The organism is Nocardia terrae, from assembly GCF_009760405.1.
Taxonomy (GTDB): Bacteria; Actinomycetota; Actinomycetes; order Mycobacteriales; family Mycobacteriaceae; genus Nocardia; species Nocardia terrae.
Genome location: NZ_WRPP01000001.1, coordinates 909,803 through 966,696 on the forward strand (window position 1 = coordinate 909,803; position 56,894 = coordinate 966,696).

General features: G+C 66.4%; 51 protein-coding genes and 2 tRNA genes (2 of these 53 running past the window's edge). 34 read left to right on the forward strand and 19 right to left on the reverse strand.

The annotated features are described in order from the left end of the window. Both GPX89_RS04140 and GPX89_RS04145 read right to left on the reverse strand, forming a co-directional pair. Positions 1 to 159, reverse strand: partial view of a response regulator transcription factor gene (locus GPX89_RS04140; RefSeq protein ID WP_328601491.1) — the 5' end (the start) only. It extends 528 nt beyond the left edge of the window; 159 of the gene's 687 nt are visible here — the first part of the coding sequence; the start codon lies at positions 157 to 159; its stop codon lies beyond the left edge, outside the window. Further along, on the reverse strand, positions 156 to 1,493 hold the full coding sequence (locus GPX89_RS04145; protein ID WP_157355221.1) for a sensor histidine kinase: 1,338 nt from the start codon (positions 1,491 to 1,493) through the stop codon (positions 156 to 158). The genes GPX89_RS04140 and GPX89_RS04145 overlap by 4 nt, the downstream gene beginning before the upstream one ends. Positions 1,494 to 1,698: 205 nt before the next feature. On the opposite strand from GPX89_RS04145, the gene GPX89_RS04150 reads away from it, so the two are divergent. From GPX89_RS04150 to GPX89_RS04170, 5 genes are all read left to right on the forward strand, one after another. Then, entirely contained in the window at positions 1,699 to 2,046 is a 348-nt protein-coding gene (locus GPX89_RS04150) for a hypothetical protein (RefSeq protein WP_157355222.1), read from the forward strand. Between the two features lie 38 nt (positions 2,047 to 2,084). Further along, on the forward strand, positions 2,085 to 2,882 hold the full coding sequence (locus GPX89_RS04155) for an ABC transporter ATP-binding protein (RefSeq protein WP_157355223.1): 798 nt from the start codon (positions 2,085 to 2,087) through the stop codon (positions 2,880 to 2,882). Next, entirely contained in the window at positions 2,879 to 5,374 is a 2,496-nt protein-coding gene (locus GPX89_RS04160; protein WP_328601492.1) for an FtsX-like permease family protein, read from the forward strand. The genes GPX89_RS04155 and GPX89_RS04160 overlap by 4 nt, the downstream gene beginning before the upstream one ends. Positions 5,375 to 5,399: 25 nt before the next feature. Continuing rightward, complete coding sequence (gene gatB / locus GPX89_RS04165) at positions 5,400 to 6,914, forward strand: Asp-tRNA(Asn)/Glu-tRNA(Gln) amidotransferase subunit GatB (protein ID WP_157355224.1); 1,515 nt, start codon at positions 5,400 to 5,402, stop codon at positions 6,912 to 6,914. 208 nt (positions 6,915 to 7,122) lie between these two features. Beyond that, complete coding sequence (locus tag GPX89_RS04170) at positions 7,123 to 7,938, forward strand: MerR family transcriptional regulator (RefSeq protein WP_157355225.1); 816 nt, start codon at positions 7,123 to 7,125, stop codon at positions 7,936 to 7,938. Between the two features lie 63 nt (positions 7,939 to 8,001). Here GPX89_RS04170 and GPX89_RS04175 read toward each other — a convergent pair whose 3' ends face one another. Continuing rightward, positions 8,002 to 9,147 carry a PQQ-dependent sugar dehydrogenase gene (locus GPX89_RS04175; RefSeq protein WP_157355226.1) on the reverse strand — a complete coding sequence of 382 codons (1,146 nt, stop codon included), beginning with the start codon at positions 9,145 to 9,147 and terminating at the stop codon, positions 8,002 to 8,004. A gap of 136 nt (positions 9,148 to 9,283) precedes the next feature. On the opposite strand from GPX89_RS04175, the gene GPX89_RS04180 reads away from it, so the two are divergent. Continuing rightward, positions 9,284 to 10,180, forward strand: a complete 897-nt coding sequence (locus tag GPX89_RS04180; protein ID WP_328601493.1) for a DoxX family protein — start codon at positions 9,284 to 9,286, stop codon at positions 10,178 to 10,180. A 60-nt stretch (positions 10,181 to 10,240) separates the two neighbouring features. Here the strand turns inward: GPX89_RS04180 and GPX89_RS04185 are convergent, their stop codons facing one another. The 3 genes from GPX89_RS04185 to GPX89_RS04195 all read right to left on the reverse strand — a co-directional run bounded on the left by GPX89_RS04185 (position 10,241) and on the right by GPX89_RS04195 (position 13,062). Further along, positions 10,241 to 10,540, reverse strand: a complete 300-nt coding sequence (locus GPX89_RS04185; protein WP_157355227.1) for a hypothetical protein — start codon at positions 10,538 to 10,540, stop codon at positions 10,241 to 10,243. A 38-nt stretch (positions 10,541 to 10,578) separates the two neighbouring features. Next, positions 10,579 to 12,420 carry a dihydroxy-acid dehydratase gene (ilvD, locus tag GPX89_RS04190; protein ID WP_157355228.1) on the reverse strand — a complete coding sequence of 614 codons (1,842 nt, stop codon included), beginning with the start codon at positions 12,418 to 12,420 and terminating at the stop codon, positions 10,579 to 10,581. A gap of 123 nt (positions 12,421 to 12,543) precedes the next feature. Then, a complete protein-coding gene (locus tag GPX89_RS04195) occupies positions 12,544 to 13,062 on the reverse strand; it encodes a PH domain-containing protein (RefSeq protein WP_328601494.1) in 519 nt (172 codons plus the stop codon). Positions 13,063 to 13,362: 300 nt separating this feature from the next. Here GPX89_RS04195 and GPX89_RS04200 point away from each other — a divergent pair, with 300 nt between their 5' ends. The 3 genes from GPX89_RS04200 to ilvC all read left to right on the forward strand — a co-directional run bounded on the left by GPX89_RS04200 (position 13,363) and on the right by ilvC (position 16,881). Then, positions 13,363 to 15,318 (forward strand): acetolactate synthase large subunit, encoded by a 1,956-nt coding sequence (locus GPX89_RS04200; protein WP_328601495.1) that lies wholly within the window; start codon positions 13,363 to 13,365, stop codon positions 15,316 to 15,318. After that, the gene (gene ilvN / locus GPX89_RS04205; protein ID WP_157355229.1) at positions 15,315 to 15,818 is read left to right on the forward strand and encodes an acetolactate synthase small subunit; all 504 of its coding nucleotides are present in this window, start codon (positions 15,315 to 15,317) and stop codon (positions 15,816 to 15,818) included. The genes GPX89_RS04200 and ilvN overlap by 4 nt, the downstream gene beginning before the upstream one ends. Positions 15,819 to 15,879: 61 nt before the next feature. Further along, positions 15,880 to 16,881: a ketol-acid reductoisomerase gene (gene ilvC / locus GPX89_RS04210; protein WP_157387016.1), complete on the forward strand. Its 1,002-nt coding sequence runs from the start codon at positions 15,880 to 15,882 to the stop codon at positions 16,879 to 16,881. Between the two features lie 96 nt (positions 16,882 to 16,977). Here the strand turns inward: ilvC and GPX89_RS04215 are convergent, their stop codons facing one another. From GPX89_RS04215 to GPX89_RS04225, 3 genes are all read right to left on the reverse strand, one after another. Next, positions 16,978 to 17,310: a hypothetical protein gene (locus GPX89_RS04215; protein ID WP_157355230.1), complete on the reverse strand. Its 333-nt coding sequence runs from the start codon at positions 17,308 to 17,310 to the stop codon at positions 16,978 to 16,980. 206 nt (positions 17,311 to 17,516) lie between these two features. Next, positions 17,517 to 18,236 carry a hypothetical protein gene (locus GPX89_RS04220; protein WP_157355231.1) on the reverse strand — a complete coding sequence of 240 codons (720 nt, stop codon included), beginning with the start codon at positions 18,234 to 18,236 and terminating at the stop codon, positions 17,517 to 17,519. Positions 18,237 to 18,547: 311 nt separating this feature from the next. Beyond that, the gene (locus tag GPX89_RS04225) at positions 18,548 to 19,318 is read right to left on the reverse strand and encodes an SDR family NAD(P)-dependent oxidoreductase (protein WP_157355232.1); all 771 of its coding nucleotides are present in this window, start codon (positions 19,316 to 19,318) and stop codon (positions 18,548 to 18,550) included. 124 nt (positions 19,319 to 19,442) lie between these two features. On the opposite strand from GPX89_RS04225, the gene GPX89_RS04230 reads away from it, so the two are divergent. From GPX89_RS04230 to GPX89_RS04265, 8 genes are all read left to right on the forward strand, one after another. Then, a complete protein-coding gene (locus GPX89_RS04230) occupies positions 19,443 to 20,072 on the forward strand; it encodes a TetR/AcrR family transcriptional regulator (RefSeq protein WP_157355233.1) in 630 nt (209 codons plus the stop codon). A gap of 270 nt (positions 20,073 to 20,342) precedes the next feature. After that, entirely contained in the window at positions 20,343 to 21,548 is a 1,206-nt protein-coding gene (locus tag GPX89_RS04235) for a DNA cytosine methyltransferase (protein WP_157355234.1), read from the forward strand. Positions 21,549 to 21,631: 83 nt separating this feature from the next. After that, positions 21,632 to 24,199, forward strand: a complete 2,568-nt coding sequence (locus tag GPX89_RS04240; protein ID WP_328601496.1) for a Z1 domain-containing protein — start codon at positions 21,632 to 21,634, stop codon at positions 24,197 to 24,199. Then, a complete protein-coding gene (locus GPX89_RS04245) occupies positions 24,196 to 25,215 on the forward strand; it encodes a PD-(D/E)XK motif protein (RefSeq protein WP_198347253.1) in 1,020 nt (339 codons plus the stop codon). The genes GPX89_RS04240 and GPX89_RS04245 overlap by 4 nt, the downstream gene beginning before the upstream one ends. After that, complete coding sequence (locus tag GPX89_RS04250; protein WP_157355235.1) at positions 25,212 to 27,161, forward strand: hypothetical protein; 1,950 nt, start codon at positions 25,212 to 25,214, stop codon at positions 27,159 to 27,161. The genes GPX89_RS04245 and GPX89_RS04250 overlap by 4 nt, the downstream gene beginning before the upstream one ends. Next, the gene (locus GPX89_RS43710; RefSeq protein WP_198347254.1) at positions 27,161 to 28,057 is read left to right on the forward strand and encodes a hypothetical protein; all 897 of its coding nucleotides are present in this window, start codon (positions 27,161 to 27,163) and stop codon (positions 28,055 to 28,057) included. Before GPX89_RS04250 ends, GPX89_RS43710 begins: the two co-directional genes overlap by 1 nt. Then, positions 28,054 to 28,896, forward strand: coding sequence for a DUF6339 family protein (locus GPX89_RS04260; RefSeq protein WP_157355236.1), 843 nt, complete (start codon positions 28,054 to 28,056; stop codon positions 28,894 to 28,896). Before GPX89_RS43710 ends, GPX89_RS04260 begins: the two co-directional genes overlap by 4 nt. Before the next feature lie 208 nt (positions 28,897 to 29,104). After that, positions 29,105 to 29,983 carry an alpha/beta fold hydrolase gene (locus GPX89_RS04265; RefSeq protein ID WP_157355237.1) on the forward strand — a complete coding sequence of 293 codons (879 nt, stop codon included), beginning with the start codon at positions 29,105 to 29,107 and terminating at the stop codon, positions 29,981 to 29,983. A gap of 85 nt (positions 29,984 to 30,068) precedes the next feature. On the opposite strand, the gene GPX89_RS04270 is transcribed toward GPX89_RS04265, so the two are convergent. Further along, entirely contained in the window at positions 30,069 to 30,893 is an 825-nt protein-coding gene (locus GPX89_RS04270) for a DUF559 domain-containing protein (RefSeq protein WP_157355238.1), read from the reverse strand. A 399-nt stretch (positions 30,894 to 31,292) separates the two neighbouring features. Here GPX89_RS04270 and GPX89_RS04275 point away from each other — a divergent pair, with 399 nt between their 5' ends. After that, positions 31,293 to 33,362 (forward strand): neutral/alkaline ceramidase, encoded by a 2,070-nt coding sequence (locus GPX89_RS04275; RefSeq protein ID WP_157355239.1) that lies wholly within the window; start codon positions 31,293 to 31,295, stop codon positions 33,360 to 33,362. A 5-nt stretch (positions 33,363 to 33,367) separates the two neighbouring features. Next, positions 33,368 to 33,865, forward strand: coding sequence for a GNAT family N-acetyltransferase (locus tag GPX89_RS04280; RefSeq protein ID WP_157355240.1), 498 nt, complete (start codon positions 33,368 to 33,370; stop codon positions 33,863 to 33,865). 127 nt (positions 33,866 to 33,992) lie between these two features. Here the strand turns inward: GPX89_RS04280 and GPX89_RS04285 are convergent, their stop codons facing one another. Beyond that, complete coding sequence (locus tag GPX89_RS04285; RefSeq protein ID WP_157355241.1) at positions 33,993 to 35,003, reverse strand: MBL fold metallo-hydrolase; 1,011 nt, start codon at positions 35,001 to 35,003, stop codon at positions 33,993 to 33,995. 472 nt (positions 35,004 to 35,475) lie between these two features. Continuing rightward, complete coding sequence (locus GPX89_RS04290; protein WP_157355242.1) at positions 35,476 to 36,579, reverse strand: heparan-alpha-glucosaminide N-acetyltransferase domain-containing protein; 1,104 nt, start codon at positions 36,577 to 36,579, stop codon at positions 35,476 to 35,478. A 296-nt stretch (positions 36,580 to 36,875) separates the two neighbouring features. On the opposite strand from GPX89_RS04290, the gene GPX89_RS04295 reads away from it, so the two are divergent. Both GPX89_RS04295 and GPX89_RS04300 read left to right on the forward strand, forming a co-directional pair. After that, complete coding sequence (locus tag GPX89_RS04295) at positions 36,876 to 38,921, forward strand: ATP-binding protein (protein WP_157355243.1); 2,046 nt, start codon at positions 36,876 to 36,878, stop codon at positions 38,919 to 38,921. 492 nt (positions 38,922 to 39,413) lie between these two features. Next, complete coding sequence (locus GPX89_RS04300; RefSeq protein WP_157355244.1) at positions 39,414 to 39,632, forward strand: cold-shock protein; 219 nt, start codon at positions 39,414 to 39,416, stop codon at positions 39,630 to 39,632. A gap of 76 nt (positions 39,633 to 39,708) precedes the next feature. Here GPX89_RS04300 and GPX89_RS04305 read toward each other — a convergent pair whose 3' ends face one another. After that, on the reverse strand, positions 39,709 to 40,512 hold the full coding sequence (locus GPX89_RS04305) for a nucleotidyltransferase domain-containing protein (protein WP_157355245.1): 804 nt from the start codon (positions 40,510 to 40,512) through the stop codon (positions 39,709 to 39,711). 649 nt (positions 40,513 to 41,161) lie between these two features. Between GPX89_RS04305 and GPX89_RS04310 the strand changes: the two genes are divergently transcribed. From GPX89_RS04310 to serA, 4 genes are all read left to right on the forward strand, one after another. Continuing rightward, on the forward strand, positions 41,162 to 42,349 hold the full coding sequence (locus tag GPX89_RS04310; protein ID WP_157355246.1) for a globin domain-containing protein: 1,188 nt from the start codon (positions 41,162 to 41,164) through the stop codon (positions 42,347 to 42,349). Beyond that, positions 42,340 to 43,071, forward strand: coding sequence for a DivIVA domain-containing protein (locus tag GPX89_RS04315; RefSeq protein ID WP_157355247.1), 732 nt, complete (start codon positions 42,340 to 42,342; stop codon positions 43,069 to 43,071). The genes GPX89_RS04310 and GPX89_RS04315 overlap by 10 nt, the downstream gene beginning before the upstream one ends. A gap of 53 nt (positions 43,072 to 43,124) precedes the next feature. Next, on the forward strand, positions 43,125 to 43,526 hold the full coding sequence (locus GPX89_RS04320) for a globin domain-containing protein (RefSeq protein WP_157355248.1): 402 nt from the start codon (positions 43,125 to 43,127) through the stop codon (positions 43,524 to 43,526). A gap of 235 nt (positions 43,527 to 43,761) precedes the next feature. After that, positions 43,762 to 45,360, forward strand: a complete 1,599-nt coding sequence (gene serA, locus GPX89_RS04325; RefSeq protein WP_328601497.1) for a phosphoglycerate dehydrogenase — start codon at positions 43,762 to 43,764, stop codon at positions 45,358 to 45,360. 266 nt (positions 45,361 to 45,626) lie between these two features. Here the strand turns inward: serA and GPX89_RS04330 are convergent, their stop codons facing one another. After that, on the reverse strand, positions 45,627 to 45,869 hold the full coding sequence (locus GPX89_RS04330; RefSeq protein ID WP_157355249.1) for a hypothetical protein: 243 nt from the start codon (positions 45,867 to 45,869) through the stop codon (positions 45,627 to 45,629). Positions 45,870 to 45,878: 9 nt separating this feature from the next. After that, on the reverse strand, positions 45,879 to 46,139 hold the full coding sequence (locus tag GPX89_RS04335; protein ID WP_157355250.1) for a hypothetical protein: 261 nt from the start codon (positions 46,137 to 46,139) through the stop codon (positions 45,879 to 45,881). Between the two features lie 60 nt (positions 46,140 to 46,199). Between GPX89_RS04335 and GPX89_RS04340 the strand changes: the two genes are divergently transcribed. Both GPX89_RS04340 and GPX89_RS04345 read left to right on the forward strand, forming a co-directional pair. Beyond that, the gene (locus GPX89_RS04340; RefSeq protein ID WP_157355251.1) at positions 46,200 to 46,511 is read left to right on the forward strand and encodes a hypothetical protein; all 312 of its coding nucleotides are present in this window, start codon (positions 46,200 to 46,202) and stop codon (positions 46,509 to 46,511) included. Positions 46,512 to 46,627: 116 nt separating this feature from the next. Then, on the forward strand, positions 46,628 to 47,635 hold the full coding sequence (locus GPX89_RS04345) for a 3-isopropylmalate dehydrogenase (RefSeq protein ID WP_157355252.1): 1,008 nt from the start codon (positions 46,628 to 46,630) through the stop codon (positions 47,633 to 47,635). Positions 47,636 to 47,881: 246 nt separating this feature from the next. Here the strand turns inward: GPX89_RS04345 and GPX89_RS04350 are convergent, their stop codons facing one another. Continuing rightward, entirely contained in the window at positions 47,882 to 49,150 is a 1,269-nt protein-coding gene (locus GPX89_RS04350; protein WP_157355253.1) for an MFS transporter, read from the reverse strand. 327 nt (positions 49,151 to 49,477) lie between these two features. Between GPX89_RS04350 and GPX89_RS04355 the strand changes: the two genes are divergently transcribed. From GPX89_RS04355 to GPX89_RS04370, 4 genes are all read left to right on the forward strand, one after another. After that, on the forward strand, positions 49,478 to 50,251 hold the full coding sequence (locus GPX89_RS04355) for a fumarylacetoacetate hydrolase family protein (RefSeq protein ID WP_157355254.1): 774 nt from the start codon (positions 49,478 to 49,480) through the stop codon (positions 50,249 to 50,251). Positions 50,252 to 50,280: 29 nt separating this feature from the next. Continuing rightward, a complete protein-coding gene (gene gltX / locus GPX89_RS04360; protein WP_157355255.1) occupies positions 50,281 to 51,747 on the forward strand; it encodes a glutamate--tRNA ligase in 1,467 nt (488 codons plus the stop codon). A gap of 134 nt (positions 51,748 to 51,881) precedes the next feature. Then, positions 51,882 to 51,953 (forward strand) — tRNA-Gln (locus GPX89_RS04365). Positions 51,954 to 52,016: 63 nt separating this feature from the next. Continuing rightward, positions 52,017 to 52,089: transfer RNA gene (locus GPX89_RS04370), tRNA-Glu, on the forward strand. Positions 52,090 to 52,168: 79 nt separating this feature from the next. Here the strand turns inward: GPX89_RS04370 and GPX89_RS04375 are convergent. Then, complete coding sequence (locus GPX89_RS04375) at positions 52,169 to 52,669, reverse strand: pyridoxamine 5'-phosphate oxidase family protein (RefSeq protein WP_157355256.1); 501 nt, start codon at positions 52,667 to 52,669, stop codon at positions 52,169 to 52,171. A 187-nt stretch (positions 52,670 to 52,856) separates the two neighbouring features. Beyond that, positions 52,857 to 53,558 carry an IclR family transcriptional regulator gene (locus GPX89_RS04380; protein WP_157355257.1) on the reverse strand — a complete coding sequence of 234 codons (702 nt, stop codon included), beginning with the start codon at positions 53,556 to 53,558 and terminating at the stop codon, positions 52,857 to 52,859. Positions 53,559 to 53,700: 142 nt separating this feature from the next. On the opposite strand from GPX89_RS04380, the gene leuC reads away from it, so the two are divergent. From leuC to GPX89_RS04395, 3 genes are all read left to right on the forward strand, one after another. Next, positions 53,701 to 55,125 (forward strand): 3-isopropylmalate dehydratase large subunit, encoded by a 1,425-nt coding sequence (leuC, locus tag GPX89_RS04385; RefSeq protein WP_157355258.1) that lies wholly within the window; start codon positions 53,701 to 53,703, stop codon positions 55,123 to 55,125. A 57-nt stretch (positions 55,126 to 55,182) separates the two neighbouring features. Continuing rightward, a complete protein-coding gene (gene leuD, locus GPX89_RS04390; RefSeq protein ID WP_157355259.1) occupies positions 55,183 to 55,791 on the forward strand; it encodes a 3-isopropylmalate dehydratase small subunit in 609 nt (202 codons plus the stop codon). Between the two features lie 157 nt (positions 55,792 to 55,948). Then, positions 55,949 to 56,584 carry an HU family DNA-binding protein gene (locus GPX89_RS04395; RefSeq protein WP_157355260.1) on the forward strand — a complete coding sequence of 212 codons (636 nt, stop codon included), beginning with the start codon at positions 55,949 to 55,951 and terminating at the stop codon, positions 56,582 to 56,584. 221 nt (positions 56,585 to 56,805) lie between these two features. Here the strand turns inward: GPX89_RS04395 and GPX89_RS04400 are convergent, their stop codons facing one another. Beyond that, positions 56,806 to 56,894 carry the end of an NUDIX hydrolase gene (locus tag GPX89_RS04400; protein WP_198347352.1) on the reverse strand. It continues 880 nt past the right edge of the window, so the window shows 89 of its 969 coding nt (coding positions 881–969); its start codon lies off the right edge, out of view; its stop codon occupies positions 56,806 to 56,808.

Below are 56,894 nucleotides of genomic sequence, written 5' to 3' on the forward strand. Positions count from 1 at the left end.
GTTCGAGGCGACCGCGGCGGGCACCTCGTCGCCGTCGGCGCACTCGCTCACCGCGAAACCGTCGCGGCGGCGCAGGATTCGGCGCAGGCCGCCGCGCACCAGCTCCTGATCGTCGACGACGAGGACACTGATCAGCTCGTCGTCCGCGCGGTCGGTCACACACCCTCCTGGGGTCTATTGGTCATGGAGCTCAGCACGCTGCGCAGGCCATGCTCGGCCGCCGCGATGCAGGGGAGCTGACCGGTCGTCGGAATCCTGGCGCGCACCAGCCAGCCGTCGTCCTCGACGCCGGCGGTGAGCGTGCCGCCGAGTACCGCGAGCCGCTGGCGCATGCCCGAGATGCCCATGCCGCGTCCGGGCCGCGCGACCGCGCCGGTCGGCAGCGTATTGGTCACCGTCAGATCGATATGCCTGGCGTGCAACATGATTCGCACTTGTGCCTGCGCGCCGGGAGCGTGTTTGGCGATATTGGCGAGCGACTCCTGGCAGATTCGGTATACGGCCAGGCCCAGACCGGCCGAGACCTGCGCGGGATCGCCCGTCGTGCGGAAATCGATCGTCATGCCCGCACGCACGAAATCCGATACCAGATCCTGGATATCGTCCAGCCCAGGTTCGGGTCGCAGTGACGCCGGATGGCCGTCGAGCAGGCCGACCGTGCGGCGGATGTCGGCCATGGCCTGCCGGCCGAGCCGCTCGGCATCGGCGAGCGCGTCGACCGCCTCGTCCACATCACGGTCGGTCTGCAGGGCATGCCGGGCGGCGGTCACGTGCAGCAGGGTGACGCTCAACGAATGCGCGATGACGTCGTGCACCTCGCGTGCGATGCGCCGACGCTCCTCGCCCGCCGCTTGCAGCGCGCGGATGTGCTGGTAGTCGCGTTCCTGGTACAGGTAGCGGCGCTGATAGTTGAGCAGTTGGCCGGTGAACCAGCCGAACAGGATGCCCAACGAGAACCAGGTGAACGCCAGGCCGTCGACGTGCCCGATGGATCCGAAGAAAACGAGCTCGGCGAACATGGCCAGACCGACGGCCGTGCCGACCGCGGCGCGGGTGATGGCCGCGATCTCACCGGTGATGACGATCAGGACCAGCGGCGCGACATCCAACGGCACGGGCTGGATCAGGAACAGCGCGACCGCCACCATGGCCAGCGTCGCGAGCAGCACCGGACGCGGTGGGAAGTCGAAGATCACGCAGGGCGGCCCGGTCATGATGATGATGAGCAGCGCGGCCAGCGGCAGACCGCCCGGGAAATACCCGGCGGCCACGCGCTCGGCGTAGGCGATCGTCCCGATGGCGAACATCATCAGATCGACCAGCACGACCATCGACACGGGATAGTCGAACCCGCTGCTGTCCACCCAGCGCCGCAATTCCGCGAGCGGATCCCGCGCGAATCGGCGGGCCCGGACACCGGACTCCGACAGCCACTCCCGTAACTCCTGTCGCACCTGCCCGATCGTTTCAGGGGTGGCGCCGGTCACGTTCATTCTGCAAGGCTATCCGTCGAATATGACGGCGTACATCGTTCGACGGCAGGGGCTCGTCTCCTACCGGAGTAGGAGGCCAAGTCGCGTCCGCGGCACGAAGACAGGGCTATCGGGGCGATCGTAGGTTTGGGACAACGGCACAAGCGCTCGCCACGAGACAGGGCGCAGCCACACCGAAGTTGAATCCAACGAAAGGTTGGGGCCAATGTCCTGGGCCGATTTTCACGCTCGCACCGACATCCTGCACGCCGTCCTCGATCGGGCGGCCCGCAGTGACTTTGAACTGAATCCCGCCGACCCCAAGCTTTTCGACAATCTCCCGGGTCTGGAAGAGCTGTTCGGCGGGGTGACCGGAGTGCTGCTCGCGCTCCGCAATCGCTGGGAGAACCACCTCAACGTCAAACTGGAAGACGCACTGGCACAGGGCAAATCGGTGCAGCAGGTCTGGCAGGAACTCGCCACCGAACAACCCGCGCTACGCGCCGTCCTCGACACCTACGACACCGATCAACTGTATCCGCGCCATCCGCGGGCGCGAGCGATGGCCAGCTGACTCGTACCGGCTGGCATCGATCTAGAGGGGAACAGACCATGCTGGAATTGACCGACGTCACCAAGCAATATCGGGTGGGCGAACAGACCGTGCGCGCCCTGGACGGGATCAGCCTGCGCATCGAGGCGGGGGAGTTCACCGCCATCGTGGGGCCCTCCGGTTCGGGCAAGAGCACGCTGCTGCATCTGCTCGGCGCCTTGGATTCCCCGGATTCGGGGTCGATTCGATTCCAGGACAAGGAGATCGGTGATCTGGACGACGACCGCCAATCCGAATTCCGCAGGCACCAGGTCGGTTTCGTCTTCCAGTTCTTCAACCTGCTCCCCACGCTGACCGCCTGGGAGAACGTGGCCATCCCGCGGCTGCTGGACGGCACCGGATTGAAGAAGGCCAAGCCGCGCGCACTGGAGCTGCTGGAGCTGGTCGGGCTCGGGCAGCGCGCCGAACACCGGCCCGCCGAGCTGTCCGGCGGTCAGATGCAGCGCGTGGCGGTGGCCCGCGCGCTGATCATGGATCCACCGCTGATTCTGGCCGACGAGCCCACCGGCAACCTGGATTCCAAGACCGGCGCCTCGATCCTGCAGCTGCTCGCCGACATCACCGAGCAGGGCAACTCGGTGGTCATGGTCACCCACGACATGGGCGCGGTGCGCTACTGCGACCGGGTGATCAACCTGCGTGACGGGCAGATCGGTTCCATCGATCGGGTGGAGCGCGCCGACGACGGTCGGATCCGCACCGTCCCGGCCGAACTCAGCGAATCGGTGCCCGAACAGGACTCCGAGGACGCGGCGAACTCCGAGAGCGCCGACGACGCCGGGGCGGTGCGCGCGTGATCGGAGCGGTATGGGATCGACTGCGGCTGTTCAATATCGGTGAGCTGCTCGCGCACCGGAGCCGCACGATCATGTCGATGCTGGTCATGGCCGTCTCGGCGAGTCTGCTGGTGTCGGTGTTCAGCATCTCCGGATCGATCACCGGATCGGTGGACAAGCTCACCCACAGCCTCGGCGGCAAGGCCGCGCTGGAGATCAGCGGCGTCACCGACGCGGGCTTCGATCAGTCTCTGCTGCAGGACATCCGGGCCGTCGCGGGCGTCGGCACGGCGGTGCCCATGCTGCGGCAGGCGATCGGAGCCGATGACAATCGGGCATTGCTGATCGGCGCGGACCAGACCGTGACCCAGCTGGGCAGCGATATCGGCGGGACGCTGAAAGATCAAGCGGCCAAGCTGCTCACAGTGTCCAACGGCGTGCTCGTCGGGTCCGCCATGGGGCATCGGGAGGGGGACAAGTTCCAGCTCGGCACCGTGACAGCGACCGTCGCGGGCGTCATCGACGACGCCACCGCCGCCAAGCTGAACGGCGGTCACATCGCCATCGCGCTACTGCCGATCGCCCAGAAGATCACCGACCGGGCCGGCCGCCTGGATTCGGTGCAGATCATCGCCGCACCGAATGCCGATGTGGACCAACTGCGTTCGGATCTCACCAAGGCGGTGGCGGGCCGGGCCGTGGTCGCCGATCCGCAGTTGCGGACCGCGCAGGCCAGCGGCGCGGTCATGCTGGTGCGGTACTCCACGCTGGCCTCCTCGGCCGCGGCGCTCATCGTGTCCGCGTTCCTCATCTACAACGCCATGAGCATGGCGGTGGCGCAACGGCGTCCGACGCTGTCGCTGCTGCGGGCCATGGGCGGCAAGCGCGCACCCATGGTGCGCGATCTGATCGTCGAGGCCGCACTGCTCGGCCTGCTCGGCGGCATCATCGGGTCGATTCTCGGAATCGGCATGGGCCGCAGCGCGATTCGCCAGCTGCCCGCCGCGATCGTCAACTCGGTCGAATCTCGCACCGAGTACGAGGTGCCCGGCTACGCCATCCCGGTGGCGATCCTGGCCTGCGTGCTGGCCAGCGTGCTGGCGGCGTCGATCGCCGCGCGGCAGGTGTACAAGGTCGCCCCCATCGAGGCGCTGGCCCCGATCGGCGTCGGCGCGGCCGATGTCGTGAAGCCGTGGCTGCGCTGGGCGGCGGGGGCGCTGGGGCTGATCACGGTGGTCGGCGCCGCGATCATCGCCAAGGCCGATCTGGGGCGGGTCTCCATCGTCTCGATCTCGACGGCCATCGCCGGTTCGGTCCTGTTGTGTTTCGCCGCAACCGATCCCATCGTGCGCGCGGTCGCCGCGGTGGCCCGGCTGTTCGGTGCGCCCGGCGCACTCGGCGCGACGACCATCGAACGGGCCCCGCGCCGGGTGTGGGCCACCGTCATGACGGTCATGATCGGCGTGACCGCCATCGTGGCCATCGGCAATGCCAGCCGGAATATGGTGTCCGCCGCCACCGACAGCTTCGAGGGTCTGGCCCGCACCGACGTGTTCGTCAGCCCGACCGCCATGGAGCAGTTCCCCACCGGTCCGGCGCTACCCGCGGATCTGAAGGAGAAGCTCAGCGCGATCCCCGGTGTCGGCGCTGTCGGGTCGGCCCAGATGGCCTTCTCGACCCTGGGCCAGGGGCGGGTCATGCTGCAGGCGTTCGAGAACGGGCTCGCGGGCACCGCGTCGCTGGACAGCGTGAGCCAGGCCGATCGGGCGCGCATGGCGACGGGCGAGGGCGTCGTCATCTCCCGTGACGTGGCGCGCACGCTGGGCGTGCACGAGGGCTCGGACCTGACCCTGCCGACCCCGACCGGGGAACACCACGTGGCGGTGCTGCAGGTCGTGCCGTACTTCTCGGCCATCGCGGGTGTGGTCATGCTCGATCTCGACATCATGCGCCAGTGGTACGAGCGGCCCGGCGAAACCATCCTCGGCATCCAATTCGCGCCCGGCGCCGATCATGCCGCGGTGATGGCGGCCATTCGCGCCGCCGTCCCCGCCGACATTCACGTCAGCACCGGACGCGATGCCGTGACCGCGATTTCGACCAGCGTCCGGCAGGGCACCTCGATCAGCTCCGCCATCCTCTGGATCGTGGTGCTGGTGTCGGCCGTCGCACTGCTCAACACCCTGATGCTGTCGGTGCTGGACCGCCGCCGCGAACTCGGAGTGCTGCGAGCCATGGGCACCAGCCGCCGCTTCCTGCTGCGGACCGTGCTCACCGAGGCCGCCGGCATCGGAGTGACCGGCGCCGCACTGGGACTCGGGATCGGGTCGGCCGTGCACTACCTGGGCACCTTCGCGCTCGGGCATGCCATCGCCATGGACATCGCCTATCACCCCAGCCCGCTGCTGGTGGCCAACGCGGTCCTCGCGCTCGGACTGTCCCTGCTCGGAGCCATTCCACCGGCGCTGCGCGCGGCCCGGCTGCCCATCGTGGAGGCCATCGCCATCGACTGAGGAGCGAGTAAATAGGATGGAGCGCATGAGCGCAGCGACCGTGGACTTGATGGACTACTCCGATGTCATCGACCGGTACGACCCGGTGCTCGGCATGGAGGTACACGTCGAGCTGGGCACCGCGACCAAGATGTTCTGCGGCTGCCCGACCGAATTCGGCGCCGAGCCCAACACCCAGGTGTGCCCGGTCTGCCTGGGCCTGCCGGGCTCGCTGCCGGTGGTGAACGAGAAGGCCGTCGAGGCCGCGATCCGCATCGGGCTGGCGCTGAACTGCTCCATCACCCCGTGGGGCCGGTTCGCCCGGAAGAACTACTTCTACCCGGACCAGCCGAAGAACTACCAGATCAGCCAGTACGACGAGCCCATCGCCGCGAACGGCCACCTGGATGTGGTGCTCGATGACGGCACGGTCTTCCGCGTCGACATCGAGCGCGCCCACATGGAGGAGGACACCGGCAAGTCGCTGCACGTCGGTGGAGCCACCGGTCGCATCCACGGCGCCTCGCACTCGCTGCTCGACTACAACCGCGCGGGCGTGCCGCTCATCGAGATCGTCACCAAGCCCATCGAAGGTGCGGGCGAGCGCGCTCCCGAGGTGGCCCGCGCGTACGTGACCGCGCTGCGCGAGGTGCTCAAGTCGCTCGACGTCTCCGACGTGAAGATGGAGCAGGGCTCGATGCGCTGCGACGTCAACGTGTCGCTGATGCCCAAGGGCGCCAAGGAGTTCGGCACCCGCACCGAGACCAAGAACGTGAACTCGCTCAAGAGCGTCGAGGTCGCGGTGCGCTTCGAGATGCGCCGGCAGGCCGTGGTGCTGTCCTCGGGCGGCTCGATCCTGATGGAGACCCGCCACTTCCACGAGACCGACGGCACCACCTCGTCGGGTCGCGTCAAGGAGACCGCCGAGGACTACCGCTACTTCCCGGAGCCGGACCTCGAGCCCATCGCGCCCGACGCCGCCTGGGTCGAGGAACTGCGCGGCACCATCCCCGAATACCCGTGGCTGCGCCGCGCCCGCATCCAGTCCGACTGGGGCCTGTCCGACGAGGTCTTCCGCGACCTGGTCAATGCGGGTGCGCTGGACCTGATCATCGCCACGGTCGACGCGGGTTCCTCGGTCGACGCCGCCCGTTCCTGGTGGGTCGCCTACCTGACCGAAAAGGCCAAGGAGCGTGAGGTTTCCCTCGAGGACCTCCCCATCACCCCGAAGCAGGTCGCCGAGGTGGCGGGCCTGGTCGAGGCCAAGACCATCAACAACAAGGTCGCCAAGCAGGTCGTCGACTTCGTCCTCGCCGGTGAGGGCGAGCCCGCCCAGATCGTCGAAGCCAAGGGCCTCGGCATGGTCTCCGACGACTCGGCCCTGCAGTCCGAGGTCGAGAAGGCCCTCGCCGCCAACCCCGACATCGCCGAGAAGATCCGCTCCGGCAAGATCCAGGCCGCCGGCAAGGTCGTCGGCGACGTCATGAAGGCCACCCGCGGCCAGGCCGACGCCGCCCGCGTCCGCGAACTCGTCCTCGCCGCCTGCGGCGTGGAGGGCTAGCCGAACTCCTCGAAACATCCTGTGGCGCACGGTGATCACCGTGCGCCACAGTCGTTTCCGCCCCCATTAGGTCCGGCCTGCCTACGCTGAGTCCACCCCGCCCACCACATTCTCGAATCGAGGCGCTCGGCACCAGCCGCGCGCCCCGAGCTTTGAGCAATCATGGGCTTGACCCTCACACCGTGTGAGGCCCGAGCCTGGAGGAGTCATGTTCAGTATTGGAGACTTCGCCAGGTTCGGGTCGGTGTCCGTGCGGATGCTGCGCCACTACGACGAGATCGGACTGCTGCGGCCGTTCGAGGTTGATCCCTGTACCGGCTACCGGTCGTATTCGGCCGAACAGCTCGCGCGGCTCAACCGCATCGTCGCGTTGAAGGATCTCGGATTCACCTTGAATCAGGTGGCCGAGATGCTCGACGGGCAACTGTCGGTGGAACGGCTGCAGGGAATGCTGCAGCTGCGCCGCGCCCAGTTGGCCACTCAGGTGGCCGCGGATTCCGCGCGACTCGCGTCCGTCGAGGCGAGGCTCCTGCGTATCGAAAGTGAGGGCGTCATGTCCGAGCAGGAAATCGTCGTGAAACCCCTGTCCGCCACGCTGGTCGCCGAAATGACCGGTGTCGCGGCCGAATCCGGAGAGGCCGCGGTCGGGCCGATCATCGAGCAGCTGTATGCCCGCATGGCGAAGGCGATTCCGGAGTCCGGGCTCACCATCACCGGTGCTCCGATCGTGTATTACGAAGAGCTGGACGAGGGTCTGCGCGTGCACGTCGCGCATCAGGTCGCGGGCACCGCCGCCCCCGGCGCCCCGTTCGATCTGCTCCTGCTGCCGGAGGTGCCCAAGGCCGCCACGCTGGCCCACCGCGGGAAGCTGGCGGAGCTGTGCGTGTCCTTCGAGGCCATGGGGCGCTGGGCCGACGAAAACGGGTACAAGCCCAACGCTCCGATTCGCGAGGTCTACCTCGAGGCCCCCGGCGATCCGGCCTCCGACGAGTGGATCATCGAACTCCAGATGCCGGTCGGCTGACCCTCTCGGCCTTGAAACAACCGCGGCGCACAGCTTTCACTGTGCGCCGCGAGTCGGTCCGGGCTACGAGCGTTCGCCGCCGCCGCCCGCGGCCGGCGGCGGGATCCGCACGACGCGGTCGTCGTACTGGTTGGGGTTGCCGTCGGGCTTGTTGACGGTGCCGACCCAGATATTGCCGTCGCCGCCGAGCGCCGCGCCGTCGAGGCGGCCGTACTTGTCCTGCGCCAGCACCGACGGCGTGGCCGTCACGGCGTGGGTGTCCTTGTCGGCGGTGGCGAGGGCCAGACCCTTCTGATTGGTGAGGGAAATGGCCACCCCGTCGGTCGCGGCCGCACACCCCGCGACACCCGGGTGATCGGGCCACGACCACGCCTTCACCGCGACCCCGTCGGGACCGACGCGTTGCAGCCGGTCCTCGGTCGCGGTGCGGTCGGTGAACCAGATGGAATCCTTGCCGTCGGTGCACACCCCGCCCGCCACGCCGATCCCGGACACCACCACGTCAGCCGATGCACCGGGTGCGGGCGAGTCGATGCTGAGCAGCTTGCCGGCCATCGAGCTGGTGTCGCCCGCCAGCGCCGGATTGCCCGCGTCGCCGGTGAGGATCAACATGCGATTGCGCAGGAAGTCGATCGACCCGCGATTGCCGTTGACGCCCTTGGGGATTCCGGTCAGGATCGGCTTGGGCTCGCCGCCGTCGGTGGAGATGCGCACCACCCGGTTGTCGCTCGCGGTGGTGATGTAGGCGTAGATCAGCCCGTCCTCGCTGAAGGTGGGGGAGAGCGCGAGCCCGGTGATCCCGCCGTCCCCGGCCGGGTCCACATCGAGCTTGGCGACCTCGATCGGCGCGGGCGGCTCACCCTCGTCGGTGGCGACGACCTTCAGGATCCGCCCCGTCATCCGCTCGGCCACCAGCGCGCTCCCGCCGTCGGGCAGCGCGACCAGTCCGGCCGTGGTGTCCAGGCACGAAACCACCACCGCGATATCGGGATCCACGCACGGCAGATCCGGCCGTTTGGCATTGGTGGCCGGGGCCTTCGGCGTGCTGCTGTTGGGCTCGGCGTCCTGCCAGGTCGGTTCGGTGGTGAACGGGCTCGAGGCCCGATCGTCGAAGCGGGCGCAACCGGAGAGCAGTAGCGCACCGAGCGTCACGCCCAATGCGACATTCCGCGCACCCACCCTGACACGGCCTCCGGCAACCAAACTCATGGTTGAGACGTTACGGAAAAGCGGCCGCCGCCGCTCGGACGGGGTGTCGCAATATCGCGCCGTGGCGTGAATCGGACTGTGGACACGCCCGTGTTCTGCTGTGTATCGCGCCCTTCTGGCTAATACTCTGAGCCGGGTGACAGACAAGCCGACCGAGCCGTCCGCCGAGCCGGGCGACACCACGCCCGCAACGCTGCGACCGGCCGGTGCACCGGTCCGCAGCCCCTTCGACTCGCCGACCGAGCAGTTCGCCGCGGCGTCCTCGGTGCAGACCACCGAGAAGACCCCGGACCAGACGACCGAGAAACTGCCCCGCACCGACGAGGAACTCGGCCTGGACCCGGAGGTCCCGCTCTACTCCCAGGTCAAGAACGCCATTCCGGGAGTGGAGAACAGCACCACCACCGAGCCGTCCCCGACCTATTCCTTCGCCAGCATCCCCCCGGCGCCCGCCGCGCCCGCCGACGGCAACGGTCGTCCACGCCGCCGCGACGACCGCCGCGGCACCCTGGACCTCGGACTGCTGTTGCTGCGCTTGGTCATCGGCGGCACCTTCGTCTACCACGGCCTGCAGAAGGCCGCGGGCTGGTTTCACGGGCCCGGCCTGGACGGCATCAAGACCGCCATGGAGAACGGGGGCTGGAAGCACGTCGATCTGGCCGCGCCCATGCTGATCGCCGGTGAGCTCGGCGGCGGCGTCCTGGTCGCCCTCGGCCTGGCCACCCCGCTGGCCTCGGGCGCACTGCTCGCGGTCATCCTCGACGCGTGGATGTGGAAGCAGGGCATGGTGCCCGGATTCCAGTACTCCGCCAAGGGCAACTCGGTCGAACTCGAGTCGATCCTGGCGGGCCTGACCCTGGTCCTGATCCTCACCGGCCCCGGCCGCCTGTCCCTGGACCGCAACCGCGGCTGGGCGACCCGGCCGTTCCTCGGGTCGCTGGCGGTGATCGTCGCCGCGGTGGCGACGGCCATCCTGGTCTATGCCTACCTGCACGGCGGCAACCCGCTCGCCGAAATCGGTCCGTTCGACTGATATACCGAAACACGAAGCGGCCGGGATGATCACCGATCATCCCGGCCGCTTTCGGTTTTCCTAGAACTGGCGTGCAGTCCAGGACTGCCACTCCTGGAAGGTCTCCTGGTGGAGCTGGAGCACCCGGCCCGACTTGGCGTCGATCTCCTGGTTGAGCATCGCCTTGTGCGCGTTGCTCTGCATGATCTCGTCCGGAGTCATCATGAACTCGGTCGATTCCAGGTGCCGCACTTCCGCGGCCAGCTCCTCGGCCTCGGCGAGCAGCGTCTTCGCCTCGGCATTGCGGGCATCCGACCGCGCGAGCATGGCCGAGTAGTCGGCAAGCATGGAGTCGGCTTTGCCGATGTATTCGATTGTCATTCCGTTGCTTTCTTGAATTACGGCGCGGCTTTGCTGAATTACGGCACGCGCCGGACGGCACCCTTGTCGGCGGAGGTGGCGAGCGCGGCGTAGGCCCGTAGCGCGGTCGTCACCGGGCGCTCCCGGTTCACGGGCTGCCAAGGCCGTTCGGACGCTTCCATCTTCACGCGGCGCTCCGCGAGAACCTCTTCGGGGACCAGCAATTCGAGCGCGCGGGTGTGCACGTCGATGCGGATGCGGTCACCGTTCTCGATCAGGCCGATGGACCCGCCGCTGGCCGCCTCCGGGGAGATGTGGCCGATGGACAGGCCCGAGGTGCCGCCGGAGAACCGGCCGTCGGTGATGAGCGCGCACACCTTGCCCAGACCGACGCCCTTGAGGAACGAGGTGGGGTGCAGCATCTCCTGCATGCCCGGACCGCCCGAGGGACCCTCGTAGCGGACCACGACCACATCGCCGGGCTGGATCTCCTTGCCCAGGATCTTGGAGACCGCCTCCTCCTGGGACTCGACCACGACGGCCGGGCCCTCGAAGGTGAACAGGTCCTCGTCGATGCCCGCGGTCTTGAGGATCGCGCCGTCGGGAGCGATATTGCCGCGCAGCACGCACAGCCCGCCCTCGACGGTGTAGGCGTGCGCCTTGTCGCGGATGCAGCCGCCCTCGGCGTCGGTGTCCAGCGAGGACCAGCGGTTCTCGGTGGAGAACGGCACAGTGGTGCGGACACCGCCGGGCGCGGCGTGGAACAGCTCGATGGCTTCCTCGGAAGCCTTGCCGGAGCGGATGTCCCAGGTGTCGAGCCACTCGTCGAAGGACCTGGTGTGCACGGTGGTCACGTCGGTCTGCAGCAGACCGGCGCGGCGCAGTTCACCGAGGATCGCGGGAATGCCACCGGCGCGGTGCACATCCTCCATGTGGTAGTCGGAGTTCGGCGACACCTTCGACAGGCACGGCACCTGGCGCGAGATCTGGTCGATGCTCTGCAGATCGAACTCGATCTCACCCTCCTGCGCGGCGGCGAGGGTGTGCAGCACCGTGTTGGTGGAGCCGCCCATGGCGACGTCGAGGGCCATGGCGTTGTGGAAAGCCTTGGCATTGGCCACGTTTCGCGGCAGCACCGACGCGTCGTCGTCGCGGTACCAGCGGGTGGCGATGTCCACGATCACCCGTCCGGCCTTCTCGAACAGGGCGCGGCGCGCCGCGTGGGTGGCCAGCGTCGAACCGTTGCCCGGCAGCGACAGGCCCAGCGCCTCGGTGAGGCAGTTCATCGAGTTGGCGGTGAACATGCCCGAGCAGGAACCACAGGTCGGGCACGCGGAGCGCTCGACCTCGGTGAGCCCGTCCTCGGAGACGGTCGGCGAGGCGCTCGCGGAGATGGCGGTGATCAGGTCGGTCGGGGCCTGGGCCACGCCGCCGACGACCACGGCCTTACCGGCCTCCATCGGGCCGCCGGAGACGAACACGGCCGGAATGTTCAGGCGCATGGCGGCATTCAGCATGCCGGGGGTGATCTTGTCGCAGTTGGAGATGCAGACCAGCGCGTCCGCGGTGTGCGCGTTGGCCATGTATTCCACGGAGTCCGCGATGATCTCGCGCGAGGGCAGCGAGTACAGCATGCCGCCGTGACCCATCGCGATGCCGTCGTCGACCGCGATGGTGTGGAACTCGCGCGGCACGCCACCGGCCGCGCGTACCGCCTCGGCCACGATCTCGCCGACGTCCTTCAGGTGCACGTGGCCGGGCACGAACTGGGTGTACGAGTTCGCGATGGCGACGATCGGCTTCCCGAAGTCGGAGTCGTCGAGGCCGGTCGCGCGCCAGAGGGCGCGAGCGCCCGCGGCATTGCGTCCGACGGTGGTGGTGCGTGAGCGAAGCGGTGGCATGGGTCAGGTCCTCGGTTTTGTGTGTCGCAGTGGGCTGTTGAGCGACTGTCCGGCGGGGTTCAACGTTACTCCCGGGCCATGACCTCGATCACCGCCGGTAGAAACTCTGCACCCCCGAAACGCCTACGACTCGCCGGTTTCGGCCTCGGGCTGCGTGGTTTCGGCCTCGGGCTCGGTGGATCCGTCCGCGTCGTCGGACTCCTCGGGCTCGGCGAAGGGGTCCGGGATGCGGCCGTGGGAGGCGTCGACCAGAACCGCGAGCTGGCTGTAGCCCACTGCGGGCAGCGTCACATCGGAGTCGTCGGTCAGATGCACCTGCAGGTAGCCGCGATCGGGGATGCGCAGACCCCGCACCTCGGACCAGTCGATGTGCCGCGAGCCGAACATGGTGCGGGTGTCGATCCCATTGTCCGAGACGGTGGTGCGCGTCCGCTCGACCCAATACGCCACCGCCAGCGGGATCGCGAACAGGATCCACAGCACTTTCGGCCAGCCGAAGAAGGGGAAGGCCACGCAGAACAGCAGGATGAACACCCCGAGGTGAGCGAGCCGGGGGATGCGGATCACGCGACCCGCGTCCGATTCGGACTCGGGCGTGTGGGACGATCGAGCAGGTGGCACGGACTGATGCTGTGAGGACACACCCACATCCTTGCATCATGGTGAACGGACCCGATTAACCGCACTGTCTCACATAATGAGACCCAATAGGTCAGCTGTTTGACTGAACGACCAACGCGCAATTACCGTCGAGCGCGTGAATCGAACCGAGCTTCTCGTAATCGGCCGGCGCGTCCAGCGCTGAGCCGACGACTGCAGGTCATTTACGTCAGCTCGCAGCTGCGACGCGCCACCCTCGAACAGCCACCTGGCTGTCGGGGGCTTTTTTGTGTTCAGGCAAGTCCATGAACTGGAACGACAAGCAGTAAAGGAACCAAGACGGTGAGCGCACCTACCGCACGGCCCGGGCCCTCGGCCCGCAAGCCTGCGCCCTCTGCCCAGCCGACCGCGGCTCCGGCCGCGACCCCGAACCGCCGCCAGGTCCCGCCCGAGCGGGTCACCGGCGCGCAGTCGGTCGTTCGCTCCCTCGAGGAGCTCGGCGTCGACACGGTTTTCGGTATTCCGGGCGGTGCGATTCTTCCCGTCTACGACCCGCTGTTCGACTCGACCAAGGTCCGCCACGTGCTGGTGCGCCACGAGCAGGGCGCGGGTCACGCCGCGACCGGCTACGCCCAGGCAACCGGCAAGGTCGGTGTGTGCATGGCCACGTCCGGTCCCGGTGCGACCAACCTGGTCACCCCGATCGCGGACGCGCAGATGGACTCGGTGCCGCTGGTGGCCATCACCGGCCAGGTCGGCCGCTCGCTGATCGGCACCGACGCCTTCCAGGAAGCCGACATCTCCGGCATCACCATGGCGTGCACCAAGCACAACTTCCTGGTCACCGACCCGATCGACATCCCGCGCATGATCGCCGAGGCGTTCCACCTGGCCGCCACCGGCCGCCCGGGCGCGGTCCTGGTCGACATCCCGAAGGACGTGCTGCAGGCGCAGACCACCTTCTCCTGGCCGCCGGAGATGAAGCTGCCCGGCTACCGTCCGGTGACCAAGCCGCACGGCAAGCAGGTGCGTGAGGCCGCCCGGATGATCATGGACGCCAAGGCGCCCGTGCTCTACGTCGGCGGCGGTGTCATCAAGGCCGACGCCAACGAGGAGCTCCTCGAGCTGGCCGAGCTGACCGGCATCCCGGTGGTCACCACCCTGATGGCGCGCGGCGCGTTCCCGGACTCGCACACCCTCAACATGGGTATGCCGGGCATGCACGGCACCGTGGGAGCCGTTGCGGCACTGCAGCGTTCGGATCTGCTGATCACCCTCGGCGCGCGCTTCGACGACCGCGTCACCGGCCAGCTGGACTCGTTCGCGGTGGGCGCCAAGGTGATCCACGCCGACATCGACCCCGCCGAGATCGGCAAGAACCGCCACGCCGACGTGCCGATCGTGGGCGACTGCCGCGAGGTCATCACCGAGCTGATCGAGACGCTGAAGGCCGACCCGGCCGCGTCGGGCAAGGCTCCGCTGCTGGACCTGACCGAGTGGTGGGCGTACCTGAGCAATGTCCGCGACAGCTACCCGCTGGGCTGGAAGACCCCGTCCGACGGTTCGCTCTCGCCCGAGTTCGTGATCGAGAAGCTGGGCCAGATGGCCGGTCCCGACGCGATCTACTGTGCGGGCGTCGGCCAGCACCAGATGTGGGCCGCGCAGTTCGTCAAGTACGAGAAGCCGCGCACCTGGCTGAACTCCGGTGGCCTGGGCACCATGGGCTACGCCGTGCCCGCCGCCATGGGCGCCAAGATGGGTATGCCGGACCGCGAGGTCTGGGCCATCGACGGTGACGGCTGCTTCCAGATGACCAACCAGGAGCTGGCCACCTGTGCCGTCGAGGGCGTGCCGATCAAGGTCGCGCTCATCAACAACGGCAACCTGGGCATGGTCCGCCAGTGGCAGACCCTGTTCTACGAGCAGCGCTACTCCAACACCGACCTGGGCACCCACACCCTGCGCATCCCCGACTTCGTGAAGCTCGCGGAAGCCCTGGGCTGCCACGGTATTCGCGTGGAGAAGGAAGAGGACGTGGAGGCCGCGATCCGTGAGGCGCAGTCGATCAACGACCGTCCCGTGGTGATCGACTTCATCGTCGGCAAGGACGCGCAGGTGTGGCCGATGGTCGCCGCCGGCACCTCCAACGACGAGATCATGGCCGCGCGCGGCATCCGTCCGCTGTTCGACGACGACGAGTCGATCTCCGAGCCGGCCGTCATCCACGAGGCCATGTCGCACGAGCAGGCGTCGCTCACCGCCCACGAGCGTGCCGCCCAGAAGGGGACCCAGGAATGACCACCACCCACACCCTCTCCGTGCTGGTGGAGGACAAGCCGGGCGTGCTGGCGCGCGTGGCGTCGCTGTTCTCCCGGCGTGGCTTCAACATCCAGTCGCTCGCGGTCGGCGGCACCGAGATCCCCGAGATCTCGCGCATGACGATCGTTGTGACGGTGGAGGATCTGCCGCTCGAGCAGGTCACCAAGCAGCTGAACAAGCTGGTGAACGTGATCAAGATCGTCGAGCAGGATTCCGAGTCCTCGGTGGCCCGCGAACTGATCCTGGTCAAGGTGCGCGCCGACGCGTCGGTGCGCACCCAGGTCATCGAGTCGGTGAACCTGTTCCGCGCCAAGGTGATCGACGTGTCGCCCGACGCGCTGACCATCGAGGCCACCGGCACCCGCTCCAAGCTGGACGCGCTGCTGCGCATGCTGGAGCCGTACGGTATTCGAGAGATCGTGCAGTCCGGCGTCGTCGCTGTGGGCCGTGGACCCAAGTCCATCACCGCGACTCGCTGATAATCCATCCCAACGCTTAATCACAGAATCCAAGAAGGAGCTGACCAAAGTGGCAGTCGAGATGTTCTATGACGACGACGCTGACCTGTCGATCATCCAGGGCAAGAAGGTCGCCGTCATCGGCTACGGCTCGCAGGGCCACGCCCACTCGCTGAGCCTGCGCGACTCCGGCGTCGACGTGCGCATCGGCCTCAAGGAGGGCTCGAAGTCCCGCGCCAAGGCCGAAGAGGCCGGCCTGACCGTCGGCACCCCGGCCGAGGTCGCCGAGTGGGCCGACGTGATCATGGTCCTCGCGCCCGACACCGCGCAGGCGTCGATCTTCACCAACGACATCGAGCCCCACCTGAAGGACGGCGACGCGCTGTTCTTCGGCCACGGCCTGAACATCCACTTCGGTCTGATCAAGGCTCCGGCCAACGTCACCGTCGGCATGGTCGCCCCGAAGGGCCCCGGCCACCTGGTGCGTCGCCAGTTCGTCGACGGCAAGGGCGTTCCGGCCCTGATCGCCATCGACCAGGACCCGACCGGCAACGGCCAGGCGCTGGCCCTGTCCTACGCCAAGGGCATCGGCGGCACCCGCGCGGGCGTCATCAAGACCACCTTCAAGGAAGAGACCGAGACCGACCTCTTCGGTGAGCAGGCCGTGCTCTGCGGCGGCACCGAGGAACTGGTCAAGACCGGTTTCGAGGTCATGGTCGAGGCCGGCTACGCGCCGGAGATGGCCTACTTCGAGGTGCTGCACGAGCTGAAGCTGATCGTCGACCTCATGTACGAGGGCGGCATCGCCCGCATGAACTACTCGGTCTCCGACACCGCCGAGTTCGGTGGCTACCTGTCGGGCCCGCGCGTCATCGACGCCGGCACCAAGGAGCGCATGAAGGCGATCCTGGCCGACATCCAGGACGGCACCTTCGTCAAGCGCCTGGTCGCCAACGTCGAGGGCGGCAACAAGGAGCTCGAGGCCCTGCGCAAGGAGAACGCCGAGCACCCGATCGAGGTCACCGGCGCCAAGCTGCGCGGCCTGATGAGCTGGGTCGACCGCCCGATCACCGAAACCGCGTAAGGTTTCCAGCTTTACGAAGGCCCGCCGGGGATTCCCTGGCGGGCCTTCGCTTTTCGCGCATGAAGGGGGTATGCGCGAGGTATCCGATGCCGCGGGCTACCAACTGCCGGTGGGCGGGAGCACCTGGCGCCAGCAGCAGTTGCCGCGGTTCCAGTCGCCGTTCCAGCCGTCGTGGTCCCAGTCGTCGCGGTCGTGGTTCCAGTCGTCGCGGTCGTGGTTCCAGTCGTCGCGGTCGCGATCGTGGCGGTGGTGCCAGTCATCGTTGTCCCAGCCGCCGTCCCCGTGGTGCGGCCACGCCACATCGCCGGGGGAGGGCTGGAGCGGAACATCTGCGGAGGCCGGAATCGTCACCGCGGCAAGAGGAATCAGAGCGATCGCACCGGCAGCGGCCACCCGGGCCGTGATCCGGCGTAAAGGTATCGACGTCATGGTCAGCAACTGTGCCCGAAAGATCATGCTTCGCGATAGGGATTCCCTGTGAATTAGGGGCCCCAATGGTCCTTACGTATGACGTCAACCCCGAATCAACCCTGGAACCCATTGCACGGCAACGGCCCCGCAGGAATTCTCCGTCGGGGCCGTTCGCCAAGCGGCTGTCAGTAGTGCTTGCCGCAGTCGCGGGCTCTGACCGTCGGTCAGATCAGAGCGCCTGCTCCTGCACCGACCACGGCACCGGTCGCCAGGCCGACCACGCCGCCGATCACGCATCCGGGCGGCGCGGTGAGCGGGGCGATGATCGGAGCGAGGGGTCCTGCCGGGAGGGTTGCGATGGCCGCGCCCGCGATGCAACCGATGACGGCGCCGCCGGCGGCTCCGGCCAAGGCGCCCGCCGCAATATGGTCGGAGCGGCTGGGAGCGACACCGATCGAGCGGGTGAACTGCGAGATCTGTGCTTCGGGACCGGCCAGGGTGCTGTTGATCTGGGCGACCTGGTCGTCGCTGAGGAAGTCCGGCGCGATGGCGGTGAGGTCACCGGCGCGCAGTTCGCGCGGGTTGGTGGGCACGATCACGCCGATATCCGGTGTCGGCTCCGGCGCGTGCAGGTCACCCGGCTGGATCGGGGCGGGGGAATAGTCGCGCTTCGGGTCCGGCCGGGTCGGTGCGTAATCGCTTTGCGGCGCAACACCGTGCGCGTCGTCCTGCGGCGAGACCTGCTGAGCCGGCTGCGGGGTTATCGTGACGCCCGGCTGGGCGCCACCGGAATTGGGGGAGCTCGGATCCGGCTGGGTCACACCGGGTTGCGGTGCGGCGTGGCCGACAGCGCTGATGCCCAGCGCCGCGGTCATCGGGATGGCGGTGACGGCGGCGCGCAACAAAATGCGCTGGGCCGCAGTCTGCCTACGGTGCTTCGCCATGGGTGAAGCCCAACCTTTCCTGTACACAACAACGTTCGAGCACCGCAGGATCGGTGAACCGGTATGGCGGCGCGGCGAGATCGTTGTGCCGGTAGGCAATTGCCGTTATCGGCGACATGGACCCAACCCCCCCTTGCGGTCTTGCATCGGTCGCCAGATGTGAGCGCGACCACGTGACAGTAGATCCGCCACGGAAATATCCGTCAAACCCTATGGCATGCACTATGTCGCAGATCACAAAACGCGTGAAACCCATTGCACAGCAACGGCCCCGCGGAATCTCTCCCGCGGGGCCGTTCGCAATGCGGCTATCAGTAGTGCGTGCCGCCGTCGATCCGAATCTCGGTACCGGTAATGAACGCACCATCATCCGACGCGAGCATCGCCACCACACCGGCCACGGTATCCGGCGAAGCAAACCCCTGCCCGATCCCGGGAGCCAGCTTCATGAACAGACTGAGATCCGCATCCGCAGGCAGCCCCGGCCCCCGTCCATCGGTCATATCACTCGAAATCGACCCCGGCGCAACAGCAACCACCCGCAGCCCCTGCTTCGAGTACTCCGCGGCGAGCGCGTGAGTCATCGACATGATCCCGCCCTTGGACGCCGCGTAAGCAGACATGTACGGGTGCGCGAAGAACGCAGAAGTCGACGTGAAGTTGACGATCACACCCTTCTCCGACTCCAGCAACTGCGGCAGCGCTTCCTTGATCATGAGGAAGGTGCCGGTCAGGTTCACCGTAATGATCTTGTTGAAATCAGCGAGCGGCATCTCGTGCGTATGCGCCGACCGCAGAATCCCGGCCGCATTGATCAGCGCGTCGATCCCGCCGAGGGTCTCGACGGCCGCCGCGACTCCGGCCTTGACCGATTCCTCGTTCGAGATATCGACAACCAGCGTAGTGAGCCGATCCCCGTTCCCATTCTCGGCGGCCTGCTTGGCGGTCTCCGCCAGCGCTGCCTCGTTCACATCCGCACCCACGACCCGACCGCCTTCGGTCAAAATCCGATGCACGGTAGCCCGCCCGATCCCGGATCCGGCTCCGGTAATCACTACTCGACGGCCATCAAAACGCTCCATTGCGAATCTCCTCAACTATGTCCTCAGCCTCCATCTGACACGCTACGCCTACATGGCACAGCATGCCACCATGGCATCCCGTCGACTAGGATCGATACTTGATTCCCACGCCAAAGGAGGTGAAATGTCCGCCCAACCCCTCGACTCCCCCTCGCGCCGCCCCTCCCTGGCCGAACGCCGCAAACTCGAAACCCGCATGGAAATAGCCCGCACCGCAGCCCGCCTCTTCGCCGAACACGGCACAGCCGCGGTCACCGCCGACCAAATCGCCGCCGAATCCGGCGTAGCCCTCCGCACCTTCTACCGCTACGCCCGCACCAAGGAGGAGTCGGTCGAACCCATGCTCGCCGCCGGCGCGCAGCGCTGGTTGGCTGAGATCGGGGCAGGCCCCCGCCGCTTGCCAACTCCGGCTGAGTTCCAATCAGCCGCGGTCCGCTCCCTGGCGCTCGGTGACAGCCCTGGAGACCTCGAAATCACCCGAGGCCTCCTCCGGGCTATGGAAACCGACCCGACACTTCGTGCCATCTGGCACCGAATCAACCTGGAGACCGAACGCGGCCTAACCCGTATTTTGACGGATTTGTCCGGCTCCCAGGCGGATCCGTTCCGCATCCGCCTGACTTCGGCGGCCGCAGCCGGCGCAATCCGTGTGGCCCTTGAGCTTTGGGCAGCCCAAGATGGCATCCCGGAACGCAATGCTTCTCCCGCGGACTTGGTCGTCCGCTGTATGCGCCAACTCCACGTCGCTGAATAGGTGCCGTGCGCCGCGCTGGATCGGGCGACGTATCGACCACTGCAGGGACCATTTGGTTTGTTTAGCTACCGGTCGATTCGCCAAACTACCTGGCCCCCGTCGATGGTCGTTGAAGTGCCGATCGGTGCGCCGGGACCGAGCCGCGCAATGCGCGGGGCATCGTTTCGCATGTGTCGTATGCCACGTCCGAGTCGCCGAAGGAGCCTCTGCGGTCGACATTCTCGAGGTTCGTAATCGAGCAACCTTCGGGCGCCATTAGGATCTGATCACATGGCCGACGAATCCACGGGTGAGTGCTTGTTCCACAACGCTGAACTCCCGTCGGAAGTCGAGATGATCGACTTGTTCGCCGGCCCAGGCGGTCTGGATGTGGCGGCGAGATGGCTGGGAATCAAGGCTGTCGGTATCGAACACGACCGGGATGCCTGCCTGACGCGGATCGACGCCAAGCTCGGCACTCGGCAGGCTGACGTCCGTTCGCTCGAGCTGCTGGACATCTTCCCCAACGCGAGAATCCTCACGGGCGGGCCGCCGTGCCAGACCTACTCGGTCGCGGGCTCGGGTGTCGGTCGCAAGGCACTGGACCAAGTCGTCCGTTTCATGTCGCGGATGGCAGATGGTGAGGACATCGAAGCCGAGCTCGAGTCGCTCGAGGACGATCGAACCGGGCTCGTGCTGCAGCCGTTGCGATGGGCGCTGGCCGCAATCGAGAAAGGGCGTCCCTTCGAGACAATTGTCCTGGAGCAGGTACCGACCGTCCTGCCGGTGTGGGAGGCGTTGGCTACCGCGTTACTCAAGCACCGCTACGACGTCCGGGTCGGGATCGTGCATACCGAGGAATTCGGTGTTCCGCAAACTCGCCGTCGGGCAATCCTGATCGCATGTCGCGATCGTGCGGCACACTTTCCGAAGCCGACACATCATAGGTACAGAAAAGGTGTCCCGCGCGGACAGGGCGAGGCGGATCGATTGCCATGGACGACAATGAGCGAGGCGTTGCCGAACCGCTCCTATGAATTCCATGTGGTCTCCAACTATGGCACCGGGGGTGATCCAAAGTTGCGGGGACGGCGTGGATCGAATGAACCCTCGGCAACCGTGACCGGCAAGGTTCGGCGCAACCGAATCGTGTCGAAGGGCGCGGACCAAGACCGGCTCGAACCCAAGGAAGCAGGTCGGCTACAGACCTTCCCCATCGATTACCCATGGGCCGGTCTCGACCAGTACCAGCAGGTCGGCAACGCGGTTCCGCCTCGCGTCGGCGCGCATATCCTGGCCGCCGCGGTATTCGGGGAGAAGCCCGAGGAGACATCGCTGGATCAAGCCGTCGGCGGACTGTGGGAGTCGGCATTGAGCGGGAAGCACGACTTGAAGCGCGAACCTCTGCCGCAGCCGGACGAGGTGGACGGCCTGTTCGATGAACACGGTCGGCCGTACCGCGTCGATTTGGACTCCATCTCTGCGTATTCGGCCTGACAAATAGTGCCAACCGGCAGAATTGTTCGCGCTCGTACTTACGCTATTCATGGATAAATGGAACAGCCTAGTCAGGAGCACCGGTGGCCGACCTCGACGACGATCTAGACGATCTATACGACATCTTCGAGACGTTGCTCGACAGGTACACGCCCGAGATCGCGGTGAAGAAGATCGCCGGGTACGCCTCTCCCGAGGCTGTGCAGAAGGTACGGGACCGGCACGAGCGGACGCTGATCCGGATCCGCGAGATGGAGGAGCCCCGTGCGCTGATCCTGGGTAACCGAGACACCTGGTACACCGGCCCGCGGGACGATGACAAATACTGGCCGGCGCTGTGCAGGTTACTGGCCAAGGACGGTTGGTCGGAGAGTTCGATCGAGAACCTCGACGAGTCGTCCACCAGGATCATGTCGTTGCTGAATCATCCTCGAGAGAGGCAGTTTTCGACACGCGGTCTGGTCGTCGGGTATGTCCAATCCGGCAAGACAACCAGTTTCACCGCAGTGACGGCGAAGGCCGCCGACCGGGGCTACAAGTTGTTCATCGTGCTCGCCGGTATTCACAACGGATTGCGCCGGCAAACGCAGGCACGCTTGATCAAGCAGCTGGTCGAACCGAATCCCGGTGGCTGGCAGCAGATCACGGGGCTGGACCACGACTTCACACCGCCGGAGAACGCGGCGGCCTTCTTCAGCAAGGCGAACAAGACCCATGTGCTGTGTGTGGTCAAGAAGAACGCCACCGTCCTAACCAAGCTGGTCAAGTGGTTGGAAAGTGCCTCCGCCTTCCTCACGGATACTCCGGCGCTGATCATCGACGACGAAGCCGATCAGGCGACCGTCGCGACGAAACGGATCAACCCGTTGATCCGGAGGGTGCTCGACAGCCTGCCCAAGTCGGCATATGTCGGATACACAGCATCGCCCTTCGCGAATCTGCTGATCGATCCCTCGGCCGAAGATCTGTATCCCAAGAATTTCATTGTCAATCTGCCGAAACCGGACGGGCACTTCGGTACCGAGGTTCTGTTCGGCCGGTATGCGCTGGATGGGGAGAACCCCGAGGACGTCGATGACGGATGGGACATGATCCGTCTCGTTCCGGACGCGGATATCCCGCTGGTCCGGCCGAAAACGAAGGCCGAGGCCGAGGGCTTCCAGCCGCAACTGACCGATTCCCTGCGAAGGGCGGTGACCTACTTCTGGCTCGCGACCGCTGCGCGTCGTGTCCGGGGAACCGGGAATCCGCACTCCACCATGCTGATTCACACCAGCGTGCGAACTTCGGTGCACGATGGTTTCCGTGCGCCACTGGAAGGCTTCCGTGAGGTGATCACCCGGCGGCTCGAGGACCCGTCCGCCATCGCCGAACTGCGAAAGGTCTGGGACGAGGAGACCGCGCGGGTACCCGCCGGAGACTTCGGAGAGTCGAAGGTCGAATTCGATGACCTGCTACCGGAATTGGGCGGCGTCCTGCGCGACTGTCGGGTCATCATGGACAACTCGGGCAGCACCGAGCGGCTCGATTTCGAGAACGGACATGTGGTCGCGATCGCAGTCGGCGGCAACACCTTGTCTCGCGGCCTTACCCTGGAAGGTTTGCTCGTCAGCTATTTCGTGCGAGCGGTGACCGTCTACGACACCCTGTTGCAGATGGGCCGCTGGTTCGGATATCGCAACGGCTACGCTGATCTGCCGCGGATCTGGATGACCGAGGAACTGGCCGACTGGTTCCGCCACCTCGCCACAGTCGAGGTGGAGATGCGTCGGGATATCGACATCTATCTGACCGAGGACAAGACTCCTGAAACCTTCGCTGTCCGGTTGCGCACCCATCCGTCGTTGAAGGTGACTGCCGCCGCGAAGATGGCCGATGCGGTGGACGCTCATGCTGGATACGGCGGAAAACGCGTGCAGACGCGCTACTTTCACACCAACGCCGAATGGCTACTCGACAACCAGCAGGCGGCTCGCGACCTGGTCGTGGCCGCGCTCGAGGTCGGGGTGAGGGTCGAAAAGCTGCCGGAGAAGGGGCTTTTCATTCTTCGCGAGGTTCCCAGCGACCTCGTGATCGACTTCCTCGGCGCGTATCAGTTTCACGAGAAGTCCCAGGAAGCCGATGCCGAGTTGATGATTCGGTACATCGAGCGTCGAATCCGGAACACCGGTGCGCTTCGACGTTGGGACGTGGCCGTCATCGGCAATGACGCCGGTGCGCCCGATGACAACTTCGAGTTCGCCGACGGTATCGCGGTTGGACGAGTGGTTCGTTCCCGACTCGACACCCCTGAACCGGACTTTGCGGATATCAAGACGCTGATGAGCCGCAGGGACGCGGCCATCGATCTAGCCGGTCCCATCGCGGGTCTGACCGAGGCGCAGATCTTCGAGGAGCGGCGGAAACAGTTGCCGGATATCGGGCTTCTGGTGCTGTATCCGATTGACAAGACCTCGAATCCGGGCCCGGGCAGGGCCAAGCGCGCGCCGCTGAACGCTGCCGAGCACGTGATCGGCACGGGTCTCGTCTTCCCCAAGCCGACCGGCGACGATGACGTGGTCTCCTATGAGGCGCACTACATTTCCGCCGATCTCTCCGGCATCGAAATGGAGGAGGAGGATCTCAGCATCCTCGAGGCGGACGAGCAGTGAGTGACCAGGGTCCGCGCGACGAGCTCGAGCGTCACTGGCGGCAGCTCGAGGCCGAACCGACCTCGAGCGAACGGGCGCTGCGGGTCTCCGACCTGCGGGTCGATACCGCGAACGGTCCGGTGGCGGTGGCCGTCGACGCCTCGGGTTGTCGGCATCTGTTGGTTCCCCTCGAGTCGCGTCAGAAGGTGCGCAGGGAGCGGAGTGGACCGGTACTGCGGCTGAGCGGCCGCCCCCTGGAGTCGGAAAAGGTGTACCAGAATTTCGCCGATCTGATGTGCATGCGGCGCAGTTTCGACGGTGTGTTCACTACGCTGTGTGCCGATGTGTTGCAGGACATTTCGCGGATACCCACCAACCCGCTCAAGGGTCTGTACTTCGCTCTCGACACGTGGCGGACCTTGCTCGAGACCTCGGGCGGTCCGCTGACCGACGAACAGATGGCGGGGCTGTTCGCCGAATTGTTGGTACTCCAACAGCTGTTGGCGATCAGTAGCAGTGCGCATGGTCTGTGGCGGGGCCCCACCGGCCACCGACACGACTTCTCCTCGGCTGTTGCGGCTGTCGAAGTGAAGGCGTCCACCGCGACCGAGGGCAGACGGGTGCGGGTGCACGGCCTGGACCAGTTGGACGCGCCGCGTGGCGGCACTCTCGATCTCGCGTGGTTCCGATTGGAGCGCGTCGACACGGATGGAACGGCCCTGCAGCGGTTGGTAGAACAAGTGCTCATCGCCGCCGACGATGAGAGCGCGGTGCTGTCGCTCCTTTCGAAGGCGGGGTACCGCGCCGAGGACAGCGGCCGTTACAGCGAGGCTCGCTTCTCGGTATCCGAAGAGCTGTGGTACCAGGTCGATTCGGGCTTCCCGCGGTTGACGTACACGATGTTGGAATCAGCGGGGCTCATGGTGCGGGTCGAGGACGTCGAGTACACGATCGATCTGTCCTCGGGAGCATCTGCGCCGCTGTCCGACGATGAAGTGATTCGCCACCTACACACCATGATCGAGGAGCCGGTGTGATCATGCCGTCTTGGTTCTCGCAGCCATATCCGCCCGAAGGGGCCAGCGCGGCAGAGGGAATCAGAAATCAACTGGGCAAACCCGAGCTGGACCATCTGACAATTCTCGTGCGGGAGTCCGCCCAGAACAGCTGGGATGCCCGACGCGATCCGGGCACGACGGTCGACTATCGCATCGACCTGCGCACGGTCAGCGCGGCGGATGCCGAGGCGTGGCGTCAACACCTGTTGCGAAGCGCGCCGATCGATGCCCACCTGCCACTCCGAAAATCGTTGCAGAAGAGCGTGATCCGGGTGCTGTCGATTTCCGATCGAGGCACCACCGGGCTGGGCGGACCGACACGAGCCGACCAAGTTGTGGACGGTCCGAGGGATTTCGTCTCTTTCATTCGGAATATAGGTGAGCCAAGAGACACCATTCTGGGCGGCGGTACATACGGCTTCGGGAAGGGAATCTTGTATCTGGTGTCGAAACCGGGAGTGATCCTGGTCCACACCCGTTGCGAATATCAGGGCAGGTTGGAAACCCGGCTCATGGGCGCCGCTCTCTGGAAGAGCTACCAGGCGAGCGAGAACGTCGGTCAGCGGCGGTACACGGGACGGCACTGGTGGGGGGACAACTCCGGTGAGGTCATCGAGCCGCTGGTCGGAGCCAACGCGGCCGCCATGGCCAGATCGTTGGGGCTGCGCCCATTCGGTGAGCACGAGACAGGGACCACGGTCACCTTGATCGATCCTGATCTGGAAGACACCGAGCCGTCGGAGGTCGCCGACTACTTGGCCGAGACGATCGCGTGGCAGTTGTGGCCGAAAATGATCGCCCGCTCGGACGGGGTTGTGCCGATGCGCTTTACCGTGACCTGCGACGGGGTAACCCATCCGGTTCCCGACCCCACCGAGTCGCACCCATTGCGGTTATTCGTGGCCGCCTACCGCGCCATGGCCGGTCCGGATTCCCGCGAGGTGCGGAGTCTTCGCCCGAAACGTCTGCTCGGTTGCCTGGGCCTGCAACGCAAACCGGCCGTGCCGTTCGAGGCGACCCGCGCGTCCGAGATCGCGGGTGTCGAGCGGAGCGTGCACCACATCTGCCTGATGCGTCCGGCGGAGCTCGTGGTGACCTACTGGCCTGGACCCAAACCCGCCAGCGAGTTCATCTCGTACGCAGGCGTTTTCCGTGCCGACGACGGCATGGACGATGTGTACGCCTCTGCCGAGCCGCCGACACACGACAGTTGGAATTATCAGTCCCTGGAGAACCGGGACCATCGATCATTCGTCAGAACCACGTTCAAGCGCTTCGGAGAGGAACTCGAAGGTCTGCTCGATCTGCAGGGTGGAGGTGCGTCGGAGGTCGCGCAGGTGTCCCTGGGCGCGGCAAGTGACAAGTTCTCGCCGTTGGTCGGCGGCAATTGGGGGATCGGAAGCGCGACGGACTACGGACGTCCCGGCGACACGAAGGCGCCGGTGCCTCGGCGCCGACCCGTCCCGGAACCGGATCCCGAATTGGACTACGAAATCGTCGAGGAGCCAGCGAACGGCAATGGGAGCACCGGCTTCTCGGCAGGCGGGGCGACGAACGGAGGCCATGCGGGCGTGCGACGCCGGGTGCCCCGAGCTCGAGTCACGTATGTGGGCGAACCGTATCTCGACGAGTACAGCGGTAACGCCGTCCTGGTTCAGGAGTTTCAGCTTCCCGCACCGATAGCGCAGCGTGTGAGCGCCGATCTGGCTGTCGCCCTGACCACCGACGGTGGTCGCGAGATCGACCCGCCGGCTGGGGCCGAACAACCGGGGTTGGTCGGCTGGGAGGACGAAGCCGGAAATCTGAATGCCGTTCCGACCTTCGTCATCGAGGGCGGGGATGGGAAGCTGTGGAAGGCGATCGTGAAACCCGCAGCCGACACGATGACCGAGATCTCCATCGACGTGGAGCGGGTGAGCCTCTGATGCAGATGCGGGCACTGCCTTTCCGACAGCCCGACCCGACATCCGTTCGTGCCCGGGATTGGCGGCTCGTTCTCGATGGCGAAGAACTTCCACTGCCGGATGCCTACCCGTACTGGGATTATCAAACCGTCCTGACCGTGCGCCGGCGGGTCGACATCGATCTCGACAAGGTGCTTGTCGAGGCGCGATTGACGCCCGAGACCTCGCTGACCCTGGCGGTCGTCTGGACGGCGACAGGATCCAGCTTGCGCGGCAGTGGGGCGCGAATTCCGCTGTCGGGCCCGGGATCTATCGAGTTGGAAGTCGTGCTCCCCGGTGCCGACCTGGGAGGAATGCTCCTGCTTGATACCGTTCTCGTGCTCTCACAGCGCCGGAACGGAACCGATCGTCCGGTAGCGGCAAGGCGGGCAGGCTCTGTGTTGTGGAGCGATAGGCACAGCATTCGACTGCAGGGCGACGCACCGCAGTTTCCCATGGCCATCATTGATTTCGAGAAGACGAACTACCCGGATGACGCCGCATGGCATTTGGAGATCGGCTCGAATCTGGAGGCAGCGACCATGGGATCGCTGCTGTTGCTGGTGAACGAGCGCAAGCGCGTCGTCGCCGGCGCGCTCGAGAACGCTGCGAAGCCGCGCACCCAGGATCAGATCGCGCTGGCGATGGTCTATGTCGATGTGGCGAGGACGATGGTCGAACATGCCCTCGCCCACCCAGAATTCCAAGACTCGGCCACATTCCCGGACGAATCCTTGGGCGCGACACTCCAGGCGCTGTTCGCCCGGTTGTTCCCCTCCACGACCATCAGCGAGATTCGTGCGCTCGCGGATCGGTCTCCGAGCCGACTCGCCTCCGATATCCAATCGGCCATCAACAACCTGGAGGGCATCGTATGAGCCTGCTCTATCCGCGTCTGTTGAACACACGTGCGCGTGAACTGGCCCTGGACTATCGCACTCTCGAGCTGGACCAGCTGACCGCGCGCTGGGCGGTGTCCGATGATGCCGCGGTTTATGTCGCCACGGGTGGTGCACGGGCACAGGGCGATAAGCTCCGCGGTATACGCGATCTGATCGTCTCGCTGGCGGAGGCATACGGATACCCGAATCCCCCTGCGGCCCAGGCGGGCAACTTCGACCTCGCGGTCGCTGAGCAACTCCACCGCGAGATGCATCTCGCCCCGGCGGAGGCCTCGGCCACCGATATCTGGACCTTCCTCTCGCTGGTGCTCATGCCGGACATCGCTCAGTGGCGCTTCCCCGGAAAGTCCTCCTCCGACCGGGCCTACAGAGAGCGCATTCGCGGAACCCGGCTCGATCGTCATGTCTTCGGGCGCCTCTGGTGGCGCGCGCAACTGGTGCATGCTCCGGGCGATCCGAATCCCTACGGCGCGCTGACGGTCCTGGGTGAGGCGGCCTTCGATCAGATCTATGCGCGCCGATCGTCTCTCGGTGCGAGCCCGCACCTGGTGAAGTCGATCCTGCGAGTCTGGAACAACCTGGATCTGACGGGACTGACCGAGCGAGAAGTATTGCGCGACTTCCTCAAACGCGTATTGCGGCTGGCGCCGTTCGTGGTGTTCGATGCGATCGACGAGGAAGCGCTCGATGCAGAGCTCCGTGCCATAGCGCAGGAAACCGTTTTCGCCGCCCTGGTGCTCGCGGGATGGGACGGCTACAAGGCATCCCAGCGGGCCGACAAGGCGACCATGAGCAGGCGATCGGAATTCGCTTGATTGATCCGTTCTGCCTCTGCATGGAGTCCGGTCCCGCCGGTTCAGGGGCGCTCAACTGCGCGCCTGTCACTGCTGCGTCATGCTGCGCGAAACCAGCTGTGAGGCCGACAATCGATTCCTCGATCGAGCGCTGCTGATCGATGCGCCGGGCAACTTCGATCTCGGATAGTTCGGTAAGCTTGATCTGGATCGCAGGTTAGCGTGGGCTATGGTTGCTGAGCAGGTTGTGCCCTTTATCCCGAATGTGCGGCGGAGCTTCGTCGAGGCGCGTGGTGTTCGATTCCATGTGACCGAGGCGGGGGAGGGGCAGCCGACGCTGGCTTTGCATGGGTGGCCGCAACATCATTACGTGTACCGGGATCTGCTGGCCGATCCTCCGGAAGGGCTGCGGATCATTGCGCCGGATCTGCCGGGGTACGGGTGGTCGGGGGGTGCGCCGCATCGGTGGGCGAAAGATGATGTGGCCAGCGATGTTCTGGCGTTGATGGACGCGATGGGGCTCGACAAGGATGTGCTTCTGGTGGGGCATGACTGGGGTGGGTTCATCGGGTATCGGATGGTGCTCAGGGAGCCGGAGCGGTTCAGGGGGTATCTCGTTTTGAATATGGCGCATCCTTGGGCGCCGAAAGGGGTTGTGGCTCGGCATGCTTGGCGGTTGTTGGCTTATCAGCCGTTGATTGCGAGCGTGGGGGTGCCGTTGCAGCGGCGGACTCGGTTCCTGGAGTGGTTGTTCGGGGCGGCGGCCTCGGAGGGGGGAGGGATGGATCGGGAGACCGTCGAGATCTTCTCGGAGCGGTTCAGGGATCCGGTGGTGGCTCGGGCCGCGACCGACACGTATCGGACCTTCCTGTTGAAGGAGATACCGGCTTCGGTGCGGAAGCCCGAGACGCGGCGGGTCACTGTGCCGATTCGAGTGCTGTTCGGCAAGGACGACTCGGCGGTGCATTACTCGCTGGCCGCGGCGGAGACGGCTCGGGCGGATGACTACGCGCTCGAGTTGGTGGAGGGGTGTGGGCATTTCATCGTCGATGAGCGGCCGGAGCTCGTTCGGGCGAAGGTGGTTGAGATGGCGACTGGGTGCGAGTAGGGGTGACTGGCTCTGGCTCGCACTATTGGGCGGAGTTGGGTCGGGATAGTGGTTGGCGGGGCGGAAAGTGCGGGATTCGGCCGGATCAGCGTCGGCGGCGTTTGATGACGGCTGCTGCCTCGTCGGCGCAGCTGTCGATCGATTCGAGTACGTCGGCAGCGGCGTATCTGAGTACGAGCCAGTCGTCGAGGAGTAGGGCGTTCTGACGGCGTCTGTCTCGACGGAAGGTTGCTGAGTCGCTGTGGTATTCGCGGCCGTCTATTTCGATGATGGTGCGGGAGCGTTCGTCGACGAAGTCGCAGCGGTAGGGGCCGATCGGATGGTTGCAGAGGAGGCGGATTCCGCGGCGGGTCATGGCTCGGGCGAACAGGCGCTCCGGTTCGGATGCGGCGTGGATTGCGGCTTCGCGCAGTTGTTTACGGATTGTGCAGGAGCCGTGCAGGTGGGAATCACAGATGTCGAGCAATGCTCGGCCGGAAATTCGCCTGCCAACTTGGTGGTCGATCAAGGCATCGGCCTCGCGGTGGGGAAGGACCGTGGTGCAGTCGAATACGGTCAGTGCCGCGCAGGTCAGGGGCAGGTCGTAGCGTTCATCGATCCATTCGGGCGGGAGTCGGCGGCGGTAGAGCTTCAGCCAGGTTGGGGTGGCGCGGTCGGCGTCGATGGGGATGGTTGCCTCGATGAGGGCTGGCTCATCGACCAGGAATCCGTGCAGCCAGGCCGCGGTTCGATGGCTGAGGACTGCGCGGGGCTGCCATGCGATGACGGCCTGGCAATTGTCGAGGCTAGTGGGGGTGCCGAGGCAGAGTGTGCCTGGGAGCAGTCGGGTGTAGACGCCGCGGCGGCAGCGGTCGTTGATTGTGCTGGCGGGGATGCCTTCCGCGAGGAGTTCTCCGCGTGTGCGAATCATCTGGCAAGGATGGCAAAAGGGGAGGGTCTCGCCGTTCCGGCGACCTGCGGATCCGCCGAGGCTGTGGATGGTTGCGGCACTGTGGAGAATTCGCTGTCTCGGCCGAGAAATGGTGGACGGCCGGAGTTGGTTCGGCAGGGGGTGATTGGGCTGGATGGGGAGACTCGCTGACGTTTCGGGCGTGCAAACTCTTCGAAGGGGGCTCGCTGGCGCATCGGGTTGCTGGGAGTTCGGAAATGTGGAGTGACGTGGGGTTATCGGCGTGTGCGGCGAGGTTGGGGGTGGGGCCGGGGTTAGGGTGGCGGGGGCTTGAACGGGGTGGATGGGTAGAAATTGGTCAAGTGACCGACTAGTCTTCGGGAAACCTGAAATGGAACAGGTTCACTAAGTGAGGGTGCGATGAGTCTGTCCCGGCGGGCTGTGCTGGTTGGTGCTGCGGTTGGTGGCGTGGGGGCTAGCGCCGTGGTGGGTGCGAGCGTTGTTGGGGCGCAACCGATCAGGCAGCGGGCGGTCGGGCAGGACTATCAGGTTGGTGTGGGGATCGCTGATATCACCGGGGCCCCGGCGGGGCAGGGGATGATGGGGTACTCGGAGGCCGATCAGGTCACCACGGGGCTCTTGACGCGGTGCTACGCGCGGGCCTACATCGTGGTGGATCAGGCTACGGGGGATCGGGTTGCGTTCGTGAACACGGACAATGCCTGCTTGTTCCAGTCGGTGCACTTGGTTGTCATGCAGCAATTGCAGCAGCGGTTCGGGGGTTTGTACACCGAACGCAACGTCAATCTCAACGCGACCCACAACCACAACTCGTGTGGTGGTAGCGCGCGTGAATACGCATACTCGTTGGCCGCCATGGGTTTTCAGCAGAATTCGCATGATGCCGAGGTGAACGGGATCGTCAAGGCGATCGTCAATGCGCACGAGAACATCCGGCCGGGGTCGATCATGCTCGGGCATGGGGAGTTGCACGATGCCAGTGCCAATCGGTCGCGGGTGGCGTTCGAGGCGAATCCCGAGGCGGATAAGGCGGAGTTCCCGGATGCTATCGATCCGAAGATCACCGTGCTGCGGTTCCGGCAGGGAGGCAAGGATGTCGGGGCGATTACCTGGTTCGCCACGCACGGCACTTCGCTGACCGATCGGAACACGCTCATCTCGGGCGATAACAAGGGGTACGCCAGCTATCGGTGGGAGCACGATGAGATGGGGGTGCGGCATCTCGATGGTGCGCCCTCGTTCGTGGCCGCTTTCCCGCAGACCAATCCGGGCGATATGACGCCCAACCTGTGGATCCGGCCTATGCACCCGTCGGGGCCCGCCGAGGACAATCGCACCAACTGCCTGATGATCGGTGAGCGCCAATATCAAGCGGGGCGAAAGGCTTTCGATGCCGCTGGGCCGATGAACAGTGCCGGCGTGGACTCGGTGGTGCACTACGTAGACCTCTCCGACACCGCTATCGACGGGGACTACACGCCGGACGGGAAGCCCGCGAGGACCTCGCCCGCGATGATGGGTGCGGCGGCGATGGCGACCAGCACCGAGGACAACTGGAACTCTCAGCTTTCGTTCCTGCAAGAAGGCGACTCCAATCCGATGGTCGCCGCGCTCGGTGGGTTGAACTCGCCGATCGAGGACTGGATGCGGGATGTGCAGGCGCCCAAGTTGATTCTGGCTCCGCTGGGGATTCTGCCGCCGCGGCCGTGGGTGCCGCAGGTCGTGCCGTTGCAGCTGATGCGGATCGGGGATCTGGTGCTGGCGTCGGGGCCGTCGGAGTACACGGTGGTGTCGGGGCTGCGGATTCGGCGGATCGTGGCGCGGGCGTTGAACATGCCGATCGAGAACGTGCTGGTGCAGGGGTACTCCAACGGCTACAACGGGTATGTCACCACGCCCGAGGAGTACGCGCTGCAGCAGTACGAGGGCGGCGAGACGCTCTACGGGCGTTGGACTCTTTCCGCGCACATGCAGGAATTCGACAGGCTGGCAAAGGCTTTCGCGGCACGGATCGATCTCGGTCGCGGGCCTGCCCCGCTCGACTGGAACTTCGGTTTGCAGCCGAACCTGCTGCCGCCGGTGCCGGCCGACGTGCCGCACGCCGGTCGGTCCTACGGTGACGTGATCACCCAGCCGGAATCGAACTACGGTGCGGGGCAGACTGTTTCGGTGGAGTTCGTGGGTGCGCACCCCAACAACGATTTCCGGCTGGACGGCACCTACTTCGAGGTGCAGCAAGCTGCCGGTGGTGACTGGCGGCGTGTCTACGACGACAACGACTGGTGCACGGAACTGCATTGGTCGCGTCCGGACGGCCAGCCTGCCGCCTCCACGATCAACATCCAGTGGACCGTGCCCGACAGCGCTCCCTCGGGCCGCTACCGCATCCAGTACACCGGCAACAGCCGTGACGCCGCGGGAGCCGTCAGCGAATTCACTGGAACATCGGGCGAGTTCGTGATCGGCTGAACCCCATGTTCGTCAGATCTGCCGAAATCGCCGATGAGAAGTTCCTCTGGGCGATGCTCTACGAAGCGGCCTACGCCCGCGCGCAGGGCATCGACTCGCCGGACGACCTGCGAGACATCCCCGGGCTCGGGCACTTCGTCGAAGGCTGGGGAGCGGCGAACGATCTCGGCGTGATCGGCGGATTCGACGGGGTGCCGTTGGGTGCGGCGTGGTTGCGATCGCTCACCTCCGAAGACCCGGGCTACGGGTACGTCGATGACGACACTCCGGAACTGGCCATCGGTGTCGCGCCGGAGGGTCGCGGCACCGGACTCGGCACCGCGCTGATGTCGGCGCTGCTCGACGCCGCCCGCGAGAAGTACGACGCGGTCAGTTTGAGTGTGCGCCTGGAGAACCCTGCGCGAAAGCTCTATCAACGCCTCGGCTTCGTCGACGTCGACGGTTCTGATCACACCAACCGTGCCGGAACCACCAGCGTCACAATGATTCTCCGCTTCCGCTGATGATCGGTGACGCCTGATCGGCCGCATCGATCAACACCCCTCGTATCCCTCGCGCCCGGCTCGATCGGCCGTATCGCGTGAAGTGGGAGGAGAGTGAGACGTTCCCCGCGATCGGTGTCGGCCGCGTTCAGCTCAACGGCGGCAGGTCGAACGCGAGCCGGCCGGGAGCGAGGTAGTCGTCGCGGTCGAACAGCATCCGGATCTCGGGCCGCTCGGCTTCGGGGATGCGGGCCAGCTCCTCGTGCACCGGCGTGCGGAAGACCTCGCCGCGCGCCGTCATGACCGGCAGCCAGTTGTCGTGATGGTTGGGCACGAACACCTTCGGCCGCAGGGCCTCCACGTAGCTGCGCGGATCACGCAGCCCGTTGGTGAACTGGTTGAAGCCCTGCACCGCGCCGATGTGCACGTCCGAGGCGGGCAGCTCGCGCAGCACCTCCAGTACCTGCGGCGCCTTGTCCAGGAGCGGGCCGGAGGAATCGTGCCAGGTCAGCACGAACTCGCCGAGCTGGAACTGGTACAGCAGCACCCCGCCCTCCGGTGCGAGCAGATTGCGCGCCAGGTGCCCGGCGTCGCCGAGACTCGGCGGGTAGGTGCGGATGTCGCACAGGCACGGGCGGGGGCGCACCGGATCAGAGGCGTCCGGGCCTTCGTGGCGAGCGGTTCGCGCCGAGTGGATGTGGCGGACAGCGGTCACCGAAAGGCCGGGGGAGAGCTCGAAGTCGTAGCGCTCACCGGGCGCGGAGGCGCTGGAACCCAGTTCCTTGCAGGACAATTCGGCGCCGGGCACCTGTTTGCGCACCGTCGCGCAGTGTTCCGCGGTGCCGTGCACGACCGCGCCGCTGTCCCGCGCGATCACCCCCGCATCCGCGGCGTGATCGAAATGCCCGTGCCCGATGAAGATCGCCGCCGGTGCCAGCGCCGCGACCTCGGCGGGCGTGGTCGGCACGTATCCGGACGTCAGTCCGCGCGGCACCCACGCGTCGAGCAGGAACACCACCCCACCCATGGCCACCGCGAAACTGGCACACCCGAACCAGGACACCAGCACCTGATCCTCACGCACCGCCCCGGTCGCCGGGTCCACGGCGCCCTCACCGAAGAAGCGCTGACGTGCGGCAATGGTCTGACTACTGGTCACCCGGATCCCCTTGTCTCGCATGGCGGCGGGCATCCCGCGCCCGCCGCCCCGCATTCTGCCCGCTTCCGGCCCAACCGTCAGCCAATGGCCGGGGTCGGCGAGATGGGCTCCAGCGACGAGTGACCTGACTGCCCCGACACGAGGCCGGTCCCGCGCCAATCCAGGACAGTCCATGCTCGAGCGGCCTGCGGTCGACGACGAGCGCCTATACCGTCGAAGCCGGCACCGTGATCGCCAGGACCACGGCCCGCATGGTGATTCCGATCGCCGCCGGGCTGAGTCATCGGGCAGCCGCACGGTGCTCGCAGCCCCCATCGCGCGCACGGCTGCGTTGCCAGAGCATGTGGTCTGCCGGGCCCGGGTCTGCGGCACCTCGTGCCGCCGCGGTCCGTATTCGACGATCCTTCAGCTTGGGACCTCACCCGGCGGCCACCGTCGGTCCCATTTCTCCCGGCGTCGAATTCGGGGACCGTCACCCGACAGGGACCGCATCGCCTCGCACCGTCGCGGCCCGGGTGACGATCCAGGACATGCCGCGCTCCAGCGGTCCGCGGCCCAGCGTCAGCACCCACACCACCGATGCTGCGACGGTCACGGCGAGGAAGATCGCCAGTAGGACATTGCCGGTTGGGGCGGTCGCTGCGTCGCCGAGCAGTCGCACGGCTATGACATGCGCTGAATACACCGTCAGCGGGAGGGTTCCGACGGCAACGATGGGAAACAGTATGGGCCGCAGCCGATCCACGGTGAACAGCAGGACGCCGATGACCGTCAGCGCGAAGCCCAGCGAGCCGATGATCTCGAAGGTGGAGCCGGAATGCGGCTCGGCCGTGCGTAATTGGGTCCATTCGGTCGGATCCGGGGTGTCGAACAGGCCCAGCAGCCACGCTCCGCCGTATCCGAAGATCATCATCGGCACGCCGGCGGCGAGCAGCCGCACCCGGGTCGTCCGAGCGGCCAGGTCGCAGCGGCCCAGGGCAAGTCCGGTGAGCGCGAAGGTGATCCACACCAGGCCCGGGTAGTCGCCGGTGATCGCCAAGTCGGTCACCTGCGCGCCGGAGCACGTCGCGGCCGTCGGATCGCAGCCGGATGGCAGGAGTTGGCCCAACCACACCGTCAGTGGTGGCGCGATGACCGCCCACCCGGCTGCCAGGATCAGCAGTCGGCGCGGCGACCAGGTCAGGAACGGCAGGCAGCACGCGAAGAGCAGTGCGTAGGTCTGCAGGATCACCGAAATGCCACTGCCGAGCATGGTGAGCAGGCCGCCGAGCGCGAACAACACCAAGGCGCGCACCAGGATTCGCAATCGCGCCGAGACCAGTTCGGGCCCGGCCGGTGGATGTTGCCGCCCGCTCAGCAGCGCGATGGACACTCCGGCCAGGGTCGCGAACAGGATCGAGGATCGGCCCCACGCCACCGACAGCCAGCTGCCCGGGTCGGTCCATACCGGCTCCCGCAGCACGCCGACATGCACGGTGATCATCCCCAAGACCGCGAGCCCGCGGGCGGCGTCGATGGCCGCGATGCGGGACGCGGTCGCGGACAGCCGGGGAGGAGCGGCGAGTGCGGTCGTCATGTCCGCCATGGTGCCGACCGCTTCATTAGCGGATCGTGAGGCGTGCTTCGACCGCGCCGCCGAGCACGTGGACGGCAACCGAAGTTTCCCTACCGGTCGGTTCCGATGCCGTGCATGCGGTCTCATAGAGATAACCGAGACCTTGCCGTTGCCGTGGGCTATCGGTCGGTGAATCCTGGAATTACACCGTTATGAAGTGGTGGGTGAATGTTCAGCCCCTCGTTAATCAATCAGCGTTGCATCGTATTCAGAGGTAGCTGAACGACGGCTACCCCGAGGGCAATTGGGGGCCCACCATGTACAACGACGTGCATGCGGCCACGCACGAACGCGATGACCACAAGTACACGATGCGCATCAGCCGGCTGGCGATCGACAAGCTCGGTATCCGGCTGTACGACCGGGTTTCGGCGGTATTGGCCGAACTCATCGCGAATTCCTACGATGCCGACGCCACCGAGGTGGAGGTCGTGCTGCCCTGGGGCGCGATGCTGGCCGGAACCGTCCGGGCCGCAGACGAACCCGCGTACGAGATCGTCGTCTCCGACAACGGTCACGGAATGACATCCGAAGAGATCAACGAGCACTATCTGATGGTCGGATCCGATCGGCGCGTGCGCACCGGTTCCGATCTGTCCCGGGAGCGGCGGCGGCCGGTCATGGGGCGCAAGGGAATCGGGAAACTGGCCGCCTTCGGGATCTGCCGCACCATCGAGGTGATCACGGCCGGCAGCCGGGACGACGATCGAACCCCGCTGGGCTGGAACGTCTCCCACATCATCATGGATCTCGACGACATGCTCTCCGACACCGAGAGCGACTACTTCCCGCAGCCGGGGGCCTTGGACGGCACCTTCACCGCCAAGCGCGGCACCACCATCATCCTGCGCAATTTCTTTCGCAAGAGGGTGAATTCGGGGAGCGAGCTGAACCGGCAGCTGGCGGCGCGCTTCGGCATCGAGCGGGCCGACTGGCGGGTGGAGGTGCGCAACGCCATCGGCCGGGAGAGCTTCATTCTCAGCCAGCTGCCCATCGACGTCATGGAGGAGACCCGGATCGACGTCGGCCGGGTGCCGGTGCGCTTCGGACGGCAGTTCCTGCCGCTGACCGGGTGGATCGCCTACTCGAAACACCCCTACCGCGACGAGGCGATGGCCGGGGTGCGCATTTACGCACGCGGCAAGATCGTCGCCCAGACACGGGATTTCGGCATCTCCTCCGGGTTCACCGGCGAATTCAAGCTGCGCTCCTATCTGGTCGGCGCGATCAATGTGGACTGGCTCGACGATGACGACGACCTGGTCCGCTCCGACCGCCAGGACATCATCTGGAACTCCCCGCGCGGGGAGGCGCTCGCGCAATGGGGCCGGGCGCTGATCAAGGAGATCGGCCGGCTCGGCGAGAAATCCATTCGCCGCCGGGTCTGGGAGGAGTTCGTGGAGCGCTCCCGCATCCATGAAACCCTCGACGCCATCGCCCCCGGCGACCGCCTGTTCCGCGAATCGGTCCTCGACGCCGCGCGAATCCTGGTCGCGCACAAGGACCGTGCCTCCATGGACGATCCGGCGCACATCCAGAACATGCTGCGCCTGGCGCTGTCGCTGGGCCCGCAGCGCAGCCTGCTCGACACCCTCAAGGAGATCGCCGAGGAGGAGGGCGATCCCGAATTGGACGTCGTGGTCGCGCTGTTCGAGCGGGCGCGGGTGGCCGAGATCTACTCGCTGGGCCAGATCGCCAGCGAACGCGTCGCCGTGGTGGACCGGCTGCGCACCCTCATCGACGACCGCCGTTCCCTGGAACGCCCCTTCCAGGAGTTGATCGAATCCGCCCCGTGGCTGCTCGCCCCCGAGTGGACCCCACTGGGCATGAACGAATCCCTCAAGCGCGTGCGCGCCAGCTTCGAACGCTGGTACGCACAGAAATTCGGCACCCCGCTGGTGACCACCACCATCGGCAGCCCGAAGCGCGAACCCGATTTCGTCCTGCTGCACGACTCCGGCGAACTGTGGATCGTCGAGATCAAGCGCATGGACTACCACCTCACCGACGAGGAGTACAACCGCGCCGTCAACTACCTCTACGAACTCGACCACTTCCTCGACGAGAACCCCCGCATCGGCGCCCAGTTCCCGCGTCGCCGACTGACTTTCATCGTCGACCACATCGACAAGTTGGGCCCGGCCTCGCTCTCCTCCCTGGTCAGCGACCAGCGGGTGGACCGCCGCACCTGGCGCGAACTCCTCGACTCCACCTTGCGCGCCCACCGCGACTTCCTCGAACGCGTCTACGCCATGCGCGGCTCCGACGACGACGCCCCGGCCCAGGACATGCGGGCGGGCTGAGGAACTCGCACAGACCACCCGCGCCCCGACCGCCAGCGCCGAGCCGAAGCGAGCACGGCCCTCGTGTCGCGACGGTCGTGACGCGGGCCCCGGCGCCCGGGCTGACTCAGCGGCAGCCCGGGCGCCACCCCACGCTCGCAGTCGAACCCACCTGTACGGCACCAAGATCAGGGAGCTGTCAGCGCGGAATTTCGTCCGAATCGGCGCGGCCGGCGCTCCTTGAGCTTGATCTGGCGCTGCCGAGCGGTCAGGGGAGATGTGTGGGAGAGCACTCAGGCGTGAGTGATCGCATGAGAGTCGGCGCGTGGGACGCGAGTGATGCGTGGCGGGTGGGTAATTCGATAACCCGGCACGAGGCGCTCGGACGCGCGACGGTCACGGGATGGGCCGGAGCGGGTGCGGGCGGCCGACCGGGCCGGTCGCGGGCGTGACACCATGGTCGCGGCACGTTCGGGGACGTGGGAGCAGACGCATATTCGAGAAGGTTCGGTAATGGTGCACGGCACGGTGAAGTGGTTCGACAGCGAGAAGGGGTTCGGATTCATCAGCCCGGACGGCGGTGGGCCCGACGTGTTCGTGGAGTACACCGCGGTCGAGGGGGAAGGATTCCGGTCGCTGGTGGAGGGGCAGCGGGTGGCGTTCGAGGTGCGGGGCACCAAGCCGGGGCCGGAGGCGCTCGCGGTGCGGGTCGTCGCCGGGGCCGAACTCTGACCCTGCCGGAGACGCGGAGACGGCCGTCCTGCCGCGGGTAGGGCGGCCGTCTGCGCGTGATGCTCGATGGATTCTTTCAACCCCGCAGGCGGCGGCGGAAGAATTCGGTTGATAGAGCCTGTGCATGTAGCCGCTGCGCGGGCTCGTCCTTCACGAACTCCACGGCCGCCCGCTCGAACTCGACGGAGATGAAATCCGCTATCGGTGCGGGGACTTCCCCGGATCCCATTTCCCGAGTGCGTGACTTCAGTTCCGTCAATTCCGCGACGGACGCGATGAAATCGGCGGGAAGCTCGCATCCGTCGAGCAGCGTCGGCAAATGCATGGGTGCTACCGCTTTGTCCGGATGCTCGTGGAGCCAGCGCAATGCCATTGCCGGACGCAGTGAATAGAACACCTTTTTCAGCGACCGATTCGAGTCGAACAACTGCCACTGCCGGCGGCCCAGGTGGAGGTAGTGGCGGGCGACCCGGTTGCGGTCGGCGACTTCGTCCGCCAGCGCCCGCAATTCGTCCCGGAATTGCTCGTCACCTCGATAGACGATCGGCGACATCAGCCATTCGATGAGGACCGCATTGCCGTTCACCAGCAGTCGCAGCGCCTTGAGCAGGTCCCAGCCGTTGACATCCAGCAGACCGACCAATGGGGTCTCGATGACATCGCGCCCGGGCCAGGGCGTGAGGTAGTCGTCGAGGTGCCGCAGGTAGACGAAACGGCAGTCGTAGTCCGAGTCAGGGGAGGGGAAACCCCAGGCGCGGCTGCCGCTCTCGATGGCGAGCAGCACGTCGACGCGGTGTTCGCGCACGATCCGGTCCAGTTCGCCGTCGATCGTGGCGACCACCGCCGGGTCCATGGAAGCGGGGATCGAACGCAGGGTCATGGGAGCCGACGGTAGTGCCCGGGATCCCGCTGGTCCATGCGTTTTTCCGCGGGCCGGGCCCCCAGAAATAGGGGCGTGATCGGCACGTTATATGGCGGGAATTCGCCAGGCATATGAACGGGGCCACAGAATTCCGGATACGTGACACCGGTCACATCGCGTAATTCCTCGTAACGGCACTGGACAACCGCCCGATACGCCTCATGTCAGAAAGTTCGCTCGAAAACTCGAAGAGGTATTTCATGATCCCCGTTATCATCGACACCGGTTCCGCTGCTCTGAACGGCCTGCTGTCCACCGGTTCGGCTGCTTTCCACGGCATCATCGACACCCTGTGGACCGGTTCCTTCGGCCGCTGATAGCGCCCCGGTCGATGTAATTCGACTTTCGAAAGCCCGGCCTCGGACTCCGTAGCTCCGACGCCGGGCTTTCGGCTATCTGTGACCGGCGTCTCAACCGCTCGAAAATACCCACATCAGACGCGCAATTTGCTGCAAGTTAGCCAAAATTCGGACCCACACTTTCGTTTAGACACCGCCTCGGCAATGCCCTATGTTTGCCGTCATCCGGACAGTCGTCCATGACTCACTCGCACTGAGGATGCGGACATGGTCGTGTCCAGGAGGAGTGTTGGAGTGTTGGTGTCCACATGAACGTCGAGGCACTGCAGAGCAGTTGGCGCCTGGTCGATCGAGTCGGCGACGAGGCCGTTCAGTACTTCTACGCGCACCTGTTCCTCGCGCACCCGGAAGTACGGGAGATGTTCCCGATCCGGATGACCGGCCAGCGCGAGAAGTTCTTCGCCGCCCTCGGCCGCATCGTCAGCAATGTCGAATCCCTGGCCGCCGACCCGGAATTCGTCGCCCAGCTGGGCCGTGACCACCGCCGCTTCGGCGCGGTCGGCGCGCACTACCCGGCCGCCGGGGCCTCGCTGCTGGCCACCCTCGCGCACTTCCTCGGTCCGCGCTGGACCGACGAACTGGCCCAGACCTGGACCGACGCGTACTACGCCGTCGCCGACATCATGATCGCCGCCGCGGACGGGGCCTCGAACACTCCAGCCTGGTGGGACGCCGAAATCGTCGCCACCGAGCGCCGCAGCATCGATGTCACCGTGCACACCGTGCGCCCGCACCTGCCGTTCGAGTACGCGGCCGGACAGTCGATGGCCGTCGAGATCCCGCAGCGGCCGCGGCTGTGGCGCTACTACTCGCCCGCCAATGCCCCACGCCCGGACGGCACCTTCGACCTGCACATCCAGGTCGTCGACGGCGGTGAGGTCAGTACGACCTTCGCGCGTCAGGTCCGCCCCGGCGATCAGATCCGGCTGGGTTCGCCGGTCGGCACCGCCTTCCAGATCCCCGCGGGCGCGGTGGACAACCTGCTGCTGATCGCGGGCGGCTCGGGCCTGGCGCCCTTGCGCGCCTTGGTCGATCACTTCACGCAGGAGGCCCAGCACTCGCCCGTGCCGCGCGTCCAGCTGCTGCACGGCGTGCGCACGTCGTGGAACCTCTACGACCACGAGGCCCTCACCGCGCTCACCGAGAACCCTTGGTTCTCCTATACCCCTGTGGTTTCCGAGGATCCCGGCTTCCACGGCGTGCAAGGCGCCGTCGGCGCGGTCGCCGCCCGCGGCCGCGACCTGACCGGCACCACCGCGCTGGTGTGCGGCTCGCCCGCCATGGTGAAGGCCACCGTCAGCGCGCTCGCCACCGCCGGGATGCCGCGCCACGCAATCAGATTCGAGACGTTCGGGCAGGCGCCGGGCCCGGCCGCCACCGCACGCGGTACGAACCACGCCGGCCCGCGCACGATGGAGGCGGCCCAATGGACGTGAAACCCGACGACATTCGTTCCGCCCGCTTCAAGGGCGCGCGGCTGGGCCGCAAGGGGTACGACGCCGAGGAAGTCGACCGCTTCCTCGAACAGGTGCACGGCGCGATGGTCCGCCTCACCCGCGAGAACCGCAACCTGACCCTGACCAGCAACTCCTCGGAACTGGCGCGGCTGCAGCGGGAGAACATGCAGCTCAATGCCAAGAGCGAGGCGCTGCAGATGCAGATGCAGACCATGGCGAGCGCCGGCGAGGTGGCCGAGCTGCAGCAGCAGCTGGCCAACGCGCACTGGGAGATCGCGCGGCTGCAGGACGATCTGGAGAAGGACGAGCTGGGCATCAGCGCCCGCGCCGTCCACGTCCTCAACCGCGCCCAGCTCTCCGCCGACGCCATTGTCGAACAAGCCGAACACCATGCGCGCGACCTGATGTCGGTCGCGCGTGCCCAGCAGCGTGAAATGCTGCAGCGGGCAAGGGAATCCGCGGGCTCGACCCGGTCCGCGGGCTACCTGGACCCGGAGCTGGAGGACCAGCGCCACGAGCAGCTGCGCGCCTACTCCGAACTGCTGCGGTCGCAGTTGCAGGCCATGATCCAGACCCTCGAGGTCGAGGTGGACAAGCTTGCGCTGCTGCCCTTGCCGTCGGCCGCCATCGGTGTGCTGCACGGTAATTCGTTCCCGTCGGGCCTACCGGTCGCCGGCGCGGAACACGCGGCCGAGAACTGAGACATCGCGAATCGCAACAGCCCACGCGAGAAACGGAATTGGGGGACATCCCTGTGAATATCGAAGCGTTGCAGTCCAGTTGGCAGCAGGTCGACGCCATCGGACCGGAGGCCGTCGAATACTTCTACGACCACCTGTTCGAGGCACACCCCGAGGTGCGGGGCATGTTCGCCGAGGACCTGGCCCCGCAGCGCGAGCGCTTCCTGGCCGGTCTGGCGCGGATCGTCACCAACGTCGAGACCCTCGCCGACGACCCGTCTTTCGTGCAGCAGCTGGGCGCCCACCACGCCCGCCTCGGCGTCGTCGCCGACCACTACCCGGTGGCGGGTGCCTCGCTGCTCGCCACCCTCGAGCACTTCCTGGGTGACGGCTGGACGCCGGAACTCGCGCAGACCTGGACCGCGGCCTACGGCGCGGTGGCGGATCTGATGCTCTCGGCCGAAGTCGCCGCCTGAGTCGTGCTCTCGGAAGCCGGTTCCGTGCCACAGCGCGGGACCGGCTTCTCCCATTCGGAAGTAAATCGACCAACCGGCCCGTATAGATATACGAGTCCGGAAACCCGCAGTTCACAGCTTTGATGGCAGTTGCCTACCAGGCGGTAAAACACATCGAATTCCTGGCTATTAAGCTGACGCCCGTTAGTCACTGAATTAAGCACCGTCCGGATCCCTTCCTCAGGAGTACCCCACCGTGAGCCAAGCAGGCCGTCCTGTTGTTCTGATCGCCGACAAGCTCGCCCAGTCGACCGTCGACGCGCTGGGCTCCGGCGTCGAGGTCCGCTGGGTCGACGGCCCCAACCGCCCCGAGCTGCTCGCGGCCGTGCCGGAAGCCGATGCGCTGCTGGTCCGTTCGGCCACCACCGTCGACGCCGAGGTGCTCGAGGCGGGCAAGAAACTGAAGATCGTCGCGCGCGCCGGCGTCGGCCTCGACAATGTCGACGTGCCCGCCGCGACCGAGCGCGGCGTCATGGTCGTGAACGCGCCGACCTCCAACATCCACACCGCCGCCGAGCACGCCGTCACCCTGCTGCTGGCCGCCGCCCGTCAGATCCCGGCCGCCGACGCCACCCTGCGTGAGCACACCTGGCAGCGCAGCAAGTTCAACGGTGTCGAGATCTTCGGCAAGACCGTCGGCGTCATCGGCCTGGGCCGCATCGGCCAGCTGTTCGCACAGCGCCTGGCCGCCTTCGAGACCAAGGTCATCGCGTACGACCCCTACACCTCGCCGGCCCGCGCCGCCCAGTTGGGCATCGAGCTGATGAGCCTGGACGAGGTGCTCGAGCAGGCCGACTTCATCTCCATCCACCTGCCCAAGACTCCTGAGACCAAGGGCATGCTGAACAAGGAGACCCTGGCCAAGACCAAGAAGGGCGTCATCATCGTCAACGCCGCCCGCGGCGGTCTGATCGACGAGCAGGCCCTGGCCGACGCCATCACCTCCGGCCACGTGCGCGCCGCCGGCATCGACGTGTTCGAGACCGAGCCGTCGACCGACAGCCCGCTGTTCGAGCTGCCGCAGGTCGTCGTCACCCCGCACCTCGGCGCTTCGACCGCCGAGGCCCAGGACCGCGCGGGCACCGATGTCGCCAAGTCGGTGCAGCTGGCCCTCGCGGGCGAGTTCGTTCCGGGCGCGGTGAACGTCACCGGTGGCGCGGTCAACGAGATCGTCGCCCCGTGGCTCGAGATCGTCCGCAAGCAGGGTGCGCTGCTGGGCGCGCTCGCCAGCGAGCTCCCGGTCTCGATCGAGGTCCAGGTGCGCGGCGAACTGTCCTCGGAAGACGTTGCGGTGCTGGAGCTCTCGGCGCTGCGCGGGGTGTTCTCCGCCCTCATCGAGGACGCGGTCACCTTCGTCAACGCTCCTTCGCTGGCCAAGGACCGCGGCCTCGAGGCGTCGGTCACCACCCACAGCGAGAGCCCGACCCACCGCAGCCTGGTCGACCTGCGCGCCGTGTTCGGCGACGGCCGCACCCTGAACGTGGCGGGCACCCTGACCGAGCCCTCGCAGGTCGAGAAGATCGTCAACATCAACGGCCGCAACTACGACATGCGCGCCGAGGGCCTGAACCTGGCCGTCCTCAACTACGAGGACAAGCCGGGCCAGCTCGGCCGCCTGGCCTCCAAGCTCGGCGACGCCGGCATCGACATCCAGGCCGCCCAGATGACCCAGGACCTGGACAAGGAGGGTGCGACCGTCATCCTCCGCGTCAACAAGGACGTCCCGGCCGAGGTCCAGACCGCCATCGCCGAGGCCGTCGGCGCGGCCAAGGTCGCCCAGGTCGACCTGAGCTGATCCAGGCAGACGCGCGCCCCTTCCCGTTGAACGGGAAGGGGCGCAGTGCTTTCCGGGGTCGGCCGGTTCACGAGGAAGCGTCCGGTTCCGGCCCGCACCCGTTCGGAACGGCCTGGATCAAGGAGAGGTCGACCGGGCGGGAAGCCCGCGCTCGAGGCCCGGCCGCGTCGGCATGCCAGCGTGCCGCGAGACACGAACGTTGAGTGGCAGACGAGCGAGGGGGAACGGAAAAACCCCTCGCTCGTGTGCCAGTCAGTGGATCGGGATCAGCGGGAGCGGCCGCCGGGGCGGGATTCGATGGCGTCCTTGGCTTCTACCAGGCTGGCGGTGGGGTCCAGGTCTCGGTAGAGCTTGATGGCGTGGATCTTCTTGCCGCGGCTGAGGAGGTTGTCGATCTCGGTGTAGTCGGTGATCTTGTCGGGAGCGTCGATACCGAGGTGTTCGAGGATGAGATCGATCTTGCGTTCCAGGCGCGCGAGTTTGCGCTCGAGTCGGAGATTATCGAACATTCACCGACCCTACCGGTGCGGGTGACGCTCCGATTCCGCGCCGATCCCGAAGCGGATCAGGCCGTTTCGGGTGTAGCCGAGGACGGTGCAGGTGAGGTGGTCGCCGATGCGGGGCCAGTCGTCGCCGCGACAGGGACCCGGGCGGTCGTGGAGGAGGTCGCAGTCGATGGTGCCGGAGCGGCCGGAGGCGGTGCGGACCGAAACCCAGTGGGCTCCATGGCCGGTGACCACACAGTGGACGGTCGAGTGGAGCGGGTACGACGCCGTCATCTGTTGATTGTCGCGCCCAATATGGGTGAATCGGGCGGGAATCTCGCCGATTATTGGGGGATGCGTGGAAAGACGCCGCCTACCGAGCCGCTCACCTCGGGGGAGCGGCGGAATCTGTTGATCGGCGCGGCCGTCGTGGTCGCGCTGGTGGTGGCGGGTGTGGTGGCGTGGGCGCTGCTGGATCATCGGCCCGACTACTCTCGCTCCGAGAACGGCTGCGTCGCAGTGCTTTCCGCCGGAACCATGGGCGGCCAGCAGCAGCGCGCCTGCGGGGAGCGGGCGCGGGAGTGGTGCCGCACGGTGGCCGACCAGCAGGACAGCTTCTCGCTGAAGGTGCGGCAGGAGTGCCGCAAGGCCGGAATCGTCGGCTGATCCCACTGGTTGGGAGCGATTCGCCCTGGTGAAGGGGGTTGTGGGGGCACCGGCTATGGTGGCCGTGGACTCTCCGGCCAGGCGGAGCGGATCATTCGAAACGGAGCATGGATTTCATGAAACTGGCTGTCATTCCGGGCGACGGTATCGGTCCCGAGGTCATCGCCGAGGCGCTCAAGGTGCTCGACGTGGTGGTGCCCGGTGTCGAGAAGACCGAATACGACCTGGGAGCCAAGCGGTTCCATGCCACCGGCGAGATCCTCCCGGACACTGTGATTCCGGAGCTCAAGCAGCACGACGCCATCCTGCTCGGCGCCATCGGCGACCCGTCGGTGCAGTCCGGCCTGCTCGAGCGCGGCCTGCTGCTGCGCACCCGCTTCGAGCTGGATCACCACGTGAACCTGCGCCCGTCCAAGCTGTACCCGGGTGTCACCAGCCCGCTCGCCGCCAACCCGGACATCGATTTCGTGGTCGTGCGCGAGGGCACCGAGGGCCCCTACACCGGCACCGGCGGCGCGATCCGGGTGAACACCCCGCACGAGGTCGCCACCGAGGTCTCCACCAACACCCGCTTCGGCGTCGAGCGCGTAGTCCGCTACGCCTTCGAGACCGCCCGGAAGCGCCGCAAGCACCTGACCCTGGTGCACAAGAACAACGTGCTGGCCTTCGCCGGTTCGCTGTGGTCGCGCACCGTCGCCGAGGTCGGCGCGGAGTACCCGGATATCGAAACCGCCTACCAGCACATCGATGCCGCCACCATCCACATGGTCACCGACCCGGGCCGCTTCGACGTGATCGTCACCGACAACCTGTTCGGCGACATCATCACCGACCTGGCCGCCGCCGTCTCCGGTGGCATCGGCCTGGCCGCCTCCGGCAATATCGACGCCTCGGGCACCAACCCGTCGATGTTCGAGCCGGTCCACGGTTCGGCCCCCGACATCGCGGGCCAGTCCAAGGCCGACCCGACCGCCGCGATCCTGTCGGTGTCGCTGCTGCTGAACCACCTGGGCAAGGCCGAGGAGGCCGCGCGCATCGAGGCCGCCGTGGCCAAGGATCTGGCGCAGCGCTCGGGCGCCGCCTCCACCGTCGAGATCGGCGACCGGATCGCCGCCTCGCTGTAAGACCCTACGGTCAAGCCCCCGTTCCCGCGCTCGCGGGGACGGGGGCTGATCTATATCAGTGGCCGAATATCGACGGCGACAAGGTGATTCACTGGTACGTACCAGCGCCCGAGTGATCGAAACCCGACCGATTCGCACCCTTCGTGCGTTCCCTCCCGGCCCCCGAAATGCCATCCTGAGAGGCGATCTCGTGAAATCGGCTGGGGCAGTGAGGCATATCGCACAAATGCATTCGGATGCGAAAACTTAACGGGCGCAGGTCTTCCGGATTTGCCCGCAATCAGCAGGAGGCTGGGAACCGGTGGGCGCCAACGGCACTGATTCGGTGCGTGACCGCCGGACCGAATCGGTGGGCACCAGCGGCACCGCCGCCAGTGCCACCAGTGCTACCAGCAGGTAGACGCTCGGGAATCCGGCCGCGGTGATCAACGCGCCGAAGGCCGGGGCGACCGCGGCCGCGGCCAGATTCTGGCCCGTGTTCTGGATGCCCAGGCCGCGACCCGACCAGAACGGACCGGCGATCTCGGCCACCGCCGTGAAGGCCAGGCCGTTGTCCGCCACCGTGATGACCGAGGCCGCGACCAGAATCGGAACGGCCGCCCACCACTGCTGCGTCCACGACGCTACGGCCAAGGCGGCCATGGAGATAACGGCCGCGATGGCCACCGTGCGCAGCGGCCGCAGCCGGCTGCCGACCCGGTCCGACCAGATCCCCGCGCCGATTCGCCCGGCAGCGCCCAGGATTTGGGTGCCGGTGACCACCGCGCCCGCGGCGGCCAGCGACAGGCCGACATCCTGGTGCAGCCACAGCAGGCCGAACGTCCAGATGGCGGCCTGCGGGATGACCAGCAGAATCGATACGCCGTGGATCCGCCACAGCGTCGAATCCCCGCGGTAGGGATTCGCGGGACGCCCTGCGCCCCCGGCGGATTCGGGTCGCGGCGGATCCACAATCCCGATCAGGCAGCCGATCGCCGCCAGGCCCGCCATGGCCGCGGGTACCAGGACGGCCGTCGAGAACCCGTGTGCCGCAGCGACGGCCGGAATCGTCATGGCGCCGATGGCCACGCCCAGCGGCTGTGCGGTCTGCCGGATTCCCATGGCCAGGCCGCGCTGATTCGGCGGGAACCAGCCCACGATGACCCGTCCGCTGGCGCCGTTGGTGCTGCCTCCGGCCGCCCCGGCCAGGAACAGCAATGCCCCCAGCGCAACGTAGTTCGTGACCGCGGCCGCCGCCGCGCCGGTCACGAACATGATCGCGGGACCGGCCACCAGCGCCACGCGCTCACCCATGCGGTCGACGATGAAACCCCATGCGATCAGCGTGCAGCACAACCCGGCCAGCGGCATCGCCACCAGCAGACCGGCCGTGGCCAGCGACATTCCGCGCTGGGTCAGCGACGGCAGCAGGAACGGAGCGCCGTTGGTCATGACCGCGGTCGAGGCCTGTGCGAAGACTCCGAGGGCCAGCATGCTCCACCGTCGCGCCGCACCTATCTGTGTCACGGTGGCCATGGCCCTCACCTCGTGTCTCATTATGTGGAATCGATGTCTTACTCTGTGAACATCGGTTCTTACGGTACACCTGATGCGCAAGATGATTTCCGGGGCGAGCTGTTTGTTTGCTCACACCCGGGTACTGATCTTGTGCGCCGCCTTGCGCGCGGTGAGTTGCCTTGCGTATAAGCGCATTCCACATTCCGGTACGCCCGATGCGGGGTGGGATGCCGCGCGGTGCCGATCGGAGCGCCCGACCCGGGCCCGTCGTCGCCGGGATGTCACGTCTCGCCCCGCGGTCGGGCGCGTTCGGGCAGGTCGAAGCCGGTCGATAGGATGCCAACCATGCGCCTAGGTCGAGTTGCCAGCCCAGATGGAGTCGCTTTCGTCAGCATCGAAGGCGACGGTTCCGACGCCGTCGTCCGTGAAATCGCCGAACACCCGTTCGGCAACCCGACCTTCACCGGTCGCAGCTGGCCGCTCGCCGATGTGCGCCTGCTGGCCCCGATCCTGGCCAGCAAGGTGATCTGCATCGGCAAGAACTACGCCGCGCACGCCGAGGAAATGGGCGGCCCGGCCCCGGCCGACCCGGTCATCTTCATGAAGCCGAGCACCTCGATCCAGAGCCCCAACGCCCCGATCATCCTGCCGCCCAGCTCTTCTCAGGTGGACTACGAGGGCGAGCTGGCGATCGTGATCGGCCGCCCCTGCAAGGACGTGCCCGCCGCCCGCGCCCACGAGGTGATCCTGGGTTACACCGTTGCCAACGACGTGACCGCCCGCGATCAGCAGCGCCACGACGGCCAGTGGACCCGGGCCAAGGGCTACGACACCTTCTGCCCGCTGGGCCCGTGGATCGAGACCTCGCTGGACCCTTCGGATCTGGAGATCGTCACCGAGGTCGACGGCCAGGAAAAGCAGCGCAGTCGCACTTCACTTCTGCTGCACGATATTCCGAAGCTGATCGAATGGGTCACCGCCGTAATGACCTTGCTCCCCGGCGATGTCATCCTCACCGGCACCCCGGAGGGCGTCGGCCCGCTGCAGGAGGGCCAGACCGTGTCGGTGACCGTGTCCGGAATCGGCACCCTGTCCAATCCCGTTGCCGCCAAACGCTGAACACGGTAACCCTGAAACGAGAGAGAGCCATGACCGACGTCCGGGTACGTTTCTGCCCGTCTCCCACCGGCACACCGCATGTGGGACTGGTTCGCACCGCCCTGTTCAACTGGGCCTTCGCGCGCCACCACGGCGGCACCTTCGTCTTCCGCATCGAAGACACCGACGCCGCACGCGATTCCGAGGAGTCCTACGCCGCCATCCTCGACGCCCTGCGCTGGCTGGGCCTGACCTGGGACGAGGGCCCCGAGGTCGGCGGCCCCTACGCGCCATACCGGCAGTCGCAGCGGCGTGACCTTCATCTCGATGTCGTGCAGCGCCTGCTGGCCGCGGGGGAGGCCTACGAATCCTTCTCCACCCCTGAAGAAGTCGAGGCCCGCCACAAGGCCGCCGGCCGCGACCCCAAGCTGGGCTACGACAACTTCGACCGCGACCTGACGCCGGAGCAGATCGAGGCCTACAAGGCCAAGGGCCGCCCGGCGGTGATCCGCCTGCGCATGCCCGACCACGACCTCGTCTGGAACGACCTGGTGCGCGGCGAGACCACCTTCCGGGCGGGCGTCGTGCCCGATTTCGCGCTCACCCGCGGTAATGGCGACCCGCTCTATACGCTGGTCAACCCGGTCGACGACGCGATGATGAAGATCACCCACGTTTTGCGCGGCGAGGATCTGCTGTCCTCGACTCCGCGTCAGCTGGCGCTCTACGAATCGCTGAAGCGAATCGGCGTCGCCGAGTTCACTCCGGAGTTCGGGCACCTGCCCTTCGTGATGGGCCACGGCAACAAGAAGTTGTCCAAGCGTGATCCGGAGTCGAATCTCTTCCATCACCGCGCCCGCGGCTTCATTCCGGAGGGTTTGCTGAATTATCTGGCGCTGCTCGGCTGGGGCATCGCCGATGATCATGATCTGTTCTCCATGGCGGAGATGGTCGAGGCGTTCGATATCTCGAAAGTGAATTCGAATCCGGCTCGATTCGATCAGAAGAAGGCGGACGCTCTCAACGCCGAACATATTCGGTTGCTGAGCCCCGGTGATTTTGCTCACCGGCTGCGCGAGTACCTCACCGGACACGGACATATCGGCGCCGAGATCGACGAGAAGCTGTTCGAAACCGTGGCCGATCTTGTTCAGACCCGTATCAAGGTTCTCGGCGACGCCTGGGATCTGGTGAAGTTCCTGTTCATCAAGCCCGAAGAGTTCGTCATCGACGAGGCCGCGAAGGCGAAGAATCTGAAATCCGACGCCGCCCCGGTACTGCAGGCGACGGTAAAGGCGCTGGAAGGCGTTTCGGAGTGGACCGCGGCCCCGCTCGAGGAGGCGCTCAAATCCGCGCTCATCGATGAGCTGGGCCTCAAGCCGAACAAGGCGTTCACACCTGTGCGCGTCGCGGTGACCGGATCCCACATCAGCCCGCCGCTCTACGAGTCGCTCGAACTGCTCGGCCGCGAGATCACCATGGACCGCCTCCGCACGGCCCTGTCCGAGCTCGCCTGAGTGCTCCGAAATGATGCACAAACCGGCCTCTGACCAGCCGGTTTGTGTATCTACGGTGGGATGCTGCTAATCTTCTTCTCGGCCGGAACGCCGACAGGAACTTCCCCCGGGGAGATCCTGAAAGCCCAGGTCAATGGGGTATGGTGTAATTGGCAACACAGCTGATTCTGGTTCAGCCATTCTAGGTTCGAGTCCTGGTACCCCAGCTGCGAGAGCTCCGGTTCTCGATTCGAGAAGTTCGGCGGTGGAAACCGCCGGCATCTCATCCTGGTCCCGTCGTCTAGCGGCCTAGGACGCCGCCCTCTCAAGGCGGTAGCGCGGGTTCAAATCCCGTCGGGACTACAAAGCGAAGGCCCCCAGCCAACCGGCTGGGGGCCTTCGCTTTTTGCGGCTCCGGACTCTCGCGGTTCAAGTAGTGGAACTAGTCCGAGTGCTGGGCCGTGGTGCCGCCCTTGGGCATGGCGGGCAATCCGAGTTTGCGGTGATCCCAGCTGCGGATGCGTTCGGGCACGACGCGCACGGCCACCCGCTTGTTGAGCATCGCCTCGACGAACGGCTTGGCTTCTTCGCTGTAAGGCCCGGTGTAGCGCTCCCACACGCTGATTCCCACCTTGAACAGGGCTTCGGGATCCTCAACGATCTCGGCGCGGCCCTCGAGCGAAATACCGCGTAGCTGGTCGTAGGTGTCGCCGGCCTCGAGCATCACGGTGATGCGCGGATCGCGGCGCAGATTCACCGTCTTCTGGGCCTTGGCCTTGGTCTCGAACCAGATCTCGCCGTCGATCACCGCGTACCACATGGCGACCAGATGCGGAGCGCCGGAAGCGCCCAGCGTGGCCATGGTGGCGATGCGGCTGCGCTCGATGAATTCGGTGATCTCCTGCTCGGACATCACGATCTGCGCGCGTTGATTAACTCCCATGGGCCGACTGTAATTTACGGCGTATGAGCGCGGTCACAGTGGCCGTTTCCTGCCAGATACGGCACAGCCCCCGTCCCAGGATTCGGGACGGGGGCTGTGCGGTTCCGGCGGGGGCGGCGCAGCGGCCGCTGAGGCTGTCGTGACCGCTGTGGCCACCCCGAGGGTTCCCCGGGCCCCGCAAAGTCCGTCAGAGGCGCTTGTGGAGGGCGTCGGCGGCGGCCACCAGGTCGGCGGCCCACCGCGCGCCCGGCCGGCGGCCCATGCGATCGATGGGTCCGGATACCGAGACGGCCGCGATCACGCCGCCCGCGGCATCGCGCACGGGCGCGGAAACGCTGGCCACACCGGCCGCGCGCTCGGCCGCGCTCTGCGCCCAGCCGCGCCGGCGCACCTCGGCCAGCGCCCGCTCGCCGAAGACGGCCTCGGGCAGGATGGTGCGCTGCAGATCGGGATCGGACCAGGCCAGCAGCACTTTCGCGGCCGAACCGGCGGTGAGCGGCAGCCGTGCCCCGATGGGCACGGTGTCGCGTAGGCCCGCGGCCGGTTCCATGGCGGCCACGCAGATGCGGGCGTTCCCGTCGCGGCGGTAGAGCTGCACGCTCTCGCCGGTGATCTCGCGCAGGCGCGGAAGAATGGTGGAGGCGGCGTCGAGCAGGGGATCGCTGGCGGTTGTCGCCAGTTCCGACAGGGCCGGGCCCGGTCGCCACATGCCCTGGCTGTCGCGGGCCAGCATGCGGTGCGTCTCCAGGCCCACGGCCAGGCGGTGCGCGGTGGCGCGGGGCAGGCCGGTGCGGGCGCACAGCTCGTTGAGGCCGCAGGGTTGCTCGGCTACGGCGTGCAGGACGGCCATGGCTTTGTCCAGAACCCCGATACCGCTATGCTGTCTCATAGAACGATATTAGCGTCTCGCATGTTGGGAAATGCAAACCAGCCGCTCCCCGCGTCGGACGCCGGCGCTGATCACAATGAGCAGCGCGAGCCCCCGCGTCACAGCCCGAACGCGGGAATGTCTATCGAGAGGTGATGGAGATATGGCCGACCGGCCACGCACCCTGGCGGAGAAGGTCTGGGATCAGCACGTCGTCGTTCGCGGCGAAGGCGAGGGCGAGAATCGCCAGCCCGACCTCATCTACATCGACCTGCACCTGGTGCACGAGGTCACGAGTCCGCAGGCGTTCGACGGCTTGCGTAGTGCCGGCCGGCCGGTGCGCCGCCCGGATCTCACCATCGCCACCGAGGACCACAACGTCCCGACGATCGACATCGACAAGCCGATCGCGGATCCCGTGTCGCGCCTGCAGGTCGACACCCTGCGCAAGAACTGCGAGGAATTCGGTGTGCGCCTGCACCGGATGGGCGATCTGGACCAGGGCATCGTCCACGTGGTGGGCCCGCAGCTGGGCCTGACCCAGCCGGGAACCACGGTGGTGTGCGGTGATTCGCACACCTCCACCCACGGCGCGTTCGGCGCGCTGGCCATGGGTATCGGCACCTCGGAAGTGGAACACGTTCTGGCAACGCAGACTTTGTCGCTGCGCCCGTTCAAGACCATGGCCATCAATATCGACGGGCAGCTGCCCGCGGGCGTCACCTCCAAGGACGTGATCCTGGCGGTCATCGCGCAGATCGGCACCGGCGGCGGCCAGGGCTATGTGCTGGAGTACCGCGGCGAGGCCGTGCGCGCCATGTCCATGGAGGCCCGGATGACCATGTGCAACATGTCGATCGAGGCCGGGGCCCGCGCGGGCATGGTCGCGCCCGACGAGGTCACCTACGAGTTCCTGAAGGGCCGCCCGCACGCCCCGCAGGGCGCGGACTGGGATGCCGCCGTGGCCGCCTGGGACGCCCTGAAGAGCGATGAGGGCGCGGTTTTCGACGCCGAGGTGCACATCGACGGGTCGGCGCTGACCCCGTTCGTCACCTGGGGCACCAATCCGGGACAGGGTGCGCCGCTGGGCGACTCGGTGCCGGATCCGGAGCAGATCGTCGACGAGAACGAGCGCGCGGCCGCCGAGAAGGCGCTGCAGTACATGGACCTGAAGCCGGGCACCCCGCTGCGGGATGTGGCCGTGGACACGGTTTTCGTGGGTTCGTGCACCAATGGCCGGATCGAGGATCTGCGCGCGGTCGCCGATATTCTGAACGGTCGCAAGGTCGCGGACGGTGTACGCATGCTGATCGTCCCGGGTTCGATGCGGGTGCGGCTGCAGGCGGAAAAAGAGGGTCTGGGCGAGATTTTCACCACCGCGGGCGCGGAATGGCGCCAGCCGGGCTGCTCGATGTGCCTGGGTATGAACCCGGATCAGCTTTCCCCCGGTCAGCGCTGTGCCGCCACCTCGAACCGGAACTTCGAAGGGCGACAGGGCAAGGGCGGCCGCACGCACCTGGTCTCGCCGCTGGTCGCGGCGGCCACCGCGGTGCGCGGAACCCTGTCCTCACCTGCGGATCTGAACTGATCCCTCGCCCGCGGCGGCCCAGATCCGGCCGCCCCCACTGACTCAGGAGAATCAACGATGGAAGCCTTCAAGGTCCACAAGGGGATCGGCGTTCCGCTGCGCCGATCCAATGTCGACACCGACCAGATCATTCCGGCGGTCTATCTGAAGCGCGTTACCCGAACGGGATTCGAGGACGGCCTGTTCGCGGCGTGGCGGACGGATCCCCACTTCATTCTGAACACCGAGCCCTACAACCGGGGTAGTGTGCTGGTCGCTGGTCCGGATTTCGGTACCGGATCCTCACGTGAGCACGCTGTTTGGGCCTTGAAGGACTATGGCTTCCGGGTGGTGATCTCGTCTCGCTTCGCCGACATCTTCCGCGGGAACGCGGGTAAGGACGGGCTTCTGACGGCCCGGATGGCCCAGAGCGATGTGGAATTGCTCTGGAAGTTGCTCGAGGAACAGCCGGGTTTGGAATTGGCTGTGGACCTCGAGACGCGAACCGTGTCGGCCGGAACGGTCGTGTTGCCGTTCGATATTGACGACTACACCCGGTGGCGCCTGCTGGAAGGGCTGGACGACATCGGCCTCACTCTGCGCCACGAGGCCGAGATCAGCCAGTTCGAAAACGCAAGGCCGACTTGGAAACCCGCTACCATTCCGGCCCGTATTTCGCAGACGTAATCATTGATGGGCGTTAGCTGAACGCCCTCAAACCAGGTAGCTGAGCGTGTGCCATGCGTCATGTATTTCCGCGTGGCACATAGACTCTTGCCCGCAAAGGGTTTACCGTGGTACCTAGTCGGTCCGACGACGGGCCAATTAGTCTGCGGAGGATTCAATGAACAAGGCGGAACTGATCGATGTTCTGACCGAGAAGTTGGGTACTGACAGGCGCACCGCTACTGCTGCAGTCGAGCAGATGGTCGACACGATCGTGCGTGCTGTGAACAAAGGTCAGAGCGTCACCATCACGGGTTTCGGTGTCTTCGAACAGCGGAAGCGTGCTGCCCGGGTTGCTCGTAACCCGCGTACCGGCGAAACCGTCAAGGTGAAGCCGACTTCGGTGCCCGCTTTCCGTCCCGGTGCTCAGTTCAAGGCGATCATCGCCGGCAAGCAGAAGATCGCTTCGAGCGGCCCGGCCGTGAAGCGTGGTGTGGCTGCCCCGGTTTCGGGCAAGGCGGGTGCGAAGAAGACCACCGCCAAGAAGACGGCGAAGAAGGCCGCCACCAAGGCGCCGGCCAAGACCACCGCCAAGAAGGCCGCGTCGAAGGCGCCCGCCAAGAAGGCCACCGCCAAGAAGACGGTCGCGAAGAAGACGGTCGCCAAGAAGACCCCGGCGAAGGCCACCGCGGCCAAGAAGACCACGGCCAAGAAGGCGGCCACCAAGGCCACCGCTACGAAGGCCACGGCCAAGAAGACCGCCAAGAAGGCTCCCGCCAAGAAGACCGCGGCCAAGCGCACCGCTCGCCGCTAATACGGCCGGAACCCGTCGCTGACGGGGGTTTTCGAGCAGGACAAGACGTGAAACGGCCCGGCATCGCCGGGCCGTTTCGCATGTGCAGGGGCGGAATCGCCTTACGAGCGGGGCGGATTCGGCCGGAAGTCGCCGGTACGGCGGCGTTCCAAGGGTTTCCAGGGATTTCCGGCCGGTGAGTGGCCGATTTTCGGCGGGCGACGCTGCCCGCCGATCGGTAGTCAGCCGCGCGGCAGGTCTGTCGGCGTCAGCGCGCGGTCGAGATGGTCGGCCGCGATCAGGCGGCCCCGGTGGAACGACAGCACCCAGA

What these genes read in the sequence shown, in the direction of transcription:
- gltX (WP_157355255.1), top strand. Translation starts at nt 50,281, where the DNA reads ATGACCGACGTCCGGGTACGTTTCTGCCCGTCTCCCACCGGCACACCG.
- GPX89_RS04375 (WP_157355256.1), bottom strand. Translation starts at nt 52,669, where the DNA reads ATGGGAGTTAATCAACGCGCGCAGATCGTGATGTCCGAGCAGGAGATC.
- leuD (WP_157355259.1), top strand. Translation starts at nt 55,183, where the DNA reads ATGGAAGCCTTCAAGGTCCACAAGGGGATCGGCGTTCCGCTGCGCCGA.
- GPX89_RS04340 (WP_157355251.1), top strand. Translation starts at nt 46,200, where the DNA reads ATGCGTGGAAAGACGCCGCCTACCGAGCCGCTCACCTCGGGGGAGCGG.
- GPX89_RS04305 (WP_157355245.1), bottom strand. Translation starts at nt 40,512, where the DNA reads ATGACCCTGCGTTCGATCCCCGCTTCCATGGACCCGGCGGTGGTCGCC.
- GPX89_RS04145 (WP_157355221.1), bottom strand. Translation starts at nt 1,493, where the DNA reads ATGAACGTGACCGGCGCCACCCCTGAAACGATCGGGCAGGTGCGACAG.
- GPX89_RS04290 (WP_157355242.1), bottom strand. Translation starts at nt 36,579, where the DNA reads ATGACGACCGCACTCGCCGCTCCTCCCCGGCTGTCCGCGACCGCGTCC.
- GPX89_RS04350 (WP_157355253.1), bottom strand. Translation starts at nt 49,150, where the DNA reads ATGGCCACCGTGACACAGATAGGTGCGGCGCGACGGTGGAGCATGCTG.
- GPX89_RS04315 (WP_157355247.1), top strand. Translation starts at nt 42,340, where the DNA reads ATGGACGTGAAACCCGACGACATTCGTTCCGCCCGCTTCAAGGGCGCG.
- GPX89_RS04310 (WP_157355246.1), top strand. Translation starts at nt 41,162, where the DNA reads ATGAACGTCGAGGCACTGCAGAGCAGTTGGCGCCTGGTCGATCGAGTC.
- GPX89_RS04355 (WP_157355254.1), top strand. Translation starts at nt 49,478, where the DNA reads ATGCGCCTAGGTCGAGTTGCCAGCCCAGATGGAGTCGCTTTCGTCAGC.
- GPX89_RS04215 (WP_157355230.1), bottom strand. Translation starts at nt 17,310, where the DNA reads ATGACGTCGATACCTTTACGCCGGATCACGGCCCGGGTGGCCGCTGCC.
- GPX89_RS04235 (WP_157355234.1), top strand. Translation starts at nt 20,343, where the DNA reads ATGGCCGACGAATCCACGGGTGAGTGCTTGTTCCACAACGCTGAACTC.
- GPX89_RS04270 (WP_157355238.1), bottom strand. Translation starts at nt 30,893, where the DNA reads ATGATTCGCACACGCGGAGAACTCCTCGCGGAAGGCATCCCCGCCAGC.
- GPX89_RS43710 (WP_198347254.1), top strand. Translation starts at nt 27,161, where the DNA reads ATGCAGATGCGGGCACTGCCTTTCCGACAGCCCGACCCGACATCCGTT.
- GPX89_RS04330 (WP_157355249.1), bottom strand. Translation starts at nt 45,869, where the DNA reads ATGTTCGATAATCTCCGACTCGAGCGCAAACTCGCGCGCCTGGAACGC.
- GPX89_RS04335 (WP_157355250.1), bottom strand. Translation starts at nt 46,139, where the DNA reads ATGACGGCGTCGTACCCGCTCCACTCGACCGTCCACTGTGTGGTCACC.
- GPX89_RS04225 (WP_157355232.1), bottom strand. Translation starts at nt 19,318, where the DNA reads ATGGAGCGTTTTGATGGCCGTCGAGTAGTGATTACCGGAGCCGGATCC.
- GPX89_RS04300 (WP_157355244.1), top strand. Translation starts at nt 39,414, where the DNA reads ATGGTGCACGGCACGGTGAAGTGGTTCGACAGCGAGAAGGGGTTCGGA.
- GPX89_RS04185 (WP_157355227.1), bottom strand. Translation starts at nt 10,540, where the DNA reads ATGACAATCGAATACATCGGCAAAGCCGACTCCATGCTTGCCGACTAC.
- ilvC (WP_157387016.1), top strand. Translation starts at nt 15,880, where the DNA reads ATGTTCTATGACGACGACGCTGACCTGTCGATCATCCAGGGCAAGAAG.
- GPX89_RS04260 (WP_157355236.1), top strand. Translation starts at nt 28,054, where the DNA reads ATGAGCCTGCTCTATCCGCGTCTGTTGAACACACGTGCGCGTGAACTG.
- leuC (WP_157355258.1), top strand. Translation starts at nt 53,701, where the DNA reads ATGGCCGACCGGCCACGCACCCTGGCGGAGAAGGTCTGGGATCAGCAC.
- GPX89_RS04150 (WP_157355222.1), top strand. Translation starts at nt 1,699, where the DNA reads ATGTCCTGGGCCGATTTTCACGCTCGCACCGACATCCTGCACGCCGTC.
- GPX89_RS04170 (WP_157355225.1), top strand. Translation starts at nt 7,123, where the DNA reads ATGTTCAGTATTGGAGACTTCGCCAGGTTCGGGTCGGTGTCCGTGCGG.
- GPX89_RS04265 (WP_157355237.1), top strand. Translation starts at nt 29,105, where the DNA reads ATGGTTGCTGAGCAGGTTGTGCCCTTTATCCCGAATGTGCGGCGGAGC.
- GPX89_RS04345 (WP_157355252.1), top strand. Translation starts at nt 46,628, where the DNA reads ATGAAACTGGCTGTCATTCCGGGCGACGGTATCGGTCCCGAGGTCATC.
- GPX89_RS04155 (WP_157355223.1), top strand. Translation starts at nt 2,085, where the DNA reads ATGCTGGAATTGACCGACGTCACCAAGCAATATCGGGTGGGCGAACAG.
- GPX89_RS04295 (WP_157355243.1), top strand. Translation starts at nt 36,876, where the DNA reads ATGTACAACGACGTGCATGCGGCCACGCACGAACGCGATGACCACAAG.
- ilvN (WP_157355229.1), top strand. Translation starts at nt 15,315, where the DNA reads ATGACCACCACCCACACCCTCTCCGTGCTGGTGGAGGACAAGCCGGGC.
- GPX89_RS04380 (WP_157355257.1), bottom strand. Translation starts at nt 53,558, where the DNA reads ATGAGACAGCATAGCGGTATCGGGGTTCTGGACAAAGCCATGGCCGTC.
- ilvD (WP_157355228.1), bottom strand. Translation starts at nt 12,420, where the DNA reads ATGCCACCGCTTCGCTCACGCACCACCACCGTCGGACGCAATGCCGCG.
- GPX89_RS04280 (WP_157355240.1), top strand. Translation starts at nt 33,368, where the DNA reads ATGTTCGTCAGATCTGCCGAAATCGCCGATGAGAAGTTCCTCTGGGCG.
- GPX89_RS04395 (WP_157355260.1), top strand. Translation starts at nt 55,949, where the DNA reads ATGAACAAGGCGGAACTGATCGATGTTCTGACCGAGAAGTTGGGTACT.
- GPX89_RS04175 (WP_157355226.1), bottom strand. Translation starts at nt 9,147, where the DNA reads ATGAGTTTGGTTGCCGGAGGCCGTGTCAGGGTGGGTGCGCGGAATGTC.
- gatB (WP_157355224.1), top strand. Translation starts at nt 5,400, where the DNA reads ATGAGCGCAGCGACCGTGGACTTGATGGACTACTCCGATGTCATCGAC.
- GPX89_RS04220 (WP_157355231.1), bottom strand. Translation starts at nt 18,236, where the DNA reads ATGGCGAAGCACCGTAGGCAGACTGCGGCCCAGCGCATTTTGTTGCGC.
- GPX89_RS04275 (WP_157355239.1), top strand. Translation starts at nt 31,293, where the DNA reads ATGAGTCTGTCCCGGCGGGCTGTGCTGGTTGGTGCTGCGGTTGGTGGC.
- GPX89_RS04230 (WP_157355233.1), top strand. Translation starts at nt 19,443, where the DNA reads ATGTCCGCCCAACCCCTCGACTCCCCCTCGCGCCGCCCCTCCCTGGCC.